This is a genomic window from Martelella mediterranea, from assembly GCF_021021415.1.
GTDB classification, from domain to species: domain Bacteria; phylum Pseudomonadota; class Alphaproteobacteria; order Rhizobiales; family Rhizobiaceae; genus Martelella; species Martelella mediterranea_C.
In genome coordinates, this window is the sequence record NZ_JAINWJ010000004.1 from 169,541 (window position 1) to 225,910 (window position 56,370).

Annotated in this window: 53 protein-coding genes (2 of these 53 only partly in view); 30 read left to right on the plus strand and 23 right to left on the minus strand. The window is 63.8% G+C overall.

Going from position 1 to position 56,370, the window contains the following annotated elements; genetic code table 11:
- Positions 1-728, minus strand: partial view of an AraC family transcriptional regulator gene (locus K7H91_RS02575; protein WP_230718633.1) — the 5' portion only. Its footprint begins 262 nt before the window's first position; only the first 728 of its 990 coding nucleotides appear in the window; it begins with the start codon at positions 726-728; its stop codon lies beyond the left edge, outside the window.
- 148 nt (positions 729-876) lie between these two features.
- Here K7H91_RS02575 and K7H91_RS02580 point away from each other — a divergent pair, with 148 nt between their 5' ends.
- The 6 genes from K7H91_RS02580 (at position 877) to K7H91_RS02605 (ending at position 6,134) form a co-directional block, all read left to right on the plus strand.
- On the plus strand, positions 877-1,380 hold the full coding sequence (locus tag K7H91_RS02580; protein WP_230718635.1) for a flavin reductase family protein: 504 nt from the start codon (positions 877-879) through the stop codon (positions 1,378-1,380).
- A 39-nt stretch (positions 1,381-1,419) separates the two neighbouring features.
- Positions 1,420-2,199 carry an SDR family oxidoreductase gene (locus tag K7H91_RS02585; protein ID WP_230718636.1) on the plus strand — a complete coding sequence of 260 codons (780 nt, stop codon included), beginning with the start codon at positions 1,420-1,422 and terminating at the stop codon, positions 2,197-2,199.
- A gap of 38 nt (positions 2,200-2,237) precedes the next feature.
- Complete coding sequence (locus K7H91_RS02590) at positions 2,238-3,470, plus strand: styrene monooxygenase/indole monooxygenase family protein (RefSeq protein WP_230718637.1); 1,233 nt, start codon at positions 2,238-2,240, stop codon at positions 3,468-3,470.
- 245 nt (positions 3,471-3,715) lie between these two features.
- Entirely contained in the window at positions 3,716-4,669 is a 954-nt protein-coding gene (locus K7H91_RS02595) for an AraC family transcriptional regulator (RefSeq protein WP_230718639.1), read from the plus strand.
- A 110-nt stretch (positions 4,670-4,779) separates the two neighbouring features.
- Positions 4,780-5,778 carry a cation diffusion facilitator family transporter gene (locus tag K7H91_RS02600; protein ID WP_230718640.1) on the plus strand — a complete coding sequence of 333 codons (999 nt, stop codon included), beginning with the start codon at positions 4,780-4,782 and terminating at the stop codon, positions 5,776-5,778.
- The gene (locus tag K7H91_RS02605; protein ID WP_419197436.1) at positions 5,775-6,134 is read left to right on the plus strand and encodes an ArsR/SmtB family transcription factor; all 360 of its coding nucleotides are present in this window, start codon (positions 5,775-5,777) and stop codon (positions 6,132-6,134) included. The genes K7H91_RS02600 and K7H91_RS02605 overlap by 4 nt, the downstream gene beginning before the upstream one ends.
- A 15-nt stretch (positions 6,135-6,149) precedes the next feature.
- Here the strand turns inward: K7H91_RS02605 and K7H91_RS02610 are convergent, their stop codons facing one another.
- Positions 6,150-6,920 (minus strand): SDR family oxidoreductase, encoded by a 771-nt coding sequence (locus K7H91_RS02610; protein ID WP_230718642.1) that lies wholly within the window; start codon positions 6,918-6,920, stop codon positions 6,150-6,152.
- A gap of 167 nt (positions 6,921-7,087) precedes the next feature.
- Between K7H91_RS02610 and K7H91_RS02615 the strand changes: the two genes are divergently transcribed.
- Positions 7,088-7,999 (plus strand): AraC family transcriptional regulator, encoded by a 912-nt coding sequence (locus tag K7H91_RS02615; RefSeq protein ID WP_230718643.1) that lies wholly within the window; start codon positions 7,088-7,090, stop codon positions 7,997-7,999.
- Between the two features lie 55 nt (positions 8,000-8,054).
- Here K7H91_RS02615 and katA read toward each other — a convergent pair whose 3' ends face one another.
- Positions 8,055-9,551, minus strand: a complete 1,497-nt coding sequence (katA, locus tag K7H91_RS02620; RefSeq protein ID WP_230718645.1) for a catalase KatA — start codon at positions 9,549-9,551, stop codon at positions 8,055-8,057.
- A 92-nt stretch (positions 9,552-9,643) separates the two neighbouring features.
- Here katA and K7H91_RS02625 point away from each other — a divergent pair, with 92 nt between their 5' ends.
- The gene (locus K7H91_RS02625; RefSeq protein WP_230718647.1) at positions 9,644-10,534 is read left to right on the plus strand and encodes a LysR substrate-binding domain-containing protein; all 891 of its coding nucleotides are present in this window, start codon (positions 9,644-9,646) and stop codon (positions 10,532-10,534) included.
- An 88-nt stretch (positions 10,535-10,622) separates the two neighbouring features.
- Positions 10,623-11,855 (plus strand): bactofilin family protein, encoded by a 1,233-nt coding sequence (locus tag K7H91_RS02630; protein ID WP_230718649.1) that lies wholly within the window; start codon positions 10,623-10,625, stop codon positions 11,853-11,855.
- 5 nt (positions 11,856-11,860) lie between these two features.
- On the opposite strand, the gene K7H91_RS02635 is transcribed toward K7H91_RS02630, so the two are convergent.
- Positions 11,861-12,526 carry an outer membrane protein gene (locus tag K7H91_RS02635; RefSeq protein ID WP_230718651.1) on the minus strand — a complete coding sequence of 222 codons (666 nt, stop codon included), beginning with the start codon at positions 12,524-12,526 and terminating at the stop codon, positions 11,861-11,863.
- Between the two features lie 174 nt (positions 12,527-12,700).
- Between K7H91_RS02635 and K7H91_RS02640 the strand changes: the two genes are divergently transcribed.
- Positions 12,701-13,342, plus strand: a complete 642-nt coding sequence (locus tag K7H91_RS02640) for a DNA-3-methyladenine glycosylase I (protein ID WP_419197437.1) — start codon at positions 12,701-12,703, stop codon at positions 13,340-13,342.
- On the opposite strand, the gene K7H91_RS02645 is transcribed toward K7H91_RS02640, so the two are convergent.
- Positions 13,343-14,386, minus strand: a complete 1,044-nt coding sequence (locus K7H91_RS02645; RefSeq protein ID WP_230718655.1) for a YeiH family protein — start codon at positions 14,384-14,386, stop codon at positions 13,343-13,345.
- Between the two features lie 102 nt (positions 14,387-14,488).
- Here K7H91_RS02645 and K7H91_RS02650 point away from each other — a divergent pair, with 102 nt between their 5' ends.
- Positions 14,489-15,424 (plus strand): LysR family transcriptional regulator, encoded by a 936-nt coding sequence (locus tag K7H91_RS02650; RefSeq protein WP_230718775.1) that lies wholly within the window; start codon positions 14,489-14,491, stop codon positions 15,422-15,424.
- On the opposite strand, the gene K7H91_RS02655 is transcribed toward K7H91_RS02650, so the two are convergent.
- A complete protein-coding gene (locus K7H91_RS02655; RefSeq protein WP_230718656.1) occupies positions 15,370-15,828 on the minus strand; it encodes a GyrI-like domain-containing protein in 459 nt (152 codons plus the stop codon). The two genes, K7H91_RS02650 and K7H91_RS02655, sit on opposite strands and share 55 nt — an antisense overlap.
- A gap of 119 nt (positions 15,829-15,947) precedes the next feature.
- Between K7H91_RS02655 and K7H91_RS02660 the strand changes: the two genes are divergently transcribed.
- Positions 15,948-17,603, plus strand: coding sequence for a histidine--tRNA ligase (locus tag K7H91_RS02660; RefSeq protein WP_230718657.1), 1,656 nt, complete (start codon positions 15,948-15,950; stop codon positions 17,601-17,603).
- Between the two features lie 289 nt (positions 17,604-17,892).
- Here K7H91_RS02660 and cydX read toward each other — a convergent pair whose 3' ends face one another.
- The 7 genes from cydX to K7H91_RS02695 form a co-directional block, all read right to left on the minus strand.
- The gene (cydX, locus tag K7H91_RS02665; protein WP_018065131.1) at positions 17,893-18,018 is read right to left on the minus strand and encodes a cytochrome bd-I oxidase subunit CydX; all 126 of its coding nucleotides are present in this window, start codon (positions 18,016-18,018) and stop codon (positions 17,893-17,895) included.
- Between the two features lie 52 nt (positions 18,019-18,070).
- Complete coding sequence (cydB, locus tag K7H91_RS02670; protein ID WP_230718659.1) at positions 18,071-19,225, minus strand: cytochrome d ubiquinol oxidase subunit II; 1,155 nt, start codon at positions 19,223-19,225, stop codon at positions 18,071-18,073.
- Positions 19,226-19,231: 6 nt separating this feature from the next.
- Complete coding sequence (locus K7H91_RS02675; RefSeq protein ID WP_018065133.1) at positions 19,232-20,824, minus strand: cytochrome ubiquinol oxidase subunit I; 1,593 nt, start codon at positions 20,822-20,824, stop codon at positions 19,232-19,234.
- 84 nt (positions 20,825-20,908) lie between these two features.
- Entirely contained in the window at positions 20,909-22,609 is a 1,701-nt protein-coding gene (gene cydC / locus K7H91_RS02680) for a thiol reductant ABC exporter subunit CydC (protein WP_230718661.1), read from the minus strand.
- The gene (cydD, locus tag K7H91_RS02685) at positions 22,606-24,396 is read right to left on the minus strand and encodes a thiol reductant ABC exporter subunit CydD (RefSeq protein WP_230718776.1); all 1,791 of its coding nucleotides are present in this window, start codon (positions 24,394-24,396) and stop codon (positions 22,606-22,608) included. The genes cydC and cydD overlap by 4 nt, the downstream gene beginning before the upstream one ends.
- Positions 24,396-24,971, minus strand: coding sequence for a GbsR/MarR family transcriptional regulator (locus tag K7H91_RS02690; protein ID WP_230718663.1), 576 nt, complete (start codon positions 24,969-24,971; stop codon positions 24,396-24,398). The genes cydD and K7H91_RS02690 overlap by 1 nt, the downstream gene beginning before the upstream one ends.
- 657 nt (positions 24,972-25,628) lie before the next feature.
- On the minus strand, positions 25,629-26,255 hold the full coding sequence (locus K7H91_RS02695) for an NADPH-dependent F420 reductase (protein WP_230718665.1): 627 nt from the start codon (positions 26,253-26,255) through the stop codon (positions 25,629-25,631).
- Positions 26,256-26,358: 103 nt separating this feature from the next.
- On the opposite strand from K7H91_RS02695, the gene K7H91_RS02700 reads away from it, so the two are divergent.
- A complete protein-coding gene (locus K7H91_RS02700) occupies positions 26,359-27,294 on the plus strand; it encodes a LysR family transcriptional regulator (protein WP_230718666.1) in 936 nt (311 codons plus the stop codon).
- Here the strand turns inward: K7H91_RS02700 and K7H91_RS02705 are convergent.
- Positions 27,258-27,470, minus strand: a complete 213-nt coding sequence (locus K7H91_RS02705; RefSeq protein WP_230718668.1) for a tautomerase family protein — start codon at positions 27,468-27,470, stop codon at positions 27,258-27,260. The genes K7H91_RS02700 and K7H91_RS02705 overlap by 37 nt on opposite strands.
- 14 nt (positions 27,471-27,484) lie before the next feature.
- Positions 27,485-28,213, minus strand: a complete 729-nt coding sequence (locus tag K7H91_RS02710; protein WP_230718670.1) for an SDR family oxidoreductase — start codon at positions 28,211-28,213, stop codon at positions 27,485-27,487.
- Between the two features lie 104 nt (positions 28,214-28,317).
- Here K7H91_RS02710 and K7H91_RS02715 point away from each other — a divergent pair, with 104 nt between their 5' ends.
- A complete protein-coding gene (locus tag K7H91_RS02715) occupies positions 28,318-29,211 on the plus strand; it encodes a LysR family transcriptional regulator (protein ID WP_230718671.1) in 894 nt (297 codons plus the stop codon).
- 7 nt (positions 29,212-29,218) lie between these two features.
- Here the strand turns inward: K7H91_RS02715 and K7H91_RS02720 are convergent, their stop codons facing one another.
- Positions 29,219-30,118, minus strand: a complete 900-nt coding sequence (locus K7H91_RS02720; protein WP_230718673.1) for a LysR family transcriptional regulator — start codon at positions 30,116-30,118, stop codon at positions 29,219-29,221.
- Positions 30,119-30,259: 141 nt separating this feature from the next.
- Between K7H91_RS02720 and K7H91_RS02725 the strand changes: the two genes are divergently transcribed.
- The 3 genes from K7H91_RS02725 to nagA are packed head-to-tail and all read left to right on the plus strand — an operon-like array spanning position 30,260 to position 33,214.
- Positions 30,260-31,012, plus strand: coding sequence for a GntR family transcriptional regulator (locus K7H91_RS02725; protein WP_230718675.1), 753 nt, complete (start codon positions 30,260-30,262; stop codon positions 31,010-31,012).
- A gap of 16 nt (positions 31,013-31,028) precedes the next feature.
- Complete coding sequence (locus K7H91_RS02730) at positions 31,029-32,057, plus strand: SIS domain-containing protein (RefSeq protein WP_230718677.1); 1,029 nt, start codon at positions 31,029-31,031, stop codon at positions 32,055-32,057.
- A gap of 2 nt (positions 32,058-32,059) precedes the next feature.
- Positions 32,060-33,214 (plus strand): N-acetylglucosamine-6-phosphate deacetylase, encoded by a 1,155-nt coding sequence (gene nagA / locus K7H91_RS02735; protein WP_269065889.1) that lies wholly within the window; start codon positions 32,060-32,062, stop codon positions 33,212-33,214.
- A gap of 12 nt (positions 33,215-33,226) precedes the next feature.
- On the opposite strand, the gene K7H91_RS02740 is transcribed toward nagA, so the two are convergent.
- Positions 33,227-35,035 (minus strand): monovalent cation:proton antiporter-2 (CPA2) family protein, encoded by a 1,809-nt coding sequence (locus K7H91_RS02740; RefSeq protein ID WP_230718679.1) that lies wholly within the window; start codon positions 35,033-35,035, stop codon positions 33,227-33,229.
- Positions 35,036-35,138: 103 nt separating this feature from the next.
- Between K7H91_RS02740 and K7H91_RS02745 the strand changes: the two genes are divergently transcribed.
- The 7 genes from K7H91_RS02745 (at position 35,139) to ppa (ending at position 41,783) form a co-directional block, all read left to right on the plus strand.
- Positions 35,139-36,485 (plus strand): TldD/PmbA family protein, encoded by a 1,347-nt coding sequence (locus K7H91_RS02745; protein WP_230718680.1) that lies wholly within the window; start codon positions 35,139-35,141, stop codon positions 36,483-36,485.
- Positions 36,486-36,493: 8 nt separating this feature from the next.
- Positions 36,494-37,306, plus strand: coding sequence for a 3'(2'),5'-bisphosphate nucleotidase CysQ (locus K7H91_RS02750; protein ID WP_230718681.1), 813 nt, complete (start codon positions 36,494-36,496; stop codon positions 37,304-37,306).
- Positions 37,307-37,379: 73 nt separating this feature from the next.
- Positions 37,380-37,613, plus strand: coding sequence for a DUF4170 domain-containing protein (locus K7H91_RS02755; protein WP_230718682.1), 234 nt, complete (start codon positions 37,380-37,382; stop codon positions 37,611-37,613).
- A gap of 313 nt (positions 37,614-37,926) precedes the next feature.
- Positions 37,927-39,318 carry a lipid IV(A) 3-deoxy-D-manno-octulosonic acid transferase gene (gene waaA, locus K7H91_RS02760; protein WP_230718683.1) on the plus strand — a complete coding sequence of 464 codons (1,392 nt, stop codon included), beginning with the start codon at positions 37,927-37,929 and terminating at the stop codon, positions 39,316-39,318.
- A gap of 169 nt (positions 39,319-39,487) precedes the next feature.
- On the plus strand, positions 39,488-40,528 hold the full coding sequence (lpxK, locus tag K7H91_RS02765) for a tetraacyldisaccharide 4'-kinase (RefSeq protein ID WP_230718684.1): 1,041 nt from the start codon (positions 39,488-39,490) through the stop codon (positions 40,526-40,528).
- Between the two features lie 99 nt (positions 40,529-40,627).
- Positions 40,628-41,134 (plus strand): GNAT family N-acetyltransferase, encoded by a 507-nt coding sequence (locus K7H91_RS02770; RefSeq protein ID WP_230718685.1) that lies wholly within the window; start codon positions 40,628-40,630, stop codon positions 41,132-41,134.
- A gap of 112 nt (positions 41,135-41,246) precedes the next feature.
- On the plus strand, positions 41,247-41,783 hold the full coding sequence (ppa, locus tag K7H91_RS02775) for an inorganic diphosphatase (protein WP_230718686.1): 537 nt from the start codon (positions 41,247-41,249) through the stop codon (positions 41,781-41,783).
- A 271-nt stretch (positions 41,784-42,054) separates the two neighbouring features.
- On the opposite strand, the gene K7H91_RS02780 is transcribed toward ppa, so the two are convergent.
- From K7H91_RS02780 to K7H91_RS02800, 5 genes are all read right to left on the minus strand, one after another.
- A complete protein-coding gene (locus tag K7H91_RS02780; RefSeq protein WP_230718687.1) occupies positions 42,055-43,500 on the minus strand; it encodes a homospermidine synthase in 1,446 nt (481 codons plus the stop codon).
- A gap of 194 nt (positions 43,501-43,694) precedes the next feature.
- Positions 43,695-44,603 (minus strand): heme-dependent oxidative N-demethylase family protein, encoded by a 909-nt coding sequence (locus tag K7H91_RS02785; RefSeq protein ID WP_230718688.1) that lies wholly within the window; start codon positions 44,601-44,603, stop codon positions 43,695-43,697.
- Positions 44,593-44,883 carry a YciI family protein gene (locus K7H91_RS02790; protein WP_230718689.1) on the minus strand — a complete coding sequence of 97 codons (291 nt, stop codon included), beginning with the start codon at positions 44,881-44,883 and terminating at the stop codon, positions 44,593-44,595. Before K7H91_RS02790 ends, K7H91_RS02785 begins: the two co-directional genes overlap by 11 nt.
- A gap of 7 nt (positions 44,884-44,890) precedes the next feature.
- On the minus strand, positions 44,891-46,039 hold the full coding sequence (locus tag K7H91_RS02795) for an aminodeoxychorismate synthase component I (RefSeq protein WP_230718690.1): 1,149 nt from the start codon (positions 46,037-46,039) through the stop codon (positions 44,891-44,893).
- Position 46,040: 1 nt separating this feature from the next.
- Positions 46,041-47,882, minus strand: coding sequence for a M3 family oligoendopeptidase (locus K7H91_RS02800; protein WP_230718691.1), 1,842 nt, complete (start codon positions 47,880-47,882; stop codon positions 46,041-46,043).
- A 428-nt stretch (positions 47,883-48,310) separates the two neighbouring features.
- Here K7H91_RS02800 and K7H91_RS02805 point away from each other — a divergent pair, with 428 nt between their 5' ends.
- Both K7H91_RS02805 and K7H91_RS02810 read left to right on the plus strand, forming a co-directional pair.
- Positions 48,311-49,912, plus strand: a complete 1,602-nt coding sequence (locus K7H91_RS02805; RefSeq protein WP_419197439.1) for a DUF882 domain-containing protein — start codon at positions 48,311-48,313, stop codon at positions 49,910-49,912.
- 61 nt (positions 49,913-49,973) lie between these two features.
- Positions 49,974-50,228 carry an ArsR/SmtB family transcription factor gene (locus K7H91_RS02810; protein ID WP_018065161.1) on the plus strand — a complete coding sequence of 85 codons (255 nt, stop codon included), beginning with the start codon at positions 49,974-49,976 and terminating at the stop codon, positions 50,226-50,228.
- Between the two features lie 19 nt (positions 50,229-50,247).
- Here the strand turns inward: K7H91_RS02810 and K7H91_RS02815 are convergent, their stop codons facing one another.
- A complete protein-coding gene (locus K7H91_RS02815) occupies positions 50,248-51,270 on the minus strand; it encodes a LacI family DNA-binding transcriptional regulator (RefSeq protein WP_230718778.1) in 1,023 nt (340 codons plus the stop codon).
- Between the two features lie 430 nt (positions 51,271-51,700).
- Between K7H91_RS02815 and K7H91_RS02820 the strand changes: the two genes are divergently transcribed.
- From K7H91_RS02820 to K7H91_RS02835, 4 genes are all read left to right on the plus strand, one after another.
- Positions 51,701-53,059: an ABC transporter substrate-binding protein gene (locus K7H91_RS02820; protein ID WP_230718693.1), complete on the plus strand. Its 1,359-nt coding sequence runs from the start codon at positions 51,701-51,703 to the stop codon at positions 53,057-53,059.
- 251 nt (positions 53,060-53,310) lie between these two features.
- Positions 53,311-54,321: a carbohydrate ABC transporter permease gene (locus tag K7H91_RS02825; protein WP_230718694.1), complete on the plus strand. Its 1,011-nt coding sequence runs from the start codon at positions 53,311-53,313 to the stop codon at positions 54,319-54,321.
- Positions 54,322-55,464 (plus strand): carbohydrate ABC transporter permease, encoded by a 1,143-nt coding sequence (locus K7H91_RS02830; RefSeq protein ID WP_230718695.1) that lies wholly within the window; start codon positions 54,322-54,324, stop codon positions 55,462-55,464.
- Between the two features lie 47 nt (positions 55,465-55,511).
- Positions 55,512-56,370, plus strand: partial view of an alpha-glucosidase family protein gene (locus K7H91_RS02835; protein ID WP_230718696.1) — the 5' portion only. The gene runs 800 nt beyond the window's last position; 859 of the gene's 1,659 nt are visible here — the first part of the coding sequence; it begins with the start codon at positions 55,512-55,514; the stop codon falls past the right edge of the window.

Genomic DNA, 56,370 nt, shown 5'->3' on the forward strand with positions numbered 1-56,370 from the left:
TCCGCCATCGCGATCGTATCGGCCGCATGCATCTGGATGAAGTCGTCGGCCTTCTGCACCGATAGCGGCCCCGCTGCGGCCGCCGGCGCATGCAGCATATCGGAGCGGTTGTTCTCAAGCCCCGTCAGGAGCAGCGACAGCAGGCCGTCGCGCAGCATGACGCGGTAGGAATCCGGCAGCGCCGCGCCGCCTTCCGCTGCCTCGAACAGCAGGCGGGCATGGGACATGACGCTGGCGCCCACCGGCGTCGTCAAATCGACGCCGGGCTCGAATTCGAGCGGCGTCGCCGCGCGATGGGTCAGCGTCTCGAAGAAATCCTCGACCACGCGCCGGCGCATCAGCACGATCAGCTTTTCGCAATTCTCCCGCCAGACCATGCGTGAGGCGAGCGTCGGCGACAGCAGCGATGCGCGGCGGCCGACCTCGACCTCCGTCACCCGCGTGCCGCAACGCACATTGGCAGCGCCGGCGACCGGAAGCTGCAGCAGAAAGAAATCGGAAAGCTCGCCCGGATCGATTTCAACCTCCGCGCCATAGGCGACGAAATTCACCGAATAGCCCGGCTGCTCGACGGCGTTGTGGACGGCGTGGAAGCCGTCGGCGCGCCGGTCGCGCACGCTCAGGAAGTGGGGACAGAAGATGCGGCCGATCGCGTCGCGCGCCTCATCGACGCTCTTGGTGTCGACGAGGCCATGATGCTTCAAGGGTGTGGCATGCGTAGCGATCATCGGGGGCTTCCCAATCGAAAACAAGGCACGTCTGCCGAAAACGGACAAGGCGTTGCGCAATCCGGATTGCGGTTCGTCAAGTTCGGCGGATGATTAATTTAAACATAAAATGAATGGGAAATCCATTCGCAATCGCGGGAACGAAAATATGGGAAGCGGACTCTTCCGTGCCGGCATGCGTCGTCTTGCCGGAGGCGTGACCATCATCACATCGCTGGATGCCGAAGGGCGGCGCTGCGGGATCACAGCAACGGCGGTCTGTTCGCTGTCGACCGATCCGCCTTCGCTGGTCGCCTGCGTCAATCGCGAGACCTCGATTGCCGCGGTCGTCGAACAGCGCGGCGTCTTCGCCGTCAACGTGCTGGCGACAGCCCAGCGCGCGGTTGCCGAAACATTCGCGGGCCGCACTGGCCATCAGCGCGAGGACCGGTTTTCGGTCGGCGACTGGAGCGTTGCGGAAACCGGCGCACCGGTGCTCGCCGATGCCACCGTGAGCTTCGATTGCCGGCTGGCGGAGAGCGTGACCTTCGGCACCCACATGATCCTGATCGGCAGGGTCGAGGCGACCCGCTGCGCCGACGGCGAAGCCCCGCCATTGCTCTATGGCGACGGCGCCTTCCTGACGACCTGCCTGGCGGCATCGCCGGCCTGATTTTCCGAAATCTCTTGCAACAATAAAGGGGAAGCCATCATGAAAGGTCTGAACGGAAAGACCGCCATCATTTCCGGCGGCGCGACGCTGATCGGGCAGGGCATCGCAACGGTGCTCGCGGGTTACGGCATCGACGTCGTGATTGCCGATATCAACGCCGAGGCCGGCGAAAAGGCGGCGGCCACCACCGGCGCGCGCTTCATCGCCACCGACATCACCAGGGACGAGGATATCGCCGCGCTGGTCGCAAAGACGGTCGAGGAAACCGGTCGGCTCGACTATCTCGTAAACGTCGCCTGCACCTATCTGGATGAAGGCGCGGAGACCAAGCGCGCCGACTGGCTCGCCGCCCTCGACGTCAACATCGTCGGTTCGGTAATGCTGATGCAGGCGGCGCGGCCGCATCTTGCCAAAAACAAGGGCGCGATCGTCAATTTCGGCTCGATCTCCGCCCGCGTCGCCCAGACCGGACGCTGGGTCTATCCGGTCTCCAAGGCCGCGATCCTGCAACTGACGCGCAACCAGGCGATGGACCTCGCCCCCGAGGGCATTCGCGTCAACGCGGTCTCGCCCGGCTGGACATGGTCCAACATCATGCAGGAACTGACCCACGACACCCGCGCCAAGGCGGACAGCGTCGCAAAGCCCTTCCACCTGCTCGGCCGCACCGGCAGCCCGGATGAGGTCGGCGAGGCGGTCGCCTTCCTGCTTTCCGACAGCGCGAGCTTCATCACCGGCACGGATATCCGCGTCGACGGCGGCTACACGGCGATGGGGCCGGAACAGGCCGAACCGGCGATCCCGCTGCTGATGGACTGATCCCGCAACAACAAACAATCCACGAAAAGGGGAATGACATGACGAAACATTTCACCATTGTCGGCGGCGGCCAGTCCGGCCTCCAGCTCGGCATCGGCCTTCTGAAGGCCGGCCATGCGGTGCGCATCGTCCAGAACCGCACCGGCGAGGAGATCGAAAAGGGCAAGGTCCTTTCCAGCCAGTGCATGTTTGATGCCGCGCTCCAGAACGAGCGCGATCTCGGCATCAATTTCTGGGAGGCCGAATGTCCGACGGTCGACTCCATCAACTTCACGGTGCCTGCGCCGGATGCGCCGGGCGTCAAGGCGATCGACTGGAACGGCAAGCTCGACAGCTACGCCCAGAGCGTCGACCAGCGGCTTAAAATCCCGCGCTGGATGAAGGAATTCACCCGTCTCGGCGGCGACATGGTGATCCATGACGCAAGCCTCGACGATCTCGAAACCTATGCGAAGGAAAGCGACCTCGTAATCGTCGCCGCCGGCAAGGGCGACATCGCCAAAATGTTCGAACGCGACCCCGAGCGCTCGCCCTATGACCGGCCGCAGCGTGCGCTGGCGCTGACCTATGTCACCGGCATGGCGCCGCGCCCGGATCACTCCGCGGTCAGCTTCAACCTCATCCCCACGGTCGGCGAATATTTCACCTTTCCGGCGCTGACCACGACCGGCCCGTGCGACATCATGGTGTTCGAGGGCATTCCCGGCGGGCCGATGGATTGCTGGAAGGGCGTGGTGTCGCCGGAGGATCATCTGGCGAAGTCAAAATGGATTCTCGACACCTTCCTGCCGTGGGAAGCTGAGCGCAACACGGATATCGCGCTCACAGACGATAACGGCATTCTCGCCGGCGCGTTTCCGCCCACGGTGCGCAAGCCGGTCGGGCGTCTGCCGTCCGGCGCGATCGTGCTTGGTATGGCCGATGCCGTCTGCCTCAACGACCCGATAACGGGGCAGGGTTCGAACAATGCCTCCAAGGCGGCGAAATGCTATCTTGATGCGATCCTCGCCCATGGCGACAATGCCTTCGACGAGGCCTTCATGGTCGCCACTTTCGAGGCCTACTGGGCTTACGCACAGTTCGTGGTCGGCTGGACCAACGCGCTGCTCGCCCCGCCGCCGCCCCATGTGCTCAACATCATGGGCTCGGCCCAGGCCTATCCGGAACTGGCGAAACGCATCGCCAACGGCTTCAACGATCCGCGCGACTTCTTCCCGTGGTTCGCGGTTCCCGAAGAGGCGGATGCCTATCTGACACGGCTTGCCGCTTAAGGGCAGGGTCTCCACCTCCGTCATGCCGGCCTTGTGCCGGCATCCAGGGCGGCAATGACCTTCCTTTCTGTTCCTCGCTGAGGAAACGGTCCCCGCACGGCCCTGGACCCCGGCTCAGGGCCGGGGCGACGGCATTGCGGCCGTCTTCGGCGCGACCATTGCGCCGCGCTGGACTTGATGCCACGCATTGTATCAATATGATCGTCTGTCGCGGCAGTGGGCCGCATGTCCTGGAGGGGGCGGTTTTGGACTTCGAGAACACCGTGAGCTATCGGGCGAGCGACCCGCTCGAAGCCGAATACTACATGACCCGGTCGTTCTGCGATCATCGCCTCGAGGTCTATGCCGGCCGCGAGGTCGGCTTCCGCCACCATGCCGTGAAGACGGCCTGCGGGGCCTTCAACCGCCTCGAATACGGCGCCGAGATCGAGGTCAGCGCCCATGGCTTCGAGGAATTCTACATGCTGGAAATGCCGCTGAGCGGCGGAGTGCGGATCGACTTCGGCAAGGAGGAAATCAACTCCGCGCCCGGTCAGGCGCTGCTGCTATCGCCCGGGCCGCGGTTCCGTTCGCGCTGGCAGGCGGCCACCCGGCAATGGATGCTTCAGATCGACCGCTGTCGGCTGGAACAGCGGATCGCGCGGCTCACCCATCGCGCTAAGGCCGAGGCGCCGGTGTTCGACCCGCTGATCGATCTGCAAACCGCGCATGGACGGCGTCTCCTGGAAGCGTTTCAGGTGCTGGCGGCCGATCTTTCCGAGGGCGGTGACGCGGACGATCCGCACCGTGAGGCGATCACCGATCGCATCATCGATCTGATTTTAGGCAATATTCCCTATCTGAACGGCCAGTCGGTCGTGCCCGACCGCCTGAGCGCCACGCCGCGCCATGTGAAGCGGGTGATGGACTTGTTTCACGCCCGCTTCGGCGAACGGCTGTCAATGTCGGCCGTCGCATGGGAGATCGGCGTTTCGGAGCGGGCGCTTTATGAAGGTTTCCAGCGCCACTACCAGAAGACGCCCTATGAAATGCTGACCCGGATTCGCATGGAAGAAGCCCGGCGGCTGATCATCGAGGACGGGCTGTCGGCCAGCGATGCCGCCCGGCGCGTCGGCATGCGCCATCTCGGCCGCTTCTCCTCCGCCTATCGCGCCCTGTTCGACGCCCTGCCGTCCGAGGACAGCAAGAGCCGGCACTGAACTACGCCGTATGTCAGGCGACGCTCGCGATCATAAGCCGCCAATTTTCATCTTGACCTGATGTATGAATGTATATTTATATATTCATATTTAGAGATGGAGCTTTGAAAATGATTGATGGTGCCAAGAACGGCGAGCCAGGCAAGCAAGACGAGCACCAACACGACCATGACGGCCACCACGGCCACGCGCATAGCCATGGCGACGGACATCACAGCCACGCGCCGACCGTTTCGCGCAACAATGAGCGCGTGGTGCTGATCGGTCTGTGCCTGACGGCCGGTTTCATGGTGGCTGAATTTGTCGGCGGCTGGCTGTCGGGGTCTCTGGCGCTGATCGCCGATGCCGGGCATATGCTGACGGATACCGCTGCGCTCGGGCTTGCCTGGGCCTCGTTCCGGTTCGGGCGCCGGGGCGGCGATGAAAAACGCACCTTCGGCTATATGCGCTCCGAGGTGCTGGCCGGCTTCGTCAATGCGCTGGCGCTGTTCCTGCTTACCATCTGGATCGCCTATGAGGCGGTCGAACGCCTGATCACGCCGGAACCGGTGTTGGCGGGGCCGATGCTGGTCGTCGCCATACTGGGGCTGTTCGTCAATATCGGCGTGTTCCTGCTGTTGATGCGGGGCGACCGCGACCACGTCACGATAAAGGGCGCGCTGCTGCATGTCGTCGGCGACCTGCTGGGGTCCGTCGGCGCGATTACCGCCGCCGTGATCATCTATTACACCAACTGGACGCCGGCCGACCCGATCCTGTCGGTGCTGATGTCCGTTCTTATTCTGCGGGCCGCCTGGGCGCTCCTGCGCAGCGCGGCGCAGATCCTGATGGAGGGAACGCCGAGCAATATCGAGATCGAGGAATTGCGCCGCTACGTGCTGAACGAAGTAACCGACGTCAGCGATGTCGCCCATGTCCACGTCTGGTCGATCACCTCGGGCCGGCCGGCGGCGACCCTAGAAGTCAGCCTTGCGCAGGATGGCGATGCCGCAACCGTCGCCGATCGCGTCAAGGCGGTGCTGGCAAGGCGCTACGATATCCGCCACGCGACGATCGAGATCAATTGGGGGCAGCATCCGGCGGATTGCCCGCTGGAGGCCCCGGCATGAGCGTCTGTCCGGACGATGATCCGGTGCATTTCGAGGAGATGCTCGCCGACAGGCAGGCGCAGATTGCCGTGGCCGCCGAGACCTTCAAGCTTCTCGGCGACCCCACCCGCCTCAAGATCCTGCTCGCCTGCCTAAGCGAGCCGGTGGCGGTCGGCGATATCGCGCGCAAGGTGGAGGCCTCGCCCTCGCTCGTCAGCCACCATTTGCGCCTGTTGCGGGGCGCCCGGCTGGTGCGGCGCACCCGAAAGGCGCGGCAGATGTATTACGAGGCTGCCGATCACCACATCGAACACATCGTCTCCGACATGATCGCCCATGCCAGAGAGCATGACGCGATGGATGATGCCGACCCGTGAACGCGTTGCGTCCGGTCAAGCGAGTGCCGGCCGGTTTTCAGCCATCAGAGCCTCGGCATCCGCGCCGGCCGGACTACGCATCGGGGTCGAGGGGTCGGTCGCCGCGCGATAGACGGCGTCGGCGACATCCTGCGGCCGGGTCACCAGATCCGCCGGGGCCGCAGCCCATTCAGCGAAAACCGCGTCGGCGATCTCCTTGTAGGTTTCCGGAATGCGCATGCCATCGGGCGAAAGCGAAGCCGCGTTCTTGCCGAAATCGGTTGCGGGCGCGCGACCCGGCAGCACGAGGCGGACGCCGATGTCGAAGGGCGCGAGTTCAAGCGCCAGGCATTCGCTGAATGCGTTGATCGCCGCCTTGCTGGCCGTATAGACCGACAGGAGACGAAGCGGGCTGAGCGTCACCGTCGAGGTGACGTTGACGATCATGCCGGCGCGGCGCGCGCGAAACTGCGGCAGGAAGGCCTGGGTCAGCGCCATCACGCCGATCGTATTGGTCTCGAAAACCTTGCGGATGACGTCGACCGGCGAGCCCTCGAGCGCATTGAGCCAGCCGACGCCGGCATTGTTGACGAGAATGTCGACCGGGCCAGCGGCCTCCACGACGGAGGCGATGCTGTTGGGATCGGTCACGTCGAGCGGCAGCAGTTTGAGGTTTTCGGATGCGGGAAACAGGCTGGCGTCCGGTTTGCGCATCGTGGCGATGACCCTGAAGCCATGATCCAGAAAGGTTTTCGCGGTTTCAAGGCCGAAGCCGGACGAGCAGCCGGTGATGAGAACGGTTTTCATGGAAACTCCTTTGCACGGCACGGCAGACACGAAGGGGCCTGCTGCCCGCTGAACTGAATGGGTGAAAACGACAGACACGAAACGCCGTGCCGACAATGCCAATATAGACAGGGGCATCCGGACGCACCATAATGGATCATCGCGTTCACATCATTGAAAGTCCTGTTTTGACAGATCCGCTTGCCGATATCGTCTCATTCCTGCAGCCGCGCGCGCCCTATTCCAAATGGGTCACGGGCGCCGGTCCGTGGCGCATTCGCCGGGAACAGACCGGCCAGGTGTTCTATGCCCTGGTGCTGGAGGGCGCGATCCGGTTCCGGGCGGACGGAAGGGAAGAGGTAACGCTCGCCCAGGGCGATTTCGTGCTGGTGCCGTCCTCTTTCGGCTTCACCACCACCAGCGCCACCGAGAGGCCGGAAGCCGGGATCGTGACCACGCCGGTTCATCTCGGTAATGGCGCGCTCAGGGTTGGACGGACCGAGGGGCCTCCCGACTGCCAGTATCTCGTCGGCCATTGCGTCTTCGGGTCGCCGGATGCGGCGCTGCTGGTCTCGCTGTTGCCGGAAACCGTGGTCGTGCGCCGCGACGAGCGGCTTGCATCGCTCGCCAGGCTGGTGCGCGACGAAACGCTGTCGAGACGCGCGGCGCGCGATGTTGTGCTCGAACGGTTGCTGGAAGTGCTGTTTATCGAGGCGTTGAGGTCAACGGCGGCTTCCGATTCCGCGCCCGGCCTGCTGCGCGGTCTCGCCGACCAGAGGCTCGCCGAGCCGATCCGGGCGATGCATCGCGAACCCGCCCGCGCCTGGACGGTCACCCAGCTTGCCGATCTGGCGGCCCTTTCGCGCTCATCCTTCTTCGCCCGTTTCAGCCGCACCATGGGCATGCCGCCGATGGAATATCTCTACCGCTGGCGGATGATCCTCGCAAAGGACCTGCTCAAGCATGGGCAGATGCCGGTAGCCGCCATCGCCGAACGCGTGGGCTACGGCTCCTCAAGTGCTTTCAGTCTCGCCTTCACCCGCCACACCGGCCTCGCCCCCGCCCATTTCGCGCGGGCGGAGATCAAGGCGGCGGAATAGCGAAAGGCCGGCGCGCGAGGCGCCGGCCTTCGACATGATCGCGAGCGAAACAGCCTTATTCAGCCGCGTCCGGCGTGCCCGGCGTCGAGATCGCGTTGGCCTCGTAACCGTGGGCTTCCTTCAACGCGGCGCGAACGCCGGCCTCGTAGTCCGGGTGGACTTGCTTGAACAGCGCGAGCTGGCGTTCGATGATCTCGCCCGGCACGCCGCCCATGGCGGCCGCCACATTGTCGAACAGGCGCGATTTCTGGCCATCGTCGAAGAGTTCGAACAGGGCCCGGGGCTGCGAGAAGTCGTCATTGCCCTCGCGGTGATTGTAGCGCGCCATCGCGCCTTCGATGGCGAGCGGCGGCTCCATCGCCGAATTGTCCTCGACCGCGCCGCCCATGCTGTTGGGCTCGTAATAGGCGTCCGTCGCGCCGGTCTTCTGGCCGAAGAAATTCATCTGGCCATCCTTGTGGTAGTGATGGACCGGACATTTCGGCGCGTTGACCGGCAGCGCCTCGTAATGGGTGCCGAGGCGGTAGCGGTGGGCATCGGCATAGGAGAAGATGCGGGCCTGCAGCATCTTGTCCGGCGAATGCGAAATGCCGGGCACTATGTTGGAGGGCGAGAACGCCGCCTGCTCGATTTCGGCGAAGTAATTGTCGGCATTGCGGTTCAGTTCCATCACACCGATATCGATTGGCGGATAGTCGCCATGCGGCCAGACCTTGGTGAGGTCGAAGGGATTGTAGGGCGTCTTGCCGGTATCGCTTTCTGGCATGATCTGCACCTGCACCTTCCAGCGCGGATAATCGCCGTTCTCGACCTTTTCGAACAGCGCTTCCTGATAGGTTTCGCGGCTCTTGCCGATCAGCGTTTCCGCCTCGTCATTGGTGTAGTGCTTGTGGCCCTGTTCGGTCTTGAAGTGGAACTTGACCCAGAAGCGCTCGCCGGCATCGTTCCAGAGCGAATAGGTGTGCGAGCCGTAGCCGTTCATGAAGGTCGGATCGACCGGGATGCCGCGGTCGGACATCAGGATCGTGACCTGGTGCAGGCTTTCCGGCGATAGCGACCAGAAGTCCCACATCGCCTTCGGCGAGCGCAGATTGGTGCGTGGATGGCGCTTCTGGGTGTGGATGAAATCCGGGAACTTGTAGGGATCGCGGACGAAGAACACCGGCGTGTTGTTGCCGACGAGATCCCAATTGCCGTCCTCGGTGTAGAATTTCAGGGCGAAGCCGCGCACGTCGCGTTCGGCGTCGGCCGCGCCCAGTTCGCCGGCAACGGTGGAGAAGCGGGCGAGCATCGGCGTTTCCGCGCCCGGCTGCAGACACTTGGCCTTGGTGTATTTCGAGATATCGCCGGTGATTTTCAGCGTGCCGAACGCGCCCCAGCCCTTGGCATGGACCACGCGTTCGGGAATGCGCTCGCGGTTCTGGTGGGCGAGCTTTTCGATCAGCTGGTAATCCTGGATCATCACCCCGCCGCGCGGGCCGGCGGTGATCGAATTCTGGTTGTCGGGCACGGCGGCGCCGGCGGTGGTTGTGAGGGTCGGTTTATCTGCCATGGTTTCCTCCATTGTATCTGCAGGCATGGTCTCACGAACAAGTGATAGTTTCCAATTGCGATTTCCTGCAAATACGATAGGTTTTTCCTATCATGATTACACTCAAGCAATTGCGCTATTTCGAGGCGCTGGCGCGCGAGCGCCATTTCGGACGGGCGGCGGAGGCAGTGCATATCAGTCAGCCGGCGCTTTCGGCCCAGATCATGGATATGGAGGCGACGCTTGGCGTGGCGCTGTTCGAACGCACCCGCAAACAGGTGCTGCTGACGCGCGAGGGCGAGCGGGTGCTGGCCCATGCGGCACGCGTGCTGTCCGCCATGGCGGCGCTGGAACACGCCGCCCGACCGGCCACGGGGCCGCTTTCGGGGCCGGTGGCGATCGGCCTCATCCCAACCGTCGCCCCCTACCTGATCCCGAAACTCGTGCCCTATCTGAAGCGTCACTACCCGGATGCGGAGGTCGCGCTGAAGGAGGCCGTCACCGACCAGCTTCTCGACCATCTGGAGGAGGGGACGCTCGATGCGGTGGTGGCGGCGCTGCCGATCGAGCGCGACGGCGTTGAGACAATGGACCTTTTCGCCGACCGGTTCTTCATGGCGGTCGCGCGCAATTATGAGACCGTGCTGGCCTCGCCGCTGACCCAGGCGGATCTCGAAGCCGATCGTCTGCTTTTGCTGGAGGAGGGCCATTGCCTGCGCGACCAGGCGCTGGCGCTCTGCGAGCAGAAGCCAAAACGCGCCATCGTCAATGTCGGGGCGACGTCGATGACCACGCTGCTGCAGATGGTGGCCAACGACATGGGGATGACGCTGATCCCGGAAATGGCGGTCGCGGCGGAGACCGCGCGCACGCCGCTGACCATCCTGCCCTTTGCCGAGCCTCAGCCGGCACGACGGATCGGGCTCTGCTGGCGGCGTTCCGACAGGCGGCGCGATAGCATGGAGGCTCTGGCGGCGGCGGTGCTTGCCTGCCGCGCGGGCTGAGGCGTATTGGGCCTTTACGAATGGCGTCACACGCGGGATAGTGTCGGCAGCGAAGAATACCGGCTGACGGGCGAGAGGGGCTTTGGTCATGAACGGATTAACACGCATTCTGGCGACGGCATTTGCGGTTCTGACGCTTGGCAGCGCGGCGGCCATGGCGGACGACGACAAGATCATGGTCTTCGGCGGCGATACCTATGCCAGCGGCACGACGACCGTGCTGAACCAGGACAGCCCGCGCAGCGCCTTCGTCTCCGGTTTCACCGCGCGGCTTGATGGCGCGGTCGGACGCGATGCGCTGTTGGCGGGCGCCAGGGTGCGCTCCAACGCGAGCGTGAACGGCGATCTCTATGCGGCCGGCTTTTCCGTTCGGATCGACGGCACGGTCGCCGGCGATCTTTCAGCCGCCGGCGCGGATATCGAGGTCGGCCCGGATGCGGCCGTCAGCGGCAACGCACGGCTGGCGGGCGGCTCGGTGGCGATCAACGCGCCGATCGCGGGCAGCCTCTTGGTCGGCAGCGGCGATCTGATGCTGAACGCGGCGGTTTCCGGCGATGTCAGGATCATGGGCGATGATATCGCCTTCGGTCCGGACGCCACGATCGGCGGCATGCTGACCTATTATGCGCCGGACGAGGTCGCCATTCCGGAATCGGTGATTGCCGCCGACAAGGTGACGTTCCGCAAGCTGACGCACGAGGCGGCGCCGGAGGATGAGGAGGAGACCGAGATCGTCTCCGACACGACCGTGGTCGCGAGCTTCATTTCCATGCTGGTCTTCATGCTGGCGCTGGCGACGGTGTTCCTGGTGCTGGCCCCGCAGCGCACGGAGGCGGCCCGGACGCGGCTGATCACCCGGCCTTTCGCCTCGCTCGGCTACGGCTTCGTTGCGCTTTCGACGCTGTTCGGCGCGGTGCCGCTGGCGCTGATGACGATCATCGCCATTCCGCTGATCCCGTTCATCATTCTGGCAACCGTGGTTGGCTGGACCTTTGCCTATCTGCTGGCGGTCTATGCCCTGTCATGGTGGCTGGTCACCAGCATCAAGCCGCTGAAGCCCAGCCTCGTCAACCGTCTTCTGGCGATTGCCGGCGGGCTGGTGCTGATGTCGCTGCTGCACTACCTGCCGTTCTTCGGCTGGATTGCGAACATCGTCGTCGTGCTCCTGGGCTTCGGCGCCATGGCGGCGCTCTGCGGCCACGGCATGCTGGCGCGGCGCGAGCGCCGGAAGGCCGACGTCATCGAAACCCCGCCGCCGCACCCGCCCGCCGCCGCGATGACCGATCCGACCAACCCGCCGGACGAGCCGCCTCGGGCATAGGATCGTCAGAACCGGAAGCTGACGCCGACATTCACGGCATTGGTGAGGATGCCTGTCTTCATCCGGTCGCCGCTGTCGATCTTGACGTCGACCCAGGAATAGTTGGCCTTGTATTCGACGAAGGCGTCCCAGTTCTTGGCGAAACTGTAGGCAACGCCGGCCTGGGCCTGCACGGTCGGGCCGCCGAACTGATAGCCATAGGTGCGGCCGGATGGCCGGGTGACCTCGACATGTGGCACGTTGATGCCGGCCCCGAGGCCGACATAGGGCGTCCACTTGCTGTCTTTTATCGGAAAGCGGTAGAGCGCGTTCAGCGTCAGCAGATTGAGCCCGTCGGTGAATTCGAAATGGCTCCAGCCCGATTTGCCGAGCGTCGCATCATCGGCATAGACCTTGGCATGGCTGAAATCCAGCGCGATGCCGAGATTGGGCTGCTTGTAGCTGTCGAGCCAGTAGGTTGCGCGCGCGCCCCAATAGGCCGGCCAGTTGAACGACCGGCCTTCCCAGCCGGCGGTGAAAGCGTCAGCGCCATTGATCTCGACCGATGAATGCGGCGCGGTCTGATAGCCGCCATAGACGGAGAAGGCGGTTTCGGCAGACGCGCGATCGGCAGAAGCGGCAAATGACGCGGCAAGCAGGAGCAGGCCCGCTGAGGAGGTGAGGCGAAGCATGGAGACACTCGGATGCGGCGTAATATTAACGATAAATAAAGTATAAATTAGTTAAGGCTTCATGAATCATCACACCCGCGACAGCGGCGTTTTATGTTGGCCCGAGATCTCGGCCCTTGCTGTTCCGTTGAAAACATGTTTCCTTTTTGTTCCATTGAGAATCAGGAGGCGACTGTGAGCGAAACGGCGGGGTTGATAACCGGCGATGACGGCAGGGACCGCTGTTTCTGGCATGGCAATCTGCCGGATTATCTCAGATATCACGATGAGGAATGGGGCCGGCCGGTCACCGATGATTTCCGGCTGTTCGAGAAGCTCTGCCTGGAAGGCTTCCAGTCGGGGCTTTCATGGCTGACCATCCTGCGCAAGCGCGAGAATTTCCGCGCCGGCTTCGACGGTTTCGACTTTCACAAGGTTGCGCATTACGATCAATCAGATGTCGAGCGGCTGCTGGCCGATGCCGGCATTATCCGCCATCGCGGCAAGATCGAGGCGGCGATCAACAATGCCGCCCGCGCCATCGAGATGGAGGCCGAGTTCGGTTCGCTGGCCGCCTATTTCTGGGCGCATGAGCCGGGACCGGAGGACCGGCCGGCGGTTGTCGATCTTGAGACGCTGAGGGCAAACCCCACCACGCCCATTTCCGTAAAGATTTCGAAGGATCTGAAGAAGCGCGGCTGGAAATTCGTCGGCCCCACCACCGTCTATGCCTTCATGCAGGCGATGGGGCTGGTTAACGACCATCTTGAGGGCTGCTGCTGCCGCGATGAGGTGGAGCGGCTGCGGGCCGCGCTGAAGCGGCCCTCAGCGTCCTGATCAGCTGATCTGCAGCGCGAAGATCAGGGCGAGCGCGATCGCCGTCAACGCCGCGATCGAAAGCACGGCGGTGGCGACAACCCGGCCGCCGGCGCGGCCGAGCGAGCGGATATCGACTGAGAGCCCGAGCGCGGCCATGGCGAGCACGGTGAGCGCGTTGGAGGTGTGGGCGAGCGGCTCGATGAATTCTTCGGGAAACGCGCCGGCCGAGCGCAGCGCCATCATCAGCGCGAAGCCGATGATGAACCAGGGCGCGATATGCCTGAGCTTCACCTTGGCGCCGCCCGATCCCGAGCGCATGGTCATGCCGAGCGCGAACAGCACCGGACCCAGCATCATCACCCGGATCAGCTTCACCAGCGTGCCGGTCTGCACCGCGATCACGCCGCCGGGCTGCGCCGCGGCCAGAACCTGCGGCACGGCATAGACGGTGAGTCCGGACAGCACGCCGTACTGCGCGCCGCTCATGCCGAGGCTGACCAGCGCCAGCGGCAGCGCCAGCACCATGATCACGCCGAGCACGGCGGTGAAGGCGATCGCCGAGGCGATGTCGCGCGGTTCCGCGTCGATCACCGGGGCGGCAGCCGCAATCGCGGAATTGCCGCAGATCGAGTTGCCGCAGGCCACCAGCGTGGCGAGCTTCTTGTTGAGCCCGAGCGCGCGGCCGATGCCGTAGGAAACCGCGATCGCGACCACCACCGTGCCGATAATGCCGAGCACCAGCGCTGGCCCGGCCGCCTTCAGCGCTTGAACGCTGATCGACGCGCCGAGCAGCACGATCGCGACTTCGAGGATGAATTTCTCGCAGAAGCGGATGCCCGGCTTGAACACTTCCGACAGCGACACGAGCGAGCGGATCAGCGTGCCGATGAGGATCGCCAGCACCAGGTTTTCGATGAAGCGATGGCCGGAAAGCCGCACCTCCACCGCCTCCAGCCCGAAGGCGGCGAGCGCCACCAGACAGGACAGGATGATGCCCGGCGCAAGCGACATGATCGGCGCGGTCCAGGAGCGGTCGGGATTGTGGGCAACGGCAATGCGCATTCGGGTCTTTCCTCGTTTGCGCAATAGATGGTCTTCTTAAATGTCGTATTCCATCGAATAATAATTGACGTTTCGTTCGATTTTGGAGAATGTTTTTCCATGATGACCGTGGAACAACTCGTCGTGTTCGTGGCCGTGGCCGAGCGCGAACACCTGACCCGGGCGGCCGAGGCGCTGCGCCTGACGCCGTCGGCGGTGTCGAGCGCGCTGCGCAAGCTCGAGGACTTTTATCAGGTGGCGCTGTTCGACCGCGTCGGCCGTGGGCTGGTGCTGACGGCCGAGGGCCGGGTGTTTCTGGAGGAGGCACGGGCGGCGCTCGCCCGCATCCGTTCCGCCGAGCAGGTGCTGGGCGAACTCGGCGGGCTGGAGCGCGGGCAGCTTTCGGTCTATGCCAGCCAGACGATCGCCAGCTACTGGCTGCCGGAAGTGCTGATGCGGTTCCATGCGCGCTATCCCGGCATCGAACTGAGGCTCGCCATCGGCAACACCACCACGGTGGCCGATGCGGTGGCCAAGGGCGAGGCGGAGCTCGGCTATATCGAGGGCACGCTCGACAATCCGCGGCTGAGAAAACGGCACCTGACCGATGACGCGCTGATGGTGGTGGTCGGTCCCGGCCATCCGCTGGCCGATGGCCGGGCGGTGACGGCGGCGGAACTGGTCGCATCGACCGGCTTCGTGCTGCGCGAGGAGGGGTCCGGCACGCGCTTCGAGTTCGAGCATGCGATGGCCGGCTTCGGCATAGCGGCTTCCGATCTCGATGTGGTGATGGTGCTGCCCTCCAACGAGGCAGTGCTTTCGGCGGTGCGTTCCGGCCGGGCGGCGACGGCGGTTTCCGGCGCGGTCGCCGCGCCATGGCTGGCGTCGGGCGGGTTGAAGCGTGTCGCCTTCGATCTCCCCTCGCGCGCGTTCCAACTTCTAAGCCACAAGGAGCGGCATCTGAGCAAGGCGGCGGCCGCGCTGGTGGCCTTCAGCATCGAGGCTCAGCCCGATGCGCTGCCGCCAAGGGCCAGCGGTTCCGGCGCGATCTCCAGATAAAGCTCGTGCGGCGTATCGGGCAGGCCGCGTCGGTAGCCGAAATCGAGTTTCAGGGCACCGGCCGTCATGCCCGCCGCTTCGGCATGGGCGTGCAGGCGCGCGAAGCCCCCGGCAATGTCCGCAAGCGGCCCGTCATGGCGAAGGCGAAGATAGCGTCCGGGCGCAACCACATGGCGTTCCAGGCCGTCCGGTATCTCGGTTTTGCCGGCGGCCAGAAAACCGAGAAACTCGGCATAGGTGCCATCTTCCTGCCTGCGGGAGACCTCCAGAAAATTCACGGCCTCCGGGGCGGCGGCGAACAGCCTCTGCCAACCGGCGGGTACCGCTTTCGGCAATTCCTGCCATGTGCCTGAGACCGTCAGGCCGACGCAGACGAGTTCTGGCAGGGATACGGTTTCGATCACGATCAGTCCTCCTTTTCGCCGCCGCCGCTTGGCCGGCGACCGCCTTGGCGCTTGCCGGACTTCCGGCGATCCGTTAATCAGGGCCCGGAAAATGAAGCTGTGTTCCGGATAGGTCAACCATGAGCGACAAGAAGAAGAAACCGCAGAAGCTGAAGGCCCGCCTGCCGCGCGGCTTTGGCGACCGCTCCGCCGCCGATATCCGCGCGACCGAGGAAATGGTGGCGAAGATCAAGGCGGTCTACGAGAATTACGGCTTCGATCCGGTGGAAACGCCGATGTTCGAGTATACCGATGCGCTGGGCAAATTCCTGCCGGACAGCGACCGCCCGAACGAGGGCGTGTTCTCGCTCCAGGACGATGACGACCAGTGGATGAGCCTGCGCTACGACCTGACCGCGCCGCTCGCCCGCCATGTCGCCGAAAACTTCAACGACATCCAGCTTCCCTACCGCACCTATCGCGCCGGCTACGTGTTCCGCAACGAAAAGCCCGGCCCCGGCCGCTTCCGCCAGTTCATGCAGTTCGACGCCGACGTCGTCGGCGCGCCGGGCGTCCAGACCGATGCCGAAATGTGCATGATGATGGCGGATACGATGGAAGCGCTCGGCATTGCGCGCGGGGATTATGTGATCCGGGTGAATAACCGCAAGGTGCTGGATGGGGTTCTTCGAGCTCGCGGCGTTGCTGCGGAAAAGAACCTCGATGTGCTTCGTGCGCTTGATAAATTCGACAAGTTTGGCCGGGAGGGCGTTATGTTGCTCCTGACGACTGGGCGAAAAGATGAAAGCGGTGACTTCACCAAAGGCGCGGGGTTGTCGGAGGCAACTGCTTCTCTTCTATTGCGGCTGTTTGAAACGCCGAAATTCTTGAGTGCTGCAGATGAGCCACTGAAGGTGCAGCTCGGTGAAGAGGTCATTTCTTTTAAAGAAACATGGACGCAATATGTTTCCAAGTTTCTTGTTGATGGACGACCAGTGTTCCCGGAAGGTGAGTTTGCGGACGAGAGTGTCTCTTGGACCATCGCGGTTTCGACAGCTCTAGCTGATCCGGAGGCTGATGCTAGTGTAGGCTTCGCGGGCATTGGTGAGCTTTTGGCTATGCACAGAGTATTCGATGCGGCCGGATACGAGCCAAACCGCATCAAAATCGACCCTTCAGTCGTCCGTGGCCTCGAATACTACACCGGTCCTGTCTACGAAGCCGAACTCACCTTCGATGTCACCAATGAAAAGGGTGAAAAGGTCGTGTTTGGCTCGGTCGGCGGCGGCGGGCGGTATGATGGGCTGGTGTCGCGGTTCATGGGCCAGCCGGTGCCGGCGACGGGCTTTTCCATCGGCGTGTCGCGGTTGATGACGGCGCTGAAGAATCTCGGCAAGCTCGGCGCGTCCGAGGTGATCGAACCGGTGCTGGTCACCGTCATGGATGGCGATGCCGAGGCCATGGGGCGTTATCAGAAGATGACGCAGGAATTGCGCAAGGCCGGCATCCGCGCCGAGATGTATCAGGGCAACTGGAAGAAATTCGGCAACCAGCTCAAATATGCCGACCGCCGCGGCTGCCCGATCGCGGTCATCCAGGGCGGCGACGAGCGGGCCGAGGGCGTGGTCCAGATCAAGGATCTGATCGAGGGTAAGCGGCTCTCCGGCGAGATCGAGGACAACGCCGAATGGCGCGAGGCCCGCGTGGCGCAAAAGACCGTGCCGGAGGACGATCTCGTCGCGGAGGTCCGGGCGATGCTGGAAGCGCAGGCCGAAGATCGGAAGCGCGGGGGCTGAGGGGCAAGCCTTTCAGTTTTCCGCGGCCTTTGTGATGGGTAGAAGCGCCGCAGCCCATAATCTCCCCCCTTGAGGGGGAGATGTCGCGAACGCGACAGAGAGGGGTAAAGGGCGTGAGCCCTAAAAGCCGCATACTTTGTGCTCTCGGAGAGGGTTCACCCCTCTCTGCCCCTGTCGGGGCATCTCCCCCTCAAGGGGGGAGATCGTTTGGTGGTTGACGAGATTCATCCAAAAACAAAAAAACGGCCCGCATCGCTGCGAGCCGTCCTTAATCCTCAGGCGAAGCGGTTCAGATGCCGCTGCCCTTGTTCTCGCGCTCGCGGGCGCGGTCGTCCATCAGTTCGTACCACATGGCGTTCAGCACCGCGAAGAGCGCTGCAAGCGGCAGACCGAGGATCCAGGCGAAGTACCACATAGAATTCTCCTTTCGTGAAAGGGGGGCGGGCCGTTGGGCCCGCCGGCTTTTCTCAGTAGGCGTGCTTGTCCGAGTTGGTGACGTCCGCGTCGGTCACCTTGCCCCACATGATGTGGTAGACCCACGAGGTGTAGGCGAGGATCAGCGGCACGAAGATCAGCGCGCAGACCAGCATGATGAACAGCGTCAGATGGCTCGACGATGAATCCCATGCCGTCAGGCTGGCGCCGGGCTGTTCCGACGACGGCAGGATGAACGGGAACATCGCAACGCCGGGGGTCGCCACCACGCCGAAGACCGAAGCCGACGACGACAGCATGGCAAGCGCCGGCCGGTTGCCGCGGAGCCCGATGAACGCGCCGATCGCGCCGAGGAAGCCGAGCGCGGGCGCCAGCATCATCCACGGATAACGGCCGTAATTGACGAACCATGCGCCCTGCGAGCGGGCAACATCGTTCATCAGCGGGTTCGACGGGCCGGCCGCATTGACGGCGCCGGTGAAGGCGTAGCCGTCAATGCCGTAATAGAGCCAGACGCCGGCGAGCGCGAACAGCACGATCAGGGCGACCGCCGAGATCGAACCGAAGCCGCGGGCGCGGTCGTTGACCGGACCTTCCGTCTTGGTCGTCAGGTAAGCCGCGCCGTGCATGACCAGCATGGCGACGCAGACCAGACCGGTCAGCAGCGCGTAGGGGTTCAGCAGGCCGAAGAACGAACCGTCATAGAAAATGCGAAGGTCGTTATCGAGCCGGAAGGGAACGCCCTGCAGCACGTTGCCGAGCGCCACGCCGAAGATCAGCGTCGGCACGAAGCCGCCGATGAACAGCAGCCAGTCCCAGGTATTGCGCCAGGTGGCGCTTTCGCGCTTGGAGCGATACTTGAAGCCGACCGGGCGCAGGATGAGCGCGAACAGGATCGCGAACATCGCCAGATAAAAGCCCGAGAACGATACGGCGTAGATCGCCGGCCACGCCGCGAAGATCGCGCCGCCACCGAGGATGAGCCACACCTGGTTGCCTTCCCAGACCGGGCCGACCGTGTTGACCACGACGCGGCGTTCGGTGTCGTTCTTGGCGACGAAGGGAAGCAGGGTGGCGGTTCCGAGATCGAAACCGTCCATCACGGCGAAGCCGATCAGCAGAACGCCGAGCAGCAACCACCAGATGACGCGGAGGACTTCGTAAGAGATAAGATCGTGTAATACCATGATGTTTTACTCCGCAGGTGCCATGGTGCCCTGAACCCGGCGAGCGCCGAGAACCGGCATGTCGGGTCCGTTGTCCGGCTGCGGTCCCTTGCGGATCGCGGCGAGCATCAGGCCCATTTCGACGATGAACAGCACCGTATAGATTCCGACAAAGCCGATGATGGTGAGCAGCACCGTGCTTGCGCCGAGGCTCGAGACGGCTAGCGCCGTCGGCAGGATGCCCTCGATGATCCACGGCTGACGGCCGAGTTCCGCGACGATCCAGCCGCATTCGGCGGCAATCCACGGCAGCGGAATGATCCAGACCGCGAGGTGCAGCAGCCAGCGATGGCTGTCCAACCTGCGACGGGTCGACAGGTAGAAGAACACACCCATGACGGCGATGAACAGGAAGCCGGCGCCGACCATGATGCGGAACGACCAGAACAGCGGACCGACCGGGGGAACGAGGCTGTTTGCGGCCTGTTCGATCTGGGCGGGCGTTGCGTCTGCCGGATCATCCACGAACGGCTTCAGAAGATAGGCGTAACCGAGGTCGTTGCCGTATTCCTCCATGATCGCCTGGTCGGCCGGGTCCGGCGTGCCGGTGCCCATATTCGCGCGCATGTTCTGCAACGCGGTATAGGCCTGGATGCCGTTTTCGATCTTGGTCTTGCCGTTTTCGACCAGCTCGTTGATGCCCTCGATCGGGGTATCGAGCGAGCGGGTGCCGATCAGACCCATGACCCACGGGATCTTCACCGCGTAATGGGTCTCGCGGTTTTCCGTGTCGGGAATACCGAACAGCGTGAACGAGGCAGGCGCCGGCTCCGTTTCCCACATGGATTCGATCGCGGCGAGCTTCATCTTCTGGTGTTCGGTCGTCAGATACCCGCTTTCATCGCCCAGCACGACCACCGAAAGGGCGGCGGCAAGGCCGAAGGAACAGGCAACCGTCATCGAGCGCTTGGCAAGCTCAACATGGCGGCCCTTCAGCACATACCATGCGCCGACGCCGAGCACGAACACCGAGGCCGTGACATAGCCGGCCGAAACCGTATGCACGAACTTCGCCTGCGCGACCGGGTTGGTCAGAACCTCGAAGAAGTTGGTGACTTCCATGCGCATCGTGACCGGATTGAAAGCCGAACCGACCGGGTTCTGCATCCAGCCATTGGCGATCAGGATCCACAGCGCCGACAGGTTCGAGCCGATGGCGACGCACCAGGTGATGATCAGGTGGGCGACCCGCGACATGCGATCCCAGCCGAAGAAGAACAGGCCGACGAAGGTGGCTTCCAGGAAGAAGGCCATCAGCCCCTCGATCGCCAGAGGCGCGCCGAAGATGTCGCCGACATAGTGGCTGTAATAGCTCCAGTTCATGCCGAACTGGAATTCCATCACGATGCCGGTGGAAACGCCGATGGCAAAGTTGATGCCGAACAGCACGCCCCAGAATTTTGTCATTTGCCGCCATATCTTGCGGCCGGTCATGACGTAGGTCGTTTCCATGATCGCAACGATCATGGAAAGGCCCAGCGTCAACGGCACAAACAGAAAGTGATATAGCGCCGTCATAGCGAATTGCAGGCGCGATAGCGCCACGATGTCCAGTTCCATTGCGTCTCTCCCGCGTTCAAACCGGGTCTCAGTTTCATCGACTGCCGTTTGACCGGCAGCCGCATTATTGTTGGAGGCCGGGTTTCAGTCCGGTCTCAGTGCGGCAAGCGCTCCGGCAAAGCCGGGCTCGCCTCTTCTGTAGGCGGAAACGATCCGCCCCGAATTGATCATGATCAGTCGATCGGCAATTTCTGCCTCCCGGCGGATATGGGTCGCGATCAGCAAACTACGGTGTTTTCCGGCGCGCGCTTTGATCTTTGTCATGACGTCGCGCGCTGTCTTGCCATCGAGACCCTCGCTCGGCTCGTCGAGCAGCCATACCGGCGTATCGCGCAGCACCAGCCGGGCAAGCGCCAGCCGCCGGGCCTGGCCGCCCGAAAGCCCGAGGCCCTGTTCGCCGAGCTCGGTGTCGAGACCGTGGGGCAGGCCGCGCACGGTGTCGCCGAGGCCGGCGGCGTCGAGCGCCTCCATCAGACGTTCGTCGCCAGCGGCGGGGAAGGCGAGCTTCAGATTGGCGCGCAGCGTATCCTGGAACAGCTCGGTGCGCTGGGTCAACAGCGTGGCCGGCAGGGCGGCGATGGTGCCGGCGTCGGGCGTGACTTCGCCTGCGATCAGCGCCATGATCGAGGATTTTCCGGCTCCGCTCGCGCCGATCAGCGCCACCCTTTCGCCCTCGGCAATCGTCAGCGTCAGCCCGGAAAGGGCCGCACCACCGCGTCCGGGATAGCGCAGGCGGACATTGTCGAACGCCACTGCGATGCCGGCATCCGGCGCGGCATGGGCGGCACTTGCGGTGGGTTCCGCTTCCAGCCGGGGCGACAGCCTGCGGGCGGCCAGCAGCGTGCGGCCAAGCTCCATCGCCCCGCGCCTGAGCGCCGCGAACGGCTCAAGTGCCGCAAAGGCGATGAGGAGTGCCAGGGCTGCAAGCGGCGCGGTGATCTGCCCGGCCTCGGCAAGGGCGGCGCCGGCAAGCAGCACGCCGGCGAGGATCAGGGCGGTCACCATGTCGAAGCCGAAACCGGTATTGCTGTCGATTCGGTTCAGCGCCAGATCGGCGGCATATTCCCTGCTGTCGGCGTTTTCCACCCTTCCGCGCTGGGCATCGAGCCGGCCGGCAAGCGCCAGTTCGCTCTGGCCGGCAACCATGTCCACGGCGCGGGCGCGCAAGGCCTCCTGCGCATGCGCCCGGCGGCGAGCGGGCTTTTCGGCCGCGCGCGCGGCCAGCGCCGGAAGCGCAAGGCCCGGCAGCACGATTGCCGCGCCAACGGCCAGCGCCAGCGGCCACGACAGAATGCCGAGCGCGATGATGGCGGCGAGCCCGGCGATGACTGCGACAGCGCCCGGCACCAGCACCCGCAGATAAAGCGAATCGAGCGCGTCGACATCGGCCGTCAGGCGGAACAGCAGGCGCGCGGGGCGGAGCGCCAGCGCGCGGGCAGCACCCGGCGCCGCAAAGCCCCGGAACAGGTTGACCCGCAGGCCCGCCAGCACCCGCAGCGTCGCATCATGGGTCTGCAGCCGTTCGAAATAGCGCCCGGCGGTGCGCGAAAGGGCGAGAAAGCGGATCGCGGCCGACGGGGCGAAGACATCAAAGGCGAGCGCTGTCGCCATGCTCAGCCCTGCAATCGCGGTTGCCGTTACGAACCAGCCGGAGACGCCCAGAAGCGCGATGCCGGCAAGCACGGTAAAGGCGGAGAGCGCCGCACCCGCGACAAGCCCGCCGCGCCGCTCGCGCCAGAACAGGCGGATGATCGGGCCAAGGGCCGCAAAGCCTCGTGTTCTCATAGCCCGTTCTCCCTGAAGCTCTCGGCCCTGAAATCCTCTGCAAGGTGCACGACGCGGTCCATCCGCGCGGCCAGTACCGGATCGTGGGTCGCCACGATCAGCGTGCGGCCGGCGGCAAGCGTCAGCAGCGCCTCGGTGATTTCGGCGGCGGTGTGGTGATCGAGATGGGCGGTTGGCTCGTCGGCGAGGATGAGGCCTGCGCCCCGGGTCGCGGCGGCGCGCGCCAGCGTCAGCCGGAGGCCCTCGCCGCCGGAAAGCCCGGCGCCGTTTTCGCCGATCATGGCGTTGCCATGGGCCTCGGCGACGGTGTCGAGCGCGGAAAGCTTCAGCGCCGCGGCGATATCGTCGCGGCCGATATCCTCGCGGGTAAGGCGGATATTTGAGGCGATCGAACCGGCGAAAAGGTGCGGGTCCTGACCGATCCAGGCGATCTTCTGGCGCAGCCTGTCGGCGGTGTCGTCGGCAAGCGTCAGGTCATCGATGACGATGCGACCGTGGCGGGCCTCGGCCAGCCCTGCGATGAGCGCAAGCAGCGTCGACTTGCCGCTGCCCGAGGGGCCGAGCAGCGCGACATGCTCTCCCGGTCTGACGGTCAGATCGAAGCCATCGAAGACCGGGTCTTTCGAGCCCTGGTGGACGAAGCCGAGGTCGCGCAGCTCCACGCTTGCCGGGCGGGTCGTGGCCGGAGCGGCATCGGCCGTTTCGCCGCCGACCATGGCAAGGCCTTCCTCGGCAAGGCCGTCGAGCGCGGAAAGCGCGGCCTCGCCGGCCGCGCGGTCGTGCCAGACCGACGACAGCATCCTGAGAGGATCGAAGAAGGCCGGCGCCAGCAGCAGGATGAACAGGCCTTCCGAGAGCGTTAGCTTGCCGCCCCAGGCGCCGAAGCCGATCTGGCCCAGAAGATGAAAGCCGATATAGGCCGCGGCCATGGCGACGCCGAGGGCCGAAAACAGCTCCAGCACGGCGGACGTCAGGAAGGCGATCTTCAACACCGCCATGGTGCGGCGGCGCAGGTTTTCGGCCCGCAGTCTCAGCCGGCGCGAGACCTGTTCGACGGCATCGAAGGAGCGGATGGTCTGCAACCCGCGCAGCCGGTCGAGCAGGAAGGCGTTGAGCGTGCCCATGTCGGCGAGGTGCTTTTCGCTCGCCGATTGCGCGCTCCAGCCGATCAGCGCCATGAAGATCGGGATCAGCGGGGCGGCGATGAGCAGCACCAGCGCCGCGATCCAGGAATAGGGAACCACCACCGCCAGAATGGCGAGCGGTACGACGCTGGCCTTGAAACGGGCGGTCTGGAAGCGGGCGAGATAGGGCACGATATGCTCGGCCTGCTCGGCGAGAATGCTGGCGGCCTCGCCCGAGGCGGCCCGGCCGGTATCGAGCGGCGACCGGCGCGCGAGCGCCGCGACCGCGACCGCGCGTTTTTGCGAGAGGATCTTGCGGGCCTCGCGATAGGCCATGTGGTTGCCCGCCCGCTCCAGCACCGCCTTGGCAAGGCCGAGCGCCAGCACGGCGGCGGCCAGCGGCCAGATCGCGGCGACGCCATTGCCTGCGGCCACCTGGCCGATGCCATAGGCAAGGCAGGCCGCCTGCGGCAGCCACATTAGCTCGGCAAGGGTGGAAAGCCATGCGGCAAGTTTCAGCGCCCGGGTTTTCGGCGCGCGCGATTTCTGGCGGGCAGCGCCCGGCGCTGCGCCTCGCTGTAACGCGGCCCGGCCATCGCTCTGAGTGGCGCTCCGCGCGGGAGTGGCGTCTTCGGCCCTGTTTTTTTCGACAAGCGCGTCCATCATGAAGCCTTGCTGTCTTTTGCGCCCTTCCGGCCGAAGCCGGGGAGCCTGTCTGCCGTTTCCAGCAGTTTGGTGACGGCCGAGCCCATGCCGAGAAGCATCAGAAGCCGATCGGTCTCCATCACCTTCACATCATCGTACCAGTCGGAAAGTTTTTCAATCAGCGCGTGCATTTCGCCCAGTCTTTCCTGCGCATAGCGCTCTTCGTCGTTCTCCGGTTCGCGCATCAGTACCTCGCGCAGCATGGTCAGCGTCGGATCGATCTCGCGCTTCTTGCGCTCTTCGGCGAGCGTCCTCAGGATCGCCCAGACATCCTCCGGCGTGGTGAAATAATCCCGCCGGTCGCCCGGCTTGTGGCGCAGCAGAACCAGCCCCCAGCCCTGCAATTCCTTCAGCCCTATGGCCACGTTCGAGCGCGACATCTTCAGCGCCTCCACCATGTCGTCGGCGCAGAGCGGTTCGCGGGTGGCATAAAGCAGGGCGTAAATCTGCCCCACCGAACGGTTGATGCCCCAGCGGCTTCCCATTTCCCCGAAATGGGCCACGAAATCCTGCACGATCGGCGACAATGGCATCGATATTCCTGCTCTATCTGAATTTTCAGAAATTTCTGAAAATTATGTATACCGATACTTGACGGAAAGCAAGCCGCCGATCTCTTGCTACCGGTGTAACCGAATGGGAGCGGTCTGAAATTGATTTATGTCATGTGGGTGAAGCGGGTGTGTCAGCCGCGAGGCCTTCAGTGTCGCGAGGCCCATACCCTCATCCGGCCTTCGGCCACCTTCTCCCCATGGGGAGAAGGGGACGCCGGTGAGGTTCTGCCGTGCCGCGTACGCCGGCGGCGACGGCCTGGCTCCCCCTCGCCCCGGAGGGGAGAGGGTGGCGCGGATGCGCCGGGTGAGGGGAGATAGCGTCTGCCACGTGCATTGAGATGGCGGCTTTGTTCTGCGCGCGAGCCTTGTAGATGGCCGCGCGTGCGCTTGCTGGGGGGAACATCGCCGCGGTCCCGATGGTCTTCGGCCTACCCTCATCCGGCCTTCGGCCACCTTCTCCCCGTGGGGAGAAGGGGACGCCGGTGACGTTCTGCCGTGCCGCGTACGCCGGCGGCGACGGCCTGGTTCCCCTCGCCCCGGAGGGGAGAGGGTGGCGCGAATGCGCCGGGTGAGGGGAGACAGCGTCTGCACCGTACATTGCGTTTGCGGCTTTACTCTACGCACCCGCGTCAAAAGCTACCGCGTGGTGCCCGAAAGCGTTTCGGCGAGCGCCTGCTTCGGCTTCAGATTGCAATAGGCCGGGCGGTCGCGCTCGAAGCGCCAGCCTTCGGAAAGCGGTCCCGCGTCGACACTGTCGAAACCGAACTGATGATAGAGGCCGGCGACCACCGCCTTAGCCTCCGCGTCATCGCCGGCCAATGGCAGCGCGAGACGATCGGCAGCACCGTCGGGCCGGCCCGCCACGTCGAGGTCGATCATCCGGATGGCGTTGAAGGCCTTGACGACGCGGGCGCCCGGCAGATGCGCGGCGATCATCTCGCTGGTGGTGGTCTCGCCCCGGTCCAGCGCTTCGATATGGCCATCGCGCTCGTGATAGTAGTTGATGGCGTCGATCACGATCTTGCCCCGGAAACCTTCCGGCGGCAGCGCGCCATAGGCCGAAAGCGGAATGGCGAGCACGACCGCCTCGCCGAAGGCGATCGCCTCGTCCACCGTCCCGACGGCGCAGCCGAGGGCGCTCTTCATGCTGAAAAGGCTCTGCGGCCCGCGCGAATTGCTGAGCATCACCTCATGGCCGGCCTGAACCGCCTTCTGCGTCACCGCGCGGCCGACAAAGCCCGCGCCGATAATTCCGATCTTCATCACGTTTTCTCCTTGTCACACTGTGATGACCCGGCATAAACCTCCACCATATGAACTTAAATATCGAAGTTTTACAGTCTCTCCCAACCAGAAGGGGATAATCATGGACCGGCTCACCAGCATGGCCGTCTATGTCAAGGCGGTCGATCTCGGCTCGTTTGCCGCCGCCGCGGATGCGCTCGGCATCTCGCCGCAGATGGTTTCCAAGCATATCGTGTTTCTGGAGGACAGGGTGGGCGCGACGCTTCTTCACCGCACCACCCGCCGCCAGAACATTACCGATATCGGGCGCGCATTTTACGAGCGCTGCCGGTTGATCCTTTCGGAGGCCGACGCGGCGGAGGGGCTGGCGTCCGAGATGCACCGCCACCCCAAGGGCCTGCTGAAGGTCAACGCGCCGAAAACCTTCGGCGCGCTGGCGCTCGCGCCCTTCGTCACCCGGTTTCTCGAAAAATACCCGGACGTGCAGGTCGAGGTCACGCTCGAGGACCGGTTCGTCGATCCGCTGGAGGAGGGCTTCGATGTCACCATCCGGGTCGGCGGCACAGAAGGCGCGGGACTGGCCTCCGTCCCGCTCGCCTCCTATGAGCTGGTGGTCTGCGCCGCGCCCGCCTATCTCGCGCGCCACGGCGCGCCGCAAACCCCGCAGGATCTCCCCCGGCACGAATGCCTGATCTTCGGCCAGCGCGCCGGGCACACGCCGTGCCGCTGGCTGTTCACCGAGGACGGGCGGGAGCGTGAAATTCAGGTCAGCGGGCGACTTTACGCCAATGACTGGATGGTGCTGTTGCGCGCCGCTATCGAGGGCCATGGCGTGGCGCTCGGCTCGGATATCATCCTGCGGGAGGAATTGAGGGCCGGTCGGCTGGTGCGCCTTCTGGCCGATTATCGCACCCCGCCGCGCCCCATGCATGCGCTCTATCCGATGCGCGGCAAGCCGAGCGCCAAGATCATGCGGTTCGTGGAAGGGCTGGCCGAGGCGTTTCCGCCCCGGCCCGACGGTTATCCTTCAGCGCGCCAGGCATCGGGTGTGACGTAAACCGCGTCGGCGCGGCCATAGCCGCCGTCGCGGACCTCCTCGATCAGCACCATGGTGTGGGGCCGGGCGGCCTCGGTGAAATACTCGGTCAGCATATCGGTGACGCGGTGGATGATGTCTTCCTTCTGCGCGCGGGTGAGTGCCGCTTCGGGGGTCTTGATGTTGACGAATGGCATATTGGTTCTCCTTTTCAGATCATGCCGCCATTGACGCGCAGCACCTGGCCGCTGATGAAACGGGCCTCGTCGTCGACGAGAAAGGCGACGGCTCCGGCGATATCGTCGGGCTCGCCCAGGCGGCCGGCCGGAATTGTGCGGGTGATGTTGGCGACCAGTTCCTCGCTCTTGCCGTCGAGAAACAGCTCGGTCGCCACCGGGCCGGGGGCGATGGCATTGACGGTGATGCCGCGCGCGGCCAGTTCCTTGGCGGCGATATGGGTCAGGGTCTCGACGGCGGCCTTGGTGGCGGCGTAGACGCCGTAGGCGGGGAGTTTGGTACCGACGACGCTGGTCGAGAAGTTGACGATCCGCCCGCCATCGGCGAGCCGGTTCGCCGCTTCGCGCAGGCCACGGAACGTGCCGCCGAGATTGACGGCGACCTGGCGTTCGAAATCCTCGTCGGTGACCGTCGCGAGCGGCGCAAGCGAGAGCATGCCGCCATTGTTGACGAGAATGTCGGCCTTGCCGAACTCGGCTTCGGTGGCATCGAACAGGGTCTTGATGCCGTCCGACGCGCCAATATCGGCCTTGACCGCGATCGCCTTGCCGCCTTGCTGCCTGATGGCGGCGACCACGTCCTCGGCGGCCGTCGCGTTCGATGCGTAGTTGACCACTATGTTGATGCCGTCGGCGGCGAGACGCCTGGCGATTTCAGCGCCGATCCCGCGCGAGGCGCCGGTGATGATGGCTGTTCTGGTCATGATAAACTCCATGTTCGTTGAACCGCGCCAAAGATATGCTCTGGCATATGCGAAACAATCACCGGAAAATTGACAACATAATTCGCCTGTGGTGAACAATGCGAATGGACAGATTTGACCGCATGCGCCTTTATGCCCGGGTCGTCGAGCGCGGCAGCTTTTCCGCCGCAGCGCTTGATCTCGGCCTCGCGCGTTCGACAGCCACGGAAGCGATCAAGGCGCTGGAGGCCGATCTCGGCGTCAGACTTCTTGACCGCACCACCCGCCATGTTGCTGCGACGCTCGACGGCGAGGATTATTATCGACGCTGCGTTGCGATCCTCGCCGATGTCGAGGAGGCAGAGGGGGCGTTCCGGGCCGGCAATCCAGACGGGCTGCTGCGCATCGATGCCCATCCGCATCTCACCCGCAATTTCCTGCTGCCCGGCCTGCCCGCGTTTCTGGCGCGCTATCCCGATCTCAGAATCCACTTCGGACAGGGCGACCGTTATGTCGACCTGGTGCGCGAGGGCTATGACTGCGTCATCCGGGCCGGCGAACTGGAGGATAGCGGGTTGATCGCGCGCCGGCTTGGCGCGCTTGGTGAAGTCACGGTGGCAAGCCCGGCCTATCTTGCGCGCCACGGTGTGCCGCAGACGCCGGACGATCTTGCCGGCCATCTGGCGGTCGGCTTCATTTCGTCGCGCACCGGCGAGGTGATGCCGCTCGAATTGCTCGAGAACGGCCGCACCCGCTACGTAACGCTGAAGACCCGGGTGACCGCCAATGATTCCGGCACGGCCAATGCGCTGTCGCGCGCCGGGTTTGGGCTGGTGCAGGCCCCGCGCTATCATTTTGCCGAGGCGCTGGCGGCTGGTGAAATGATCGAGATTCTTCCGGATTTCCCGCCGCCGCCGACTCCGCTCACAGCACTCTACCCCCAGAACCGACACACCGCACCGCGGCTGCGGGTGTTTCTCGAATGGGTGCAGGCGATTTTCGCCGGCGGCGAGGTTTGAGCTGGGTCTACCCGTGCTCGCGCAGGAAGGCCTCCAGAAACTCGGCGAGTTTCAGGGCGGCGAAGGTGGGCGTCGGGCCCTCGGCGCGCACCAGCCGCATGTCGCTGGCGATTTCCGCGCCCTTGGCGAACGGACGCAGCACAAGCGTTCCATCGCGAAGCTCGCGGGCGACTGTCATTGCCGGCAGGATCAGCACCGCCGTGCCGCGCCGGGCGAGCTCCTTCTGGAGTTCCAGCGAGGAGGTGGTGAAGGCGACATCCACCGGCGCAAAACCCGCCGCGCGCTGGCGATCGTCGAAATCGCGGCGGATGCTGAAGGCGCGGTCGGGCATGGCGATGGCGTGCCGGCGGATGGCCTCAAGCGTGATTTCCGTCTCGGCAGCGAGCGGGTGGTCCGGGGCCATCACCGGGTCATGCCGCACGGACAGCGAAAACAGTGTCTCGATCCGCGCATCCGAGGGCGAGAACATCGTCACCGCGATATCGGTCTCGCCGGTGGTCACCGCGTTGAGCGCGACTTCGGCCGAGGTGACCGTCACCGCAATCGAGATTTTCGGATAGAGCGCGTAGAATTCGGCGAGCGCCGGAGCGAGGATGGCGTTGATCACCGCGCCGTTGACGTGAAGCGAGACGTGGCCGGCATTGAGCCCCCTGAGGTCGTCGATCACCTGCCGTGCGCCCTCAAGATCGCGGATCATCGCATCGGCGCGTTCGGCCAGCAGCGCGCCGGCGGGTGTGAGCGCAATGCCGCGCGCGCCGCGTTCGATCAGCACGGCGTTGAAATAGGCCTCGAGATTTTCAAGCTGGCGGCTGACGGCCATAGGCGACACGCCCAGCGTTTCGGCCGCCTGCCGGATCGAGCGTGAACGCGTCAGTTCGTTGAAATAGATAAGGGCCTCGATCTGCATGGCGGTCTCGCATTTGCCGGAGGTCCATTTGAGCCATCCGGGGGGCGGTAAGGCAAGGCCGGTCGCGCATGATCCATGCATGAATCTTGCGCGACGGTCTTGTTATTTGGTATTAAATTGGTATCTTTCCGACATCAGGAGATGGCCGTGCGGGTTTTCCAGGATTTCGACATTTCGGGTGACGGGCCGATCTACCGGCGGCTGAAAGCCGAACTGGCCAGGGCTATCGACAGCGGCAAGCTTGCCCATGGCGAGGCGCTGCCGCCCGAGCGCGATCTCGCCCGGCTCGTCGGCGTCAGCCGCGTCACCGTGCGCCGCGCGATCGCGGAACTGACCAGCGAGGGGTTTTTGCAGCGCCGCCACGGCGCCGGCACCTTCGTGCTGCGCCCGCCTGCGCGGATCGAGCAGCCGCTGCAGCGGCTGACCTCGTTTACCGAGGATATGGAGGCGCGCGGCCTCACGCCGCGCTCGCACTGGCTGGAACGCGGCCTTCATGCGGCAAGCGCGGAGGAGGCGGAGGCGCTGAAGCTTCCCCGGAACGCCGCCGTCGCCCGGCTCAGCCGTATCCGCTATGGCGATGACCTGCCGATGGCGATCGAGCATTCCACGCTGCCAGCCGATATTCTCGAACGGCCCGACCTCGTCGAGACCTCGCTCTATGCCGCGCTTGCCGAGCGCGGCGTCACCATGGCGAAAGCCACCGAGCGGATCACCGCCTGCAACCTGACTGCCGAACAGGCCGCGCTTCTGACGGTATCGCCCGGAGCCCCGGCGCTTGCGATCCGCCGCACTGTCTACGATGCCGCCGGCCGGCCGGTGGAACTGACCCGAACCTATTATCGAAGCGATATCTACGATCTTGTCGCCGAGCTCACCTATGCCGGCGACCCATGAAACGGAAGATGGCTCTATGACCAACATCACCAATATGCGCCGCGAAATCGACGAAATCCCCGAAGCCGTCGCCCGGCTTCTCGACGGCCAGAACGCTGCCCTTGCGGCGGCCGGCAGGGCGCTTGCCGAAAAGGACCCCGCGGTGGTGGTCACCATCGCGCGCGGCTCGTCCGATCACGCGGCGCTGTTTCTGAAATACGCGATCGAACTGACCGTCGGCATTCCGGTGGCCTCCCTAGGCCCCTCGCTCGCCTCGATTTACGGGGCGAAGCTCCGGATGAACAAGGCCGCCGCGATTTCGGTTTCGCAGTCCGGCAAGAGCCCGGACATTGTTGCGCTCGCAAAGGCCGCACGCGATGGCGGTGCGCTCTCGCTCGCGCTCGTCAACACCATTGCCTCGCCGCTGGCGGAAATGGCGGATCAGCCGATCGATATCGCGGCCGGCCCTGAAAGGGCGGTGGCGGCGACCAAATCTTACGTCAATTCCATCGTCGCCGGCCTTGCCGTGCTCGCCGAATGGGCCGATGACGCCGCACTCAAGGCGGCGCTCGCCAAACTGCCCGACGATCTTGCAAAGGCGCTTGCCTGCGACTGGTCGGCGCTGATCGAACCCTTGAAGGATGCCCAGTCGCTTTATGTGCTGGGACGCGGCCCGAGCTTTGCGATCGCCAGCGAAGCCTCGCTGAAATGCAAGGAAACCTCGGAACTGCATGCAGAGGCCTATTCCTCGGCGGAGGTGATGCACGGCCCGGTCTCGCTGGTCGAGCCGCGTTTCCCGGTGATCGCGTTCGCCGCCCGCGACAAGGCGGAGGACAGCGTCGTCACGATCGCCTCCGGCATGGCGAAGAAGGGCGCGTCGGTATTTCTGTCGTCGGAACGCGGCGAGGGCACGGCGTTGCTGCCGCATGTCGCGACCGGCCATCCGCTGACCGATGCGCTGGCGCTGATCGTGCCCTATTACAGCGTCATAGAGAAACTGTCGCGCGCCCGCGGCTTCAACCCGGATGCGCCGGCGGCGCTCAACAAGGTGACGGAGACCGAATAGGCATGAAAAAGGCGATAAGCGGTGCGCGGATATTCGACGGCGAAAGCCTGCTGGAAGGCCGCGCGCTGGTGTTTTCCTCAGCCGGCATCGAGGCGATCGTCTCGGCGCGCCACATTCCCGACGAATGCGAGATCATCCCGGCGGACGGGCAGATTCTGGCCCCGGGCCTCATCGATCTCCAGGTCAATGGCGGCGGCGGACTGCTGTTCAGCAATGCGCCGGATCTTGACGGGCTGCGCACCATCTGCGCCGCCCAGATCCGCTCCGGCGTCACCGCGTTGCTGCCGACGCTGATCACCGACCGGCCCGACGTGGTGCGCGCGGCGGTGGAGGCCGGCAAGGCCGCCTGGGAGGCGGGCATTCCGGGCTATCTCGGCCTGCATCTCGAAGGCCCGCATCTTTCGCTGGCCAGAAAAGGCACGCATGATCCGGCGCTGATCCGGCCGATGGAGGCGGAGGATTGCGACTTTCTGGTGGAGAATGCCGGCAGTTTCGGCATCGGGCTGCTCACCGTCGCGCCCGAAAACGTCACCCGCCAGCAGGTCGCGCGCCTCAGCAAGGCCGGCTATATCGTCAGTCTCGGCCACACCGATGCTGCCTGCGCGGTGGCGCGGGAATACCGGTTTGCCGGTGCCACGATGGCGACGCATCTGTTCAACGCCATGAGCCCGCTTGGCCATCGCGAACCGGGTATGGTCGGCGCGGTGCTCGGCGATGGCGGCTTTTCCTGCGGGCTGATCGCCGACGGATACCATGTCGACCCGGTGGCGATGGGGATCGCGCTGAGGGCAAAGGCCGGGCCTGGGAAAATATTCCTGGTTTCCGACGCCATGTCGGTCACCGGCACGGACCTTCAGAGTTTCGAGCTCAATGGCCGCACGATCTATCGCAAGGACGGCCGCCTGACGCTCGCCGACGGCACGCTTGCCGGGGCCGATACCGACCTGCTGTCCTGCGTGAAGAATGTCCGCGACATGCTGGGCGTGCCGCTGGAGGAGGCGCTCAGAATGGCATCGCTCTATCCGGCAGAGGCCGTGGGCGCGCGGTCAAAGGGGCGGCTGAAACCGGGCGCGGACGCCGACTTCGTATTGCTTTCCGAAGACCTCTCGCTTTCCGCGAGCTATATCGCCGGAGAACGCGTCTTCAGCGTCGATTGAAGGCGCGGCGACCTACGCCATGTCCCTGCCGGTCACCTTCACGGTCGGGTCGATCTGCCGGCGTTTGGGGCGCATCAGCGGCTCGGGGCTCACCGGATGGGTGTGGAGCATGTCGGCGCCGGCCATGATGCCCTCGACGGCTTGGATCTCCAGCCGCTTGGCGTCGCGCTTGCGGATATCGTCGGTGATCGCGATCGCCTCTTCCTCGCTGGTGCCGAGCGCCACCAGCGTCTCGCGGCCGAAGACGAGGCCGGATTCCAGCGTTTCGCGCAATTCGTATTCGACGCCCCGCTGCCTGAGCGCCAGCGTGTGGCTCCGGTCATAGGAGCGGGCATAGATGTGGGCGCGCGGGAAATTCTCCTGCACCACGTCGATCACCCGGTCGGTGATCTCGCGCTTCTGGGTGCAGACCGCGACGATCTTGGCCTTTTCGATGCCCGCCGCGATCAGCACGTCCTTGCGGGTGCCGTCGCCGAAATAGATGTGGAAGCCGAAGGCCGAGGCCTGGCGGATGCGATCGGCGGAGAAATCGATGATCGTCACGTCGCGGCCGCTGGCGAGCAGGATCTGCGCGGCAATCTGGCCGAAGCGCGAGAACCCGATCATCAGCACGTCCGCGCCCGCGCCGTCGAAATCCTCCTCCATCTCCTCGTGGGTTTCGCGCCGGGCGTAGAGCCGCTCGGCGAGGCGAACGGTCAGCGGGGTCGCCACCATCGAGACCGTCACGATCGCGATCAGCAGCGAGGCGGTGGCGTTGGAGAAGATGCCGGCGGCAGCCGCCGTCGAAAACATCACGAAGCCGAACTCGCCGCCCTGCGGCAGGAGCGCCGCGATCCGGATCGCGTCCTCATGCGGCGAGCCGGTCAGGCGACACAGACCGTAGATAACGGCGGCCTTGACGGCGAGCAGCACCGGCACGGCGATGAGGATCAGGCCGATATTCTCGTAGACCACGGACAATTCGAGCGACAGGCCGACGGCGATGAAGAAGATCGCGAGAAACACGCCGCGAAACGGCTCGATATCGGCCTCAAGCTCATGGCGGTAGGAGGATTCGGCCAGCATCACGCCGGCGAGGAACGCGCCCATGGCCATCGACAGCCCGACAATCTGCATCATCATCGCCGCGCCGATGACGACGAACAGCGCGGCCACGATCATCACCTCGCGCGCGCCGGTGGCAGCGATGATCTGGAACACCGGCGTCAGCACATAGCGCCCGGCGGCGATCATCAGCACCACGACAAGGGCGGCGAGCCCGGCATTCGTCAGCATGTCCGAAGTGCTTGCCTCCTCCACGCCGCCGCCGAGAATGCTGGCGAGCGCCAGAAGCGGCACGATTGCGATATCCTGAAACAGCAGCATCGAGAACGAGCGCTGGCCATAGCGGGTGTTGACGTCGCCATTGTCATCGAGGATCTGCATGGCGAAGGCGGTGGATGACAGCGCCAGGCCGAAGCCGGCGATCACTGCGGCCTGCCAGTTTCCGAGCCCGCCGAACTTGGCGAGCGGCACCAGCACCGCACCGGTGACCAGCACCTGGGCAAGGCCAAGCCCGAAAATATCCTTGCGCATCGTCCAGAGCCGGGCCGGCTTCAGTTCCAGCCCGATCATGAACAGCAGGAACACGATCCCGAGCTCGGCGACGTGCAGCACCTCCTCGCCATTGCTGATTCGCTGCAGCACCGGACCGATCACGATCCCGCCCGCCAGATAGCCGAGAACCGTGCCGAGACCGAGCCGCTTGAAAAGCGGCGCCGCAATGGTCGCGGCGCCCAGCATCCAGACGGTTTCGGTAAAGAGGCTCTGGGTGGCTGCCATAAAAAGGGTCCTGGGCTGCAAGAAAACGGAAGCGCCGGGGGAACGGCACTTGATGCGCAATGAAGTGAACAATAAATGAGGGCGCAAGGAAAGGCCAAATGCCATGTCATCATCAAGGGTTCCCGATCAATTGATCGACACCGCGTCGAAGATTCTCGACGTCGCGAAGAAGAAGGGCGCCGATGCGGCCGATGTCGTCGTCTCGCAAGGCGCCTCGCACGGCATATCGGTGCGCGACGGAAAACGTGAAAACGCCAAGGCCTCCGAGAACCGCGGCTTTTCGCTGCGCGTGTTTCGCGGGGCGAGGGTCGCCAGCGTTTCCACCAATGACGACAGCGATATCGACACGCTGGTCGAGCGCGCGCTCGCCATGGCCGCCGTCTCGCCCGAAGATCCCTATGCCAGCCTTGCCGACAGCGCCCGGCTTGCACGCAAAGCCCCTGACCTCGATCTTTACGACGAGACCGAGGTTTCGCCCGAGGCGCTGGCCGAGCGCGCGCTTGCGGCCGAGGCGGCGGCGCTTCAGGTCAAGGGCGTCACCAGAAGCTCCGGCGCGGGAGCGTCACGAGGCGAGGTCGGCTTCGTGCTGGTGACTTCCGACGGTTTTTCCGGCGGCTATCGCCGCTCCTATTCCTCCGTGTCGGTCTCCGTCGTGGCGGGTGAGGGCGCCGGCATGCAGCGCGATCACGATTACGATGCACGCGCCCATGATGGCGATCTCGATCCGCCGGCAGAGATCGGCCGCAAGGCCGGCGAACGGGCCGCGGCGCGTCTTTCGCCGCGCCAGGTGCCGACGCGGCGCAACGCCGCCGTGATCTTCGAGCCGCGCCTTGCCGCGAGCATGATCGGCAGTCTCGCCGGCGCGATTTCGGGGTCTTCGGTCGCGCGCAAGACCAGTTTTCTGAGGGACAGGCTCGGCAAGCAGGTTTTGAAGGCCGGGCTCAACCTGATTGACGATCCGTCGATCCGCCGGGGCGCGGGCTCGCAGCCCTTCGATGGCGAAGGCGTTTTGAGCGAGCGGCTCGCCATGGTCGAGGACGGCGTGTTGCAGCAATGGTTCCTGTCGACCGCACTCGGCCGGGAACTTGGTTTCGAGACCAATGGCCGCGGCACCCGCTCCGGCAATTCGCTTTCGGCCGCGCCGACCAACCTGGTGCTCGAGCCCGGCCCGAAGACGCCCGCGGAACTGATGGCCGAGATCGGAACCGGGCTCTATGTGACCGAACTGATCGGCCATGGCGTCAATATGGTGACTGGCGAATATTCGCGCGGGGCGAGCGGGTTCTGGATCGAGAATGGCGAGATCGCCTATCCGGTGTCGCAGATGACCATTGCCGGCAATCTGAAGGACATGTTCATGGCGATGACGCCGGCCAGCGATATCGACCGCCGGTTCTCGATCGCCACCCCCAGCATTCTCGTCGAGGGCGTTACCCTCGCCGGATCGTGAGGTCCGCCGTGGCCGAATTGCCGGGTGCCGATATCCAGGCCGATCTGGCGTTGATTACCGATGCGGCGCGCGAGGCGGGTGCGGTCGCGCTCTCCCATTTCGGCCAGAACCCCGAGGTCTGGTGGAAGAATTCCGGCCAGTCGCCGGTCAGCGCCGCCGATTTCGCCGCCAATGAATGCCTGGAGGATCTGCTGCTGAGGGCGCGGCCGGATTATGGCTGGCTTTCGGAGGAAAGCGGCGACGACTTCACCCGGCTGGAAGCCGATGCCACCTTCGTGGTCGACCCGATCGACGGCACGCGCGGTTTTCTCAAGGGCAAGAAGAACTGGATGGTCAGCGTGGCGGTGGTGCGCGGTGGCCGCCCGGTGGCCGGCGTCCTCGTCGCACCGGCGCTTGACGAGGTGTTTACCGCCGCCCTCGGCGGTCCGGCGCTGAAAAACGGCCTTCCGATTGCCGCCTCAACGCAGCGGGGCGAGAGCGGAAATCTGGAGCTCTGCCTGCCGGCGATGATGCTCGACGGCTTCAGCCCGCCCTTTCGCGCGCGGGTCAACAAGGCCGCGCATATTCCTTCGCTCGCCTACCGGCTGGCCTCGGTGGCCGATGGCCGTCTTGATGCCACACTTGTAAGGCCTAACTCCCACGACTGGGACCTGGCCGCCGCCGATATCATCCTTGCCGCAGCCGGCGCTTCGCTGGTGGATGACGCGGGGCGGCCGTTGACCTATAATCGCCGCACGCTGCGCCACGGGACGCTTTTTGCGGGCAATCCGGCACTGGTCGGCACGCTGATGCGCGAATTCGCGCCGCCGCCCGTCATGTGACCCGTCACTTGACAAAAACGGCCAAACCCGAGACACGCTATGGCGGGAGGCAATGAGCAAAGAGAGATATGAAATGGCTGATACGGTTGAAAACAAGCAACTCCTGCATCTGGTCTTCGGCGGCGAGCTCGAAAGCCTGAAGGGCGTCAAGTTCACCGATCTGGACGCGCTTGATATCGTCGGTATCTACCCCAATTACGCCAGCGCCCATGCAGCCTGGAAGTCCAAGGCGCAGCAGACCGTCGACAATGCTCATATGCGCTACTTCATCGTCCATCTGCACCGGCTTCTCGACCCGGATTCGTGAGTATTGCGTTTTCATGGCTCCGGACGCAGTATAGGCGACTGCTTTAGCCTCCAGAGTGCTTTCGCCAGACGGCGCTCCTGCAACTGCTTTGTGGCGTGAAATTAAGCAGTTGCTTTAAAATAAAGCAGATGAAGTCTTTATAAGAAGAAAAAAAGAACTTCGTTCCGGGTCAGCCTGAAGACGTTTGATAGAATATTTAGGATGTGGTTCTTCCTGTTCCTAAATGTTATTTTCTGAAGTAGGATGATTCGCGCAATGGTGGTGGGTGCGGCCGCTGATCCGATGCACGAGAACGGGGTAAACGGACAAGGGAATGGTATCACGCATTTCTATTTGGTTGGCCCGCAACACGTACCGACTCGGCGGGATTCTCGGCTATCCGCTGTTACGGCCGATCCTCTATCATCGCGTCCGGCGCGGCAAGGAGGACAGGGCGCGCCTGGGGGAGCGCCTCGGCCGCGCCAACCGGGAGAGACCGGAAGGCCCGCTCGTCTGGATACACGCAGCAAGCGTGGGCGAAACGCTCGCCGTCACCTCGGTCGTCCAGAATATCCATGAATTCGGCATCTCGGTTCTGCTGACAACCGGCACGGTGACATCCGCGCGCCTGGCGGCGGAGCGCTTCGGCGATACGGTCATCCATCAATACGTGCCGCTGGATGCCCTGCCAGCGGTAACACGGTTTCTCGATCATTGGCGTCCGGACCTTGCCATCAATGTTGAAACCGAAGTCTGGCCGGTCACGATCGCGGAGCTCGCCAAGCGCAAGATCGCCCAGGTTGTGGTCAATGGCCGGATTTCCGATCGTTCTTTCGACCGCTGGATGCAGCGCCGCGAACTCGCCCGCACGATGTTCTCGCGATTTTCGCTGGTCATGGCGCAGACCGAGCTTGATGCCGAGCGCTTTGCCGATCTCGGGGCGCTGCATGTCTCCGTCACCGGCAATCTCAAGGTCGACCGCAGCGCGCCGCCCGCCGATGATGAGGCCTTGCAGGCGATGAAGAGCGCGATCGGCGCGCGCCCGGTGTGGGCGGCGATCTCGACCTTCGACGGCGAGGAGAAAAATGCCGCCGACGTGCATGCCGCGCTCAAGGAAACCCATCCCGACCTTCTGACCGTCATCGTTCCTCGCCATCCCGATCGCGGCGATGCGCTTGCCGCCCAGTTTTCGGCTGAGGGGCTTTCGGTCAAGCGTCGTTCGCTCGGCGAAAGCCCCGACGCGGAGACCGATATCTATCTCGGCGACACGATCGGGGATATGGGGTTGTATCTCCGCCTCACCGATATCGCCTTCGTCGGCCGCTCGATGACGGCGCGCGGCGGGCAGAACCCGCTGGAGCCAGCCATGCTCGGAACCGCGATCCTGACGGGCCAGCATGTCGACAATTTCCGCGATACCTATCGTCAGTTGCGCCAGCGCGGCGCGGTGCGCACCGTCGACAGTACGGAAGCGCTGCTGCAATCCGTCGATCTGCTGCTGCGGAACGAGGCCGCGCGCGAGCACATGATCGCCGCCGGCTATGCCGGGGTGCGCGACATGCGCGGTGCGCTGATCCGCACCATGAAGGGGCTGGAGCGCTATCTTGCGCCGCTCATTCTCGAGGCCCGTTTCTCCGCGCGTCCCAAGGCCGTGCCCGAGAAAAAGCGCGTGCCGATCGTTCCGGAGCGGATGCCCGAGCAGAATTTGCGCAAGGCGCTGCAGTAACGGTTTTTCGCACCGGCGCGGGCGCGGCCTTGCGGTGTGTGGCTCACTCTTCGTGAAGCGGAGCGGTACTTCACGGGCGTGTCCGTCTGGTCTATCTGTTGGTTGAACCGTAATGCGATTACCTGACAGAGCGCATTGCTTCGGGGTCTGACAGAGAGTTGTGCCCGATATGAAGAAAACAACACGGGCCTTCTGGTGGAAGCGCGGCCATCCCTTTAGCCTGCTTCTTCTTCCCGTCTCCTGGATTTACGCCGCCGTCGCCGGCCGCCGGATGAGGCGGGCAGCCGGCGCTCGCGCCGGCGTGCCGGTTCTGTGTGTCGGCAACTTCACTGTCGGCGGTACGGGCAAGACCCCGGTGGCCGAAGCGCTGGCGCGCGCGGCGCGCGAAGCTGGCAAACGGCCCGGCTTCCTGTTGCGCGGCTATGGCGGCAAGGTTGAAGGCGCGGTTCTGGTCGATCCGGAGCGCCACAGCTTTCGCGATGTCGGCGACGAGGCGCTGATGCTGTCGCGGCTGGCGCCGGTCGCGGTCTCGCCCGCGCGGGCGGATGCTGCAGCGCTTCTGGAACAGGCGGGCGTCGATTTCATCATCATGGATGACGGGTTGCAGAGCGGGCGGCTGAAGCCGGATTTCGCCGTGGCCGTGGTCGATGCCAAGCGCGGCTTCGGCAATGGGCGCTGCCTGCCGGCCGGTCCGCTGCGCGCGCCGCTTAAGGTGCAGTTTCCGAAGGTGGATGCCGTGCTGCTGAACGGCGCCGGCGGCGCGGAGGAACAGGTGCGCCAATTTGCCCGCAGCGCCCGTCGCCCGGTCGAAGTTCTGCATCAGCAGCCGACGTCGGACAGCGGAGAATTTGCCGGTGAGGAGGTGCTCGCCTATGCCGGCATCGGCGATCCGGAGAAGTTTTTCGCAACGCTGGAAGGGCTTGGCGCGCGGGTGCGTCGGGCCGTCGCTCTGGCCGATCATCAGCCGATATCCGAGGCCTTGGCCCGCTCTCTGCTGGCCGATGTCGGGGCTTGGCTGCCGGTCACGACCGCAAAGGACATGGCCCGGCTTCAGGGCGGCGGCGGGCCGGCGATATCGGCGTTGCGTGAGAAGAGCCGTGTGGTGGAGATTTCCGCCGTTTTCGACAACCCGGCCATGCCTGCCGGCATGATCATCGCCACGCTGGACGCCTTCCGCCGCCGCGTTGAAGCGGACCGACAAAGGCGGTGAGCCGCTCTGTCAGCAACCGGTAAATTAATTTTGATGGGCAATCGGCTCAGTTTGTCTTATCCTTGGGTCTTAACCGCAATCACATGCCGGTTGGAGAAGATGAGGATACTATCCAGCGACGTGCGGCCAGCAGAGGCGGCCGACGCCGAGAAAATCGCAAGGGTGCACTGGCTGGCATGGCAGCAGGTCTATGCCGGCATCCTTCCTCACCGCGCGCTTCAGGACATGATTTCGGGCCGCAACATCGCCTGGTGGAAGAACGCCATCGCCAGCGAGGAGACGCTGCTGGTGCTGGAGGTGCAGGGCCAGCCGGTCGGCTATGCCAGCGTCGGCCTCAACCGCGTGAAGGCGCTGCCGCAGGAAGGCGAGATCTACGAGATCTATCTTCTGCCGGAATATCAGGGCCTTGGCTTTGGCCGGGTGCTGTTTGCCGAGGCGCGCCGGCTGCTCGCCTCGCTTGGCTGCAAGGGCACGATCTGCTGGTGTTTCGAGGCGCTCGATCACGCCGGTATCTTCTTCACTGCGCTCGGCGGCAAGCCCTTCGCCTTCGCCGAGGAGGAGCATGGCGGCAAGGTGCTCGGCAAGGTTTCCTATATCTGGGAATAGTCATTCTTGCGCGGTCGCATCCCGATTGCCGCAACTCTTTCCGCGCGGTTGCTTTGTCGGGGCATTTTGGCTATCCAAGGCGGCGAATTCTTCCCCTTTTCTGGAGACCTAGATGCGTATTGAAGCGATTGCGATCGGCAAGAACCCGCCCGATGATATCAATGTTATTGTCGAAGTTCCGCTCGGCGGCCAGCCGATCAAATACGAGATGGACAAGGACGCCGGCGTTCTGGTCGTCGACCGCTTCCTCTACACGCCGATGATGTATCCCGGCAATTACGGCTTCGTGCCGCATACGCTCTCCGACGATGGCGATCCGATCGACGTGCTGATCTGCAATCACCGTCCGCTGATGCCGGGCTGTGTCATCAATGTCCGTCCGATCGGCGTGATGATGATGGAAGACAATTCCGGCAAGGACGAAAAGATCATCGCCGTCCCCTCGCGCGAGCTCAGCGCCCGGTTCGACAAGGTCGAGAATTTCACCGACATTCCGGAAATCCAGCTCAAGCAGATCGAGCACTTCTTCGAGCACTACAAGGATCTGGAACCGGGCAAATGGGTCAAGATCTTCGGCTGGCACGATGCTACCGAAGCCAAGAAGCTGATCGTCGAGGCGATCGAGCGCGCGAAGTCGAAGAAGGACTGAGTGAAGGCCGGGCGGATGCTTATGCCTCTGCGATCACGCCGTGGTTACGGAGTCTGTGATCCTCGCTGACCCCACCTAAAGGGGTCATGCTCGGGCTTGACCCGAGCATCCATACTGCGCAGGCACCTGATCGGAATGGTATTTTTGAGGCTGTGCGGTTCTGCCTGGATCCTCGGGTCAAGCCCGAGGATGACGCAGCATAGGCAGATCGGTTTGTTATCAAACTGTGGCGGAGGCTGATGCCTCCGCCTTCTTTTGTTTCACGCCTGGATCAGAACTGAACCAGAATATTCTTGAACTGCCACGGGTCCTTTTCGTCCTTTTTCTCCGGGAAGAAGGTCTGGCGGCCGGTGAGCGGGGTCCAGTCGGTGTAGTGGCCTTCGACCGGGCCGAGATAGGGCATCTGGATCTCGAGGCAGCGGCGGTAGTCCATCTCGTCGGCCTCGACGATGCCGGCCTCTGGGTTTTCGAGCGCCCAGACCATGCCGGCGAGCACCGCGGAGGTCACCTGCAGCGCCGTGGCGTTCTGGTAGGGCACCAGATTGCGGGTCTCCTCCATCGAAAGCCGCGAGCCGTACCAGTAGGCATTCTTGTCGTGGCCGTAGAGCAGCACGCCGAGCTCGTCGATGCCGGTCAGGATATCGGCTTCCTCCAGCACCAGCATTTCTTTCTGCGGCGTGCCGCCATTGCCGAACATTTCGTCGAGGGAAAGCACGGCGACATCGGCCGGATGGTAGGCGTAGTGGCAGGTCGGGCGATAGGTGACCTTGTCCTTGTCGTTGCGGACGGTGAAGAAATCGGCAATCGAGATCGACTCGTTGTGGGTGACGAGGAAGCCATATTGCGCGCCGGGCGTCGGGCACCAGCTCCTGACACGTGTGTTGGCGCCGGGCTGCTCCAGATAGATGGCGGCCTTGCAGCCCTTCCGGTGCGTCCTGGCGTTCTTCGGCATCCATTTCTCATGGGTGCCCCAGCCGAGTTCGGCCGGCTGCATGCCCTCGGCCACGAAGCCTTCCACCGACCATGTGTTCCAGAACGCATTCTGTGGGCGCAGGAATTTCGAGCGCTGGGTGTCGCGTTCGGCGATGTGAATGCCCTTGACGCCGGCTTCCTTCATCAGCGCGGCCCAGCCTTCGCGGTCGTCGGCGGCGGGCTCGGCGAAGCTCACGCCGGTCTCGCGCGCGACATCGACCAGCGCCTGCTTGACGAACCACGACACCATGCCCGGATTGGCGCCGCAGCAGGAAACGGCGGTGGTGCCGCCGGGGTTCCTGCGCTTCTCCTTGCGCACGGTCTCGCGCAGCGCGTAATTGGTGCGCTCGGCATTGCCCTGGCTTTCGTCGAAATAGAAGCCGAGCCAGGGCTCGATTACGGTGTCGATATAGAGCACGCCGAGCGAGCGGCAGAGCTTCATCAGGTCGAGCGAGGAGGTGTCGACCGACAGGTTGACGCAGAAGCCCTGGCCTTCGCCCTCGGTCAGGAGCGGTTCCAGCAGTTCCTCATAATTGTCCCTGGTCACCGCCGCGTGGATAAAGCGGACGCCGTGATTGGCGGCGAGGTTTGCGTGGGCATCGCTCGGATCGATGATGACCATGCGCGACTTGTCGAACCGGAAATGCCTTTCGATCAGCGGCAATGCGCCGCGGCCGATGGACCCGAAGCCGATCATGACGATGGGGCCGGTGATTTCGGCGTGGATCGGGAATTCCTGCTGCATTTCCATGTCCTTCTTGTTTGTCTGGCGGGCGACCGGCGGTCATTTCCAGGCTTCGCGCCGACCGGCCTTCCGGCCGCGCTATAAAGCGGAATTGTGACGCGGCGATAATTGTTCCCTCGCGCAAAGCGAGATCACACCAACGCGTTCAAGTAAAGCGGATTTATGGCCGCAGTTCCAGTCGTCAATGCCGATCGTCAGCGCAAAAGCGTTTCGAGCCAGGCGATCAGCGCCGCGATATCGGCGTCAACCATGCCCTTGTAGGCGCGCTCGTCGGCGCTCAGTCGCTGAAGCTGCGCGATCATCGCGGTCGCGATCGCCTTGCGTTCGGGATGGCGCAGAATGGCCTCAACGGGATCCATGTAGATGCGGATGGTGAACAGGATCGCGCCCGTTTCCGGCAGACGGGTCAGCGTCTGGCGCTCGACCCGCATGAAATTGGCGGCGGTCGGCCGGATGGGGCGGAACGGGTCTTCGGGCAGGTGTTTGGAAACCGGCATGGCCAGCGCATCGGCGCCCTTGAACGACCAGTTGAAGCGCTCGGCGGGCAGGCCGGGCTTGAGATTGTCGAAGATGCGGGCAACCAGCGCGGCGTTGCGGGTGCCCACTGAGAAGCCGGGCACGTCGGCATGAACCTCGTCCATCGGCCGGCCGGCCTTTTCGGCCAGCGACCAGGAGGAGGGAAAGGCGATGAAGCCCGCAGCCAGGTGCCAGCTTCCGGCGCGATTGATCAGGATCGCGAGATCGTCCTCGATCAGCATGCCGGCGGTCATAAGTGGCGGAACGGCGGGATCGTCGAGTAAAACGGTGCGATCGAGAAAACGGAGGCGGTTGCCGTCGCGCCGGTAGATATCGGCGTGATGCGTCTCAAGATGGCCGGCAACCAGCGCTAGCGCCTCGCGGCCGGCATCGAGGCTGTCGTCATCGGCACGGAAAACCTCGTCGCGGCGGGTCGCCAGAAGGCGATCCTTTTCGGCGAGATAGCGTGCGAGATCGTCGCCGGGTTCCAGCCACTTGTCGGGATCGAGCGCGGAAAGGCCGATCGAGAACGGCTTGTAGGCGCGGCCATAGGGCATCAGCCGCAGGGCCTGTTCCTCAGTCGCCATCCTTCAGGCCTTCAAGGGAGGGCAGCGTGCGGGTGAAATTCACCTCCGTCAGTTCGAAACTGGCGACGCCCTCCGCGACGAACGGGTCCTGCCGGCAGATTTCCTCGACCGCGGCCAGCGTCCCGCGCGCCATGATCACGCCGCCGGTGCGCGGCACCTTGCGGCCCGATGCGAAGAAAACGCCGGTTTCATAATAGCTGTTCAGCCAGGCGATATGGCCGTCGAAATGCTTTTCCACCTCTTCGAGCGGCTGGATATAGCTGAGGGAAATCACGATCATGGCAAACTCACTCGGCGGCAGTGGCAAGGGGCGCGGGGGTGGCGAAACGGGCTTTCAGCAGGGCTTCCTCATACTCGCCGGCCGCCGTTGAATCGAGCACCACGCCGCCGCCGACATTGAAAATCGCCCGCCCGTAATCGTAGAGGCTCACGGTGCGGATTGCCACATTGAACTGCATCGCACCGTCCGGCGCGATATGGCCGATCGCCCCGCAATAGGCGCCGCGCTGGCTGCCCTCCAGCTCGTGCAGGATTTTCATCGCGGAAATCTTCGGCGCGCCGGTGATCGAGCCGCAGGGAAACAGCGCGCGGAAGATCGCCTCGATCGTGGTGCCCGGGTGAAGCCTGGCGCGCACCTTGCTCACCATCTGGTGCAGGGTCGGGTAGGTCTCGATTTCGAACAGCTTTGGCACGTGGACCGAGCCCGGCTCGGCGATCCGCGAGATGTCGTTTCTGAGCAGGTCGACGATCATGCAGTTTTCGGCCAGCATCTTGTCGTCCTCGCCCATCGCCGCAATGATCGCCGCATCCTCCTCCGGAGTTCCGCCGCGCGGAGCGGTGCCCTTCATCGGATGGGTTTCGATCGTGCCGTCGGCATCGGCGCGGAAGAACAGTTCCGGCGAGCGCGACAGGATGCGCGGGCCGGCGAGGTCGACATAGGCGGCATAACGCACCGGCTGCTGTCGGGCCAGCCCGTGAAAAGCCGCCAGCGGATCGCCGCTCCAGCGTGCATGGACCGGAAAGGTCAGATTGCCCTGATAGCAATCGCCGGCCATCAGATGCGCATGCAGGCGCTCGAAACGAGGGCGATAATCCTCAAAGCTCCAGACGGGCCGGATGTCCGTCAGGAAGCCGGTTTCGGGCTGGAGCGCCGGCGGGGCGGCCTGCTCCGGCGCCTCGAAGACGCCGAAGCAGAAAAATGGCAGGTCCGCCCTTTCCGGCGCAAGACTTGCAAGCGCCGGTTCGAGCAGAAAACCCGCCTCGTAGGACATGTAGCCCGCCAGGAAGCGGCCGGAGGCCCTGGCCGCCTCCATCCGTTGAAGTGCAGGAATAAAGTCCTCGGCGGCTTCGGCGACGATGAGTTCTTCGGGCGCGCGAAAGCTGAGCATCCGACCCGAAAGATCGTCGCAGAAAACGACCTGCTGCCCGCGCGTCATGTCACTCCAGCGCTTCGAGTTCGTCGATCAACCCCTCGATCATCGACAGCCCCTTGCCCCAGAAGGCGGGATCGGAGGCATCGAGACCGAACGGCTTCAGCAGTTCGGAATGATGCTTGGTGCCGCCGGCCGTCAGCATGTCGAAATACTTGTCCTGGAAGCCGGTTTCGGCGTTTTGGTAGACGGCGTAGAGCGAGTTCACCAGGCAATCGCCGAAGGCATAGGCATAGACGTAGAACGGCGAGTGGATGAAGTGAGGCACATAGCTCCAATAGGTCTCGTAGCCGTCGGCGAGCTTGATCGCCGGACCCAGGCTTTCGCCCTGCACCGACATCCACATTTCGGAAATCTGGTCCTCGGTCAGCTCGCCCTCGCGGCGCGCGGTGTGGACCTTGCGCTCAAACTGGTAGAAGGCGATTTGGCGCACGACCGTGTTGATCATGTCCTCCACCTTCTGCGCCAGCATGGCCTTGCGGGTGGCCTTGTCCGCAGTCTTGGCCAGAAGCGCGCGGAAGGTCAGCATTTCGCCGAAGACCGAGGCGGTTTCGGCAAGTGTGAGCGGCGTCGAGCACATCAGCGCGCCCTGCTTGGCGGCGAGCACCTGATGGACGCCGTGGCCTAGCTCATGGGCGAGCGTCATCACGTCGCGCGGTTTGCCGAGATAGTTGACGAGCACGTAAGGATGCGCGGAGGGCACGGTCGGGTGGGCGAAGGCGCCCGTGCGCTTGCCGGGCCGGATCGGGGCGTCGATCCAGCGCTCGTCGAAGAAGCGCTGCGCGATGCCGCCCATTTCCGGCGAGAACGCGCCATAGGCCGAAAGCACGGTCTCGCGCGCCTCCTCCCACGGGATCACCCGTTCGGCGGTGTCGGGCAGGGGCGCGTTGCGGTCCCAGTAGTTCATCTGGTCCATGCCGAGCCATTTCGCCTTCATCGCGTAATAACGGTGGGACAGGCGCGGATAGGCCTCGCGCACGGCCTCCGTCAGCGCATCCACCACCTCGCGCTCGACGCGGTTGGAAAGGTGGCGGCTGTCGGCGATATCCTCGAAGGCGTGCCAGCGGCTGTTGATCTCGGTATCCTTGGCGACCGTGTTCATGATCAGCGAGAAAGTCGGCAGATTGTCCTTGAAGGTGGCGGCAAGCGCCTCGGCGGCCTTGCGGCGCACCGGCTCCTTGTTGTCGGACAACAGGTTGAGCGCCTTTTCGATCGGCATTTCCTCACCGTCGACGGTGAAACGCATCTTGTCCATGGTCTGGTCGAACAGGCGGTTGAAGGTCTGGCTGCCGGTCGTCGACTTTTCCATGAAGAGCTGTTCGAGCCGGTCGTCGAGCTGGTGCGGCTTTTCCTTTCTGAGGTCCAGCACCCAGGGCCGGTAGCGGGCAAAGCGCGGATCGTCCGCAAGCGCCTTTTCAATCGCTTCCTCGGAAAGCCGGTTCAGTTCGAGTTCGAAGAACAGCAGATCGGCGTAGATTTCGGTGATCCGGGTCGAGGTGTCGCCATAAAGCTTGCGCAGCGCCGGGTCGGCCGCATTGGCATAATAGGAAAGGCCCGCGAACGAGCCGAGCCGGCCGAGCGTGTCGCCGATCGCCTCATAGGTCTCGGTCGCAGCCCCCAGCCCGTCATCGCCGGATTTGCCGGCGGCATCGGCCAGATGGCCCTTCCAGCGTTCGGAAAAAGCGCGGGCCTTTCTGGCGGCGTCATCGAAATCCCCGGCGAATTCGGGCGATGTCGCGCCCAGGTAGAGATGCGTCAGGTCCCATTCAGGCAGAGCGCCAAGTTCCGGGCTTTCCGCCCTGCCGGCGGCGGCGTCGGCGGGAAGGGAAGGGAAACGGGGATTGAACATGGGGCTGCCTTTCGTGATGTGTCATTCGCCACAACATATGGTTCGTGCTCGCCGCTCGCAACGCCGGAATTTCCGCGGCGATTTGGGCTTGCGCGGAGGGCGGGCGCGACGAAGACACAGAAGCATAAAATTGAGCGGTGGAGTTGATCTGAAACAAGGGGTTAACTCTTGTGTAAGCTTAATCAGATATGACGATGGTTGGAAATTAACGGAATGTTGCCTATAAAAGGCGACCTGAAATTGTGTCGGAAAATCGCCTCGTTTGCGCCGCATTGCGCCTTCAGAAAAGAGGTTCTAATCTCTTGTGTCGGCATAAGCCTTGCGCTCGGGGGAGCCTTCGGGACGTTCAGAGAATCCAGGGAGAGTCCGGTTTGACTATCCGTCCATATCGCGCGTTCTTGCGTCGGACATTTGCTGTACTGGCCGTACTGGCGGCGACGCTGTGCTTTTTCGGCGGCGTCGAGGCGCGTGCGGAAACCCGGACACTCAAGATTTATTACATCCATACCGGCGAGAAGGCCGAGATCACCTTCAAGCGCAATGGCCGCTACGACAAGAAGGGGCTCGAACAGCTCAACTGGTTCCTGCGCGACTGGCGTCGCAAGGAGCCGACCAACATGGATCCGCGCCTGTTCGATCTGGTATGGGAAGTCTATCAGCAGGTCGGTGCGACCGATTACATCAATGTCGTTTCCGCCTATCGCTCGCCGGAAACCAACGCGATGCTGCGCGCGAACAGCTCCGGCGTGGCCAAGAAATCCCAGCACATGCTCGGCAAGGCCATGGACTTCTTCATTCCGGGCGTGCCGCTGGCCAAGCTGCGCGCAACCGCGATGAAAATGCAGCGCGGCGGGGTTGGCTACTATCCGAAATCCGGTTCTCCCTTCGTGCATCTCGATGTGGCGAGCGTGCGCGCCTGGCCGCGCATGAGCCGCAACCAGCTCGTGGCGCTGTTCCCGGAGGGGCACACCCTGCATCTGCCCGCCGACGGCAAGCCGCTGCCGGGCTACAATGAGGCGCTGGCCGAGTACAAGGCCAAGGGCGCGGTCGGATCGTCGCAGCCCGTCCAGGTCGCAAGCGCGGATGATGGCGACGAGGATGAACGTCCGAACCTGCTCTCCATGCTGTTCGGCAAGAGGGACAAGGGCGATGCCGAACCGCCGACGCCGAGCAGGCCCTCGCGCCAGCAGGCTCAGCCGCAGCGTCAGGCTGAACCCGCCCAGCGTCCCGTCGATATCCTGACGGCGGCGGTGACCTTCGACAATCTCGACATTCCGCTGCCGCTCAGCAGGCCGAGCGCCGGCGAGGCCGGTCTTGGAACGCCGCTCGCGACCGCGCTGGTCGACCCGACGCCGACCGCGGCCGAAACGGCTACCGATCCGGCCCTGGCTCTGGCCGCCGCCGATGTGCCGCTGCCGCAGACCCGTCCGTCCACGCTTGGGCCGGAAGAGGGCGTGTCCGTCGCCGATATTCTTGTCTCGGAGGCCGCCGATCCGGTGGCTGCGGCGCCCGCAACCGAGGTTGCCGCCCTGCAAACGGATGATCCTGCGTTCAACGGCGATCGCTTCGGCCTGTTCGATGGCGACGTGCCGGTGCCCAGCCCCCGTCTTGCCTATGCCGAAACCGGCGGCGCGGCGATGGGCGTCAACGCGGCTCCAACGCCAAGGCCCACGCTCGCCTCGGCCGCGCCGGCAACTGAAGCTCCGATCGACGATGCCCGGACCGAGCTTGCCCGCAAGCTTGCGGCGATGGGGGAGACGACCGAACTCGCCTATAATGAAGATGCCGACTTCCGCACGCTGTTCAAGCCAACGGCCGCGCGCATCAATGCCGCCGCTCCCGCTGCCCCGCAAAAGGGCGGGCGTCCGGGCGATGCTGTGCCGCTGGCATCATCGCATGATAATATAACGCCGAAACTGGGTAATAATAATCAGGTTTTGACTGAGTCGGCCCAAGTTTTAGTTGGCTCTAAAAATAAGGCGCAAGATAGCCAGACCGTCGTTCAGTATTTTGACTCCGCAAGGTTCTGATTCCATTGTTTTAAGAAATGGACTACTTGCCGGCCTACTGACTTTGACGTAATGTGCCGCGATGAGCAGATTCGATCCCTTTGTCGCAATTGCGGACCCCAATCGGCGCCATCTTTTGATGGCGCTTCGTCGTGAACCCAAGACAGTTACCGAACTGTCGGAGGGGCTCCCCATCAGCAGGCCTGCGGTTTCGCAGCATCTGAAGGCGCTGCTCGACAGTGACCTGGTGCGGGTCACGCCCGTGGGCACAAAACGGTTCTATGCCATCAACCCCGAAGGGTTCGCCAGCCTTAATGCCTGGATACGCCAGTTCTGAGCGATTCGGGCTGCGGGGATCAGTCCGGGGCCCGTCCGGTTGAGGACCGGACCACGAGCTCCGGCCGCCACAATTCGCCGAAATCATCCGTCTCCGTGCCGTTTATGCGTTTGATCAGCCGCTCGGCGATCCGTTTGCCGGCGGTGCGCAGCGATGAGCGCGTGGTCGTCAGCGGCACGCTGAAGAGTTCCGGGCGCAGCAGCGGCAGGACATCGTCATAGGATATCAGCGAGATGTCCTCGCCGAGCGTCATGCCGGCCGCCTCGATCGCGCGCACGATGCCGAGCGCCTGTATCATGCTGGAACAGACAATCGCGCTCGGCGTTTCGGCGAGCGCCAGAAACCGCTCGGCGGCGCGCTGCCCGTCGGCTTCCGTCATCTGCGTCGAAACATGAAAGCGGGGTTCGAGCGCAAGCCCGGCCTCGCGGCAGGCCTTGGCGACGCCATCGCGGCGCCTGATGGCGAAGCCGAAATTTTCATCGCCATTGATCAGGGCGATGCGGCGGTGGCCAAGCTGCAGCAGCAGCCGGGTCGCATCGTAAAACGCGGCCTCGTTGTCGACATCGAGCGAGGGATAGGCATGCGGCGCATCGAAGAACCGGCCATGGACGATGAACGGCAGGCCGAAGGATTCCATCAAATCGATGCGCTGGTCGTTCTCGCGGATATAGGCGAGGCACAACCCGTCGACATAGCCGCTGGTGGCAAGGCTGCGAAGCGCGGTGACCTCGTCGGCGGGGTCGGAGGGCATGACGACAAGGTGGAAATCCTCCGTCTGCGCCTGCTCGCCGAGCCCGTTCAGGAATTCGCCAAAGTGCAGATCTGAGATCACCTGGTCGCCGATCGGCATCAGAAGGCCGATCGAGCCGGCCTTGCCGGTCGCCAGCCGCTGGGCAGTCCGGTTTGGGCGGTAGCCGGTTTCGCGCGCGGCCTTCATCACGCGTTCGCGCGTGGCGGCGTTGACTTCCGGATAGCCGTTCAGGGCGCGGCTGACCGTGGTCGGAGACAGGCCGAGCCGGGCCGACAATTGCTTCAGGTTCACATCCATCCTCCCTCGTGCCTAAGGCCCTCCGTCATGCGCCCTGCCGGCTTTGCGTTCACACAAGCGGGCACAGGGTTTGAGGACTTTTCAATCCTGTCTTCGCGGCGGGCTTGGCCGACGTGCCGAGCTTCATTGCAAATGCTTGATGCAGTTGCAACTTCCGGCTTCGCGTTTCCCCTTCGCTCTCCTCAAAGCGTTTTGGGTAAACTTGAGATTTATCAAAGCGATTGATGGGATTGTTTTCAAGTCGTCGTCAAGAAAATTATTCAAACTGAGACAAATCGTCCAAAATTTCGCCTGTTTTTGACGCGGGGGGTTGACTCCTGACCCTTGCGCGAGAAATGGTTGAAGGTGTCAAAGCGCTTTGAATAAAGTGCCGAAAGACAACCAAGGCCCGCGACAGGGCCCTATGTGATGGGAGGTAAATCACATGAACAGAGCTCTTCTGACCGGCGTTGCCACGCTGGCGCTTTTTGCCGGCGCGGCCAGCGCCGCCGACCTTAAATTCCCGGTGGGCGAGGATTCCCGCTTCAACTGGGACAGCTACAACCAGTTCGCCGAAGCCCATGGCGACATTTCCGGCCAGACGCTGACGATCTTCGGCCCCTGGCTCGGTCCGGACAAGGATCTGGTCGAAAGCGTGATCGCCTATTTCGAGGAAGCCACCGGCGCCAATGTCGAGTATTCCGGCTCCGATTCCTTCGAGCAGCAGATCGTGATCGACACCCAGGCCGGCAGCCCGCCGAATATCGCGGTGTTCCCGCAGCCGGGCCTTGCCGCCGATCTGGCCGCCAAGGGTCTCCTGACCAAGCTTCCGGCCGAAGTCGGCGAATTCCTCTCCGAGAATTACGCCGCCGGCGACTCCTGGGTCGATCTGTCCAGCTATGCGGGCAAGGACGGCGAGAAGGCGCTTTATGCATTTCCCTACAAGGCCGACGTGAAGTCGCTGGTCTGGTATGTGCCGGACAATTTTGACGATGCCGGTTATGAAATTCCGCAATCCATGGAAGAGCTGAAGGCGCTGACCGAACAGATCGTCGCCGACGGCGGTACGCCCTGGTGCATCGGTCTCGGTTCCGGCGGCGCCACCGGCTGGCCGGCAACCGACTGGGTCGAGGACATGGTTCTGCGCACGCAGCCGCCGGAAGTCTACGACCAGTGGGTCACCAACGAAATTCCGTTCAACGACCCGCGCATCGTCAATGCGATCGACGAGTTCGGCTGGTTCGCCAAGAACGACAAGTTCGTCGATGGCGGGGCCGCCGCCGTTGCGTCCACCGATTTCCGCGACAGCCCCAAGGGTCTCTTCGCATCGCCGCCGAAGTGCTACATGCACAAGATGGCCTCGTTCATCCCGTCCTTCTTCCCGGAAGGCACCGAGCTTGGCCTGGATGCGGACTTCTTCTACTTCCCGGCCTATGAGGGCGAAGACCTCGGCAAGCCGGTTCTCGGCGCCGGCACGCTGTTCGGCATCACCAAGGACAGCCCCGCAGCCCAGGCCTTCATCGAGTTCCTGGAAACCCCGATCGCGCATGAAGTGTGGATGGCGCAGTCCGGCTTCCTGACCCCGTTCACCGGCGTTAACCCGGAAGCCTATGCCAATGACGCGCTGCGCGGCCAGGGCGAGATCCTGACGGAAGCAACCACCTTCCGCTTCGACGGTTCCGACCTGATGCCGGGCAAGATCGGCGCGGGCGCGTTCTGGACCGGCATGGTTGACTTCGTCGGCGGCCAGTCTGCCGAACAGGCGGCCACCAACATCCAGAACACCTGGGAATCGATCAAGTAACGGTCGCCATTCCAGACGGATTTGCGATAATTGACCGGGCCGTTCGCGGCCCGGTTGCCCTGTCTTAAGCCGCGTGGTTGTCAGATGGCGGCCGTTACGGCAGACTTCTTCCAGCGCGCCCGCAAAACCGGACACCGGTTTTTGCAGTGAGGCGCGACAGAACAAAAGGGAACGCGGCGCCGGGCGCTGGCGTTGCCCGACAATAGGCTGAGCGGTGCGGCGACTGCCGACCGCCAGGGGGAGCGAAAGGCGTGGAACAAATCATCAAAGCCTTGCTGGCTGTCGTCATCGGCGTGGCCGCCGCCATGATCTATTTCTACGGCACCAACAAGTTGCTCGACATCATCTTTCCGTCCCAGACGAAGGACCCGGCGCAGGGCGTGCGCAATCTGCGCATCTCCGGCATGATCCGCCCCTGGCTGTTCCTGCTGCCGGCGCTGTTGTCGCTCGGGATCTATCTGGTCTATCCGGTTTTCGCCTCGCTCTGGTATTCGGTGCATGGTCCTTCGGGCGACACCTATGTCGGGGCGGCGAACTATGTGTGGATGTTCAACGATTCCGAATTTCGCGAATCGATGTTCAACAACATGCTCTGGCTGGTCTTCGTGCCGGCGCTTTCGACCTTCTTCGGCCTTATCATTGCCTGGCTGACCGACCGCATCTGGTGGGGCTCGTTCGCCAAGATGATGATCTTCATGCCGATGGCGATCTCGTTTGTCGGCGCTTCGGTGATCTGGAAATTCGTCTATGATTATCGCGGTCAGGGCGCCGACCAGATCGGCATCCTGAACGCGATCGTCGTGGCCATGGGCGGCGAGCCGCATGTGTGGATCGCCATGCCGTTCTGGAACAATTTCTTCCTGATGATCATCCTGCTCTGGATCCAGACCGGGTTCGCCATGGTGCTGCTGTCGGCCGCGCTGCGCGGCATTCCGGAGGAAACCATCGAGGCGGCGGTGATCGATGGCGCCAACGGGCTGCAGATCTTCTTCAAGATCATGGTGCCGCAAATCTACAACACCATTGCCGTGGTGTGGACCACGATCACCATCATCGTGCTCAAGATCTTCGATATCGTTCTCGCAATGACCAACGGGCAGTGGAATACCCAGGTGCTCGCCAATCTCATGTTCGACTGGATGTTCAGGGGCGGGGGCGATTTCGGCCGCGGGGCCACGATCGCGATCGTCATCATGGTTCTGGTTATCCCGATCATGGTCTGGAATATCCGCAATTCGCGCAAAGAGATGGAGGGCCGGTAAATGCACTCGCACAAGAAATCGCCGCTGGTCTGGTTCTCCCATATCACCGTGCTTCTGCTGGTGATCCTGTGGACCATTCCGACCTTCGGCCTGCTGGTCACGTCGCTGCGCGACAAGGATCAGATCGTCGCTTCCGGCTGGTGGACGTCGCTTTCCACCTCCACCCAGAACCTGATCTACCGCACGCCGGGCGCGGAGGGGCAGACCGAAGAGGACGGGCTTTATGTGATCACCGGCAATGCGCTGGACGGCGCGGGCGGAGTGGTTTCCCGCTTCGGCACATCCTCGCTCAGGCCCCAGGAGTTCGAGGTTGGCCAGACCGTCGAGATGGGCGATGGCCAGGAACTTACGGTGGAAGCCGATGGCGAATACCGCATGACCTCTGAAGAGCCGTTCGGCCGGCGCGGCGATCGCATCTTCGTCACCGCAAAAATCCCGCCGCGCTTCACGCTTGAGAACTATCGCAACGTGCTGACCTCGGAAGGCATTGGTCAGTCCTTCCTCAACTCGCTGACGGTCGCGATCCCCTCGACCATCATTCCGGTGCTGGTGGCGGCCTATGCGGCCTATGCGCTGTCGTGGATGAAATTCCCGTTCCGCAACCTGCTGCTCGCCGTCATCGTCGGCCTGCTGGTGGTGCCGCTGCAGATGTCGCTGATCCCGCTTCTGAAGATGTATAACTGGATCGGCGACATATTCGGCGTGCCATCCAAGACCTATGTCGGGATATGGCTGGCGCATATGGGCTTCGGCCTGCCGCTCGCGATCTATCTGTTGCGCAATTATATCGCCGGCCTGCCGCGCGAAATCATGGAATCCGCCCGCGTCGATGGCGCGAACGACTTCATGATCTTCCGCAAGATCATCCTGCCGCTGTCCTATCCGGCGCTTGCCTCCTTCGCGATCTTCCAGTTCCTGTGGACCTGGAACGACCTGCTGGTGGCGACCGTGTTTCTCGGCAATAGCGAGCAGACCATCGTGCTGACGGCAAGGCTGCGCGAACTGCTCGGATCGCGCGGCGGCAACTGGGAAATCCTGACGGCCTCCGCCTTCATCTCCATCATCGTGCCGTTGATCGTGTTCTTCGCGCTGCAACGCTATCTGGTGCGCGGCCTGCTGGCGGGCTCGGTCAAGGGCGGCTGACGCCGCCTTGAGCCCTGCCTGCGATACTGACAAGAAAAGACAAGAGAATGAACGATACCAATAACAAGGCCATCGACAAGGACTGGTGGCGCGGCGCCGTCATCTACCAGGTCTATCCGCGCTCGTTTCAGGATTCCAATGGCGATGGCGTCGGCGATATCCGCGGCATTGCCGAACGGCTGGATTATATCGCCGGCCTCGGGGCCGACGCGGTCTGGATCTCGCCGTTCTTCACCTCGCCGATGAAGGATTTCGGCTATGACGTGTCGAACTACAAGGACATCGATCCGATGTTCGGCACGCTCGCCGATTTCGACGCAATGATCGCAAAGGCCCATGATCTGGGCCTGAAAATCATGATCGACCTGGTGCTGTCGCATACCTCCGACCAGCATCCCTGGTTCATGGAAAGCCGCGCAAACCGCGATAATCCTCGGGCGGACTGGTATGTCTGGGCGGATGCCAAGCCGGATGGCTCGCCGCCCAACAACTGGCTGTCGATCTTCGGCGGCTCGGCCTGGCAGTGGGACAGCCGCCGCCTGCAATATTACATGCACAATTTCCTGGTCTCGCAGCCGGACCTCAATTTTCACAATTCCGAGGTTCAGGACGCGCTGCTCGATGTCGCGCGCTTCTGGCTCGATCGCGGCGTTGATGGCTTCCGCCTCGACACGATCAACTTCTACTTCCATGACCAGCAACTGCGCGACAATCCAGCCCTTGCGCCCGAGCGTCGCAACGACCAGACGGCGCCGGCGGTTAATCCGTACAATTATCAGGAACATCTCTACGACAAGAGCCGCCCGGAGAATCTGGAATTCCTGAAGCGGCTGCGCGCGGTGATGGAGGAATATCCGGCCGTTGCGGCCGTTGGCGAGGTTGGCGACAGCCAGCGCGGTCTCGAGA

What these genes read in the sequence shown, in the direction of transcription:
- K7H91_RS02580 (WP_230718635.1), top strand. Translation starts at nt 877, where the DNA reads ATGGGAAGCGGACTCTTCCGTGCCGGCATGCGTCGTCTTGCCGGAGGC.
- K7H91_RS02585 (WP_230718636.1), top strand. Translation starts at nt 1,420, where the DNA reads ATGAAAGGTCTGAACGGAAAGACCGCCATCATTTCCGGCGGCGCGACG.
- K7H91_RS02590 (WP_230718637.1), top strand. Translation starts at nt 2,238, where the DNA reads ATGACGAAACATTTCACCATTGTCGGCGGCGGCCAGTCCGGCCTCCAG.
- K7H91_RS02600 (WP_230718640.1), top strand. Translation starts at nt 4,780, where the DNA reads ATGATTGATGGTGCCAAGAACGGCGAGCCAGGCAAGCAAGACGAGCAC.
- K7H91_RS02605 (WP_419197436.1), top strand. Translation starts at nt 5,775, where the DNA reads ATGAGCGTCTGTCCGGACGATGATCCGGTGCATTTCGAGGAGATGCTC.
- K7H91_RS02610 (WP_230718642.1), bottom strand. Translation starts at nt 6,920, where the DNA reads ATGAAAACCGTTCTCATCACCGGCTGCTCGTCCGGCTTCGGCCTTGAA.
- katA (WP_230718645.1), bottom strand. Translation starts at nt 9,551, where the DNA reads ATGGCAGATAAACCGACCCTCACAACCACCGCCGGCGCCGCCGTGCCC.
- K7H91_RS02625 (WP_230718647.1), top strand. Translation starts at nt 9,644, where the DNA reads ATGATTACACTCAAGCAATTGCGCTATTTCGAGGCGCTGGCGCGCGAG.
- K7H91_RS02630 (WP_230718649.1), top strand. Translation starts at nt 10,623, where the DNA reads ATGAACGGATTAACACGCATTCTGGCGACGGCATTTGCGGTTCTGACG.
- K7H91_RS02635 (WP_230718651.1), bottom strand. Translation starts at nt 12,526, where the DNA reads ATGCTTCGCCTCACCTCCTCAGCGGGCCTGCTCCTGCTTGCCGCGTCA.
- K7H91_RS02645 (WP_230718655.1), bottom strand. Translation starts at nt 14,386, where the DNA reads ATGCGCATTGCCGTTGCCCACAATCCCGACCGCTCCTGGACCGCGCCG.
- K7H91_RS02650 (WP_230718775.1), top strand. Translation starts at nt 14,489, where the DNA reads ATGACCGTGGAACAACTCGTCGTGTTCGTGGCCGTGGCCGAGCGCGAA.
- K7H91_RS02660 (WP_230718657.1), top strand. Translation starts at nt 15,948, where the DNA reads ATGAGCGACAAGAAGAAGAAACCGCAGAAGCTGAAGGCCCGCCTGCCG.
- cydX (WP_018065131.1), bottom strand. Translation starts at nt 18,018, where the DNA reads ATGTGGTACTTCGCCTGGATCCTCGGTCTGCCGCTTGCAGCGCTCTTC.
- cydB (WP_230718659.1), bottom strand. Translation starts at nt 19,225, where the DNA reads ATGGTATTACACGATCTTATCTCTTACGAAGTCCTCCGCGTCATCTGG.
- K7H91_RS02675 (WP_018065133.1), bottom strand. Translation starts at nt 20,824, where the DNA reads ATGGAACTGGACATCGTGGCGCTATCGCGCCTGCAATTCGCTATGACG.
- cydC (WP_230718661.1), bottom strand. Translation starts at nt 22,609, where the DNA reads ATGAGAACACGAGGCTTTGCGGCCCTTGGCCCGATCATCCGCCTGTTC.
- cydD (WP_230718776.1), bottom strand. Translation starts at nt 24,396, where the DNA reads ATGGACGCGCTTGTCGAAAAAAACAGGGCCGAAGACGCCACTCCCGCG.
- K7H91_RS02690 (WP_230718663.1), bottom strand. Translation starts at nt 24,971, where the DNA reads ATGCCATTGTCGCCGATCGTGCAGGATTTCGTGGCCCATTTCGGGGAA.
- K7H91_RS02695 (WP_230718665.1), bottom strand. Translation starts at nt 26,255, where the DNA reads ATGAAGATCGGAATTATCGGCGCGGGCTTTGTCGGCCGCGCGGTGACG.
- K7H91_RS02700 (WP_230718666.1), top strand. Translation starts at nt 26,359, where the DNA reads ATGGACCGGCTCACCAGCATGGCCGTCTATGTCAAGGCGGTCGATCTC.
- K7H91_RS02705 (WP_230718668.1), bottom strand. Translation starts at nt 27,470, where the DNA reads ATGCCATTCGTCAACATCAAGACCCCCGAAGCGGCACTCACCCGCGCG.
- K7H91_RS02710 (WP_230718670.1), bottom strand. Translation starts at nt 28,213, where the DNA reads ATGACCAGAACAGCCATCATCACCGGCGCCTCGCGCGGGATCGGCGCT.
- K7H91_RS02715 (WP_230718671.1), top strand. Translation starts at nt 28,318, where the DNA reads ATGGACAGATTTGACCGCATGCGCCTTTATGCCCGGGTCGTCGAGCGC.
- K7H91_RS02720 (WP_230718673.1), bottom strand. Translation starts at nt 30,118, where the DNA reads ATGCAGATCGAGGCCCTTATCTATTTCAACGAACTGACGCGTTCACGC.
- K7H91_RS02725 (WP_230718675.1), top strand. Translation starts at nt 30,260, where the DNA reads ATGGCCGTGCGGGTTTTCCAGGATTTCGACATTTCGGGTGACGGGCCG.
- K7H91_RS02730 (WP_230718677.1), top strand. Translation starts at nt 31,029, where the DNA reads ATGACCAACATCACCAATATGCGCCGCGAAATCGACGAAATCCCCGAA.
- nagA (WP_269065889.1), top strand. Translation starts at nt 32,060, where the DNA reads ATGAAAAAGGCGATAAGCGGTGCGCGGATATTCGACGGCGAAAGCCTG.
- K7H91_RS02740 (WP_230718679.1), bottom strand. Translation starts at nt 35,035, where the DNA reads ATGGCAGCCACCCAGAGCCTCTTTACCGAAACCGTCTGGATGCTGGGC.
- K7H91_RS02745 (WP_230718680.1), top strand. Translation starts at nt 35,139, where the DNA reads ATGTCATCATCAAGGGTTCCCGATCAATTGATCGACACCGCGTCGAAG.
- K7H91_RS02755 (WP_230718682.1), top strand. Translation starts at nt 37,380, where the DNA reads ATGGCTGATACGGTTGAAAACAAGCAACTCCTGCATCTGGTCTTCGGC.
- waaA (WP_230718683.1), top strand. Translation starts at nt 37,927, where the DNA reads ATGGTATCACGCATTTCTATTTGGTTGGCCCGCAACACGTACCGACTC.
- lpxK (WP_230718684.1), top strand. Translation starts at nt 39,488, where the DNA reads ATGAAGAAAACAACACGGGCCTTCTGGTGGAAGCGCGGCCATCCCTTT.
- K7H91_RS02770 (WP_230718685.1), top strand. Translation starts at nt 40,628, where the DNA reads ATGAGGATACTATCCAGCGACGTGCGGCCAGCAGAGGCGGCCGACGCC.
- ppa (WP_230718686.1), top strand. Translation starts at nt 41,247, where the DNA reads ATGCGTATTGAAGCGATTGCGATCGGCAAGAACCCGCCCGATGATATC.
- K7H91_RS02780 (WP_230718687.1), bottom strand. Translation starts at nt 43,500, where the DNA reads ATGCAGCAGGAATTCCCGATCCACGCCGAAATCACCGGCCCCATCGTC.
- K7H91_RS02785 (WP_230718688.1), bottom strand. Translation starts at nt 44,603, where the DNA reads ATGGCGACTGAGGAACAGGCCCTGCGGCTGATGCCCTATGGCCGCGCC.
- K7H91_RS02790 (WP_230718689.1), bottom strand. Translation starts at nt 44,883, where the DNA reads ATGATCGTGATTTCCCTCAGCTATATCCAGCCGCTCGAAGAGGTGGAA.
- K7H91_RS02795 (WP_230718690.1), bottom strand. Translation starts at nt 46,039, where the DNA reads ATGACGCGCGGGCAGCAGGTCGTTTTCTGCGACGATCTTTCGGGTCGG.
- K7H91_RS02800 (WP_230718691.1), bottom strand. Translation starts at nt 47,882, where the DNA reads ATGTTCAATCCCCGTTTCCCTTCCCTTCCCGCCGACGCCGCCGCCGGC.
- K7H91_RS02810 (WP_018065161.1), top strand. Translation starts at nt 49,974, where the DNA reads ATGAGCAGATTCGATCCCTTTGTCGCAATTGCGGACCCCAATCGGCGC.
- K7H91_RS02820 (WP_230718693.1), top strand. Translation starts at nt 51,701, where the DNA reads ATGAACAGAGCTCTTCTGACCGGCGTTGCCACGCTGGCGCTTTTTGCC.
- K7H91_RS02830 (WP_230718695.1), top strand. Translation starts at nt 54,322, where the DNA reads ATGCACTCGCACAAGAAATCGCCGCTGGTCTGGTTCTCCCATATCACC.